The 57,671-nt window shown below is 36.6% G+C and carries 53 protein-coding genes and 1 riboswitch (2 of these 54 only partly in view); of the genes, 29 read left to right on the forward strand and 24 right to left on the reverse strand.

The window, feature by feature from the left end; genetic code table 11:
* The 8 genes from BUE84_RS10130 to BUE84_RS10165 form a co-directional block, all read right to left on the reverse strand.
* Window positions 1-288: the 5' portion of an acetyl-CoA C-acyltransferase gene (locus BUE84_RS10130; protein WP_079241526.1), read on the reverse strand. The gene continues 891 nt to the left of window position 1, outside the view; 288 of the gene's 1,179 nt are visible here — the first part of the coding sequence; the start codon lies at window positions 286-288; its stop codon lies beyond the left edge, outside the window.
* A gap of 103 nt (window positions 289-391) precedes the next feature.
* Window positions 392-856, reverse strand: coding sequence for an IS200/IS605 family transposase (gene tnpA, locus BUE84_RS10135; protein ID WP_079241527.1), 465 nt, complete (start codon window positions 854-856; stop codon window positions 392-394).
* Between the two features lie 82 nt (window positions 857-938).
* Window positions 939-3,332 (reverse strand): 3-hydroxyacyl-CoA dehydrogenase/enoyl-CoA hydratase family protein, encoded by a 2,394-nt coding sequence (locus BUE84_RS10140; protein ID WP_079241528.1) that lies wholly within the window; start codon window positions 3,330-3,332, stop codon window positions 939-941.
* 53 nt (window positions 3,333-3,385) lie between these two features.
* Window positions 3,386-3,838 carry a MarR family winged helix-turn-helix transcriptional regulator gene (locus BUE84_RS10145; protein ID WP_034694513.1) on the reverse strand — a complete coding sequence of 151 codons (453 nt, stop codon included), beginning with the start codon at window positions 3,836-3,838 and terminating at the stop codon, window positions 3,386-3,388.
* A gap of 165 nt (window positions 3,839-4,003) precedes the next feature.
* Window positions 4,004-4,927 (reverse strand): ABC transporter ATP-binding protein, encoded by a 924-nt coding sequence (locus BUE84_RS10150; protein ID WP_079241529.1) that lies wholly within the window; start codon window positions 4,925-4,927, stop codon window positions 4,004-4,006.
* A gap of 98 nt (window positions 4,928-5,025) precedes the next feature.
* Window positions 5,026-5,403 (reverse strand): GxxExxY protein, encoded by a 378-nt coding sequence (locus BUE84_RS10155; RefSeq protein ID WP_079241530.1) that lies wholly within the window; start codon window positions 5,401-5,403, stop codon window positions 5,026-5,028.
* A gap of 266 nt (window positions 5,404-5,669) precedes the next feature.
* The gene (locus tag BUE84_RS10160) at window positions 5,670-6,641 is read right to left on the reverse strand and encodes an iron ABC transporter permease (RefSeq protein WP_079241531.1); all 972 of its coding nucleotides are present in this window, start codon (window positions 6,639-6,641) and stop codon (window positions 5,670-5,672) included.
* Between the two features lie 24 nt (window positions 6,642-6,665).
* Window positions 6,666-7,226 carry a TlpA family protein disulfide reductase gene (locus tag BUE84_RS10165; protein ID WP_079241532.1) on the reverse strand — a complete coding sequence of 187 codons (561 nt, stop codon included), beginning with the start codon at window positions 7,224-7,226 and terminating at the stop codon, window positions 6,666-6,668.
* A gap of 33 nt (window positions 7,227-7,259) precedes the next feature.
* On the opposite strand from BUE84_RS10165, the gene BUE84_RS10170 reads away from it, so the two are divergent.
* Both BUE84_RS10170 and BUE84_RS10175 read left to right on the forward strand, forming a co-directional pair.
* On the forward strand, window positions 7,260-8,384 hold the full coding sequence (locus tag BUE84_RS10170) for a ferredoxin--NADP reductase (protein ID WP_079241533.1): 1,125 nt from the start codon (window positions 7,260-7,262) through the stop codon (window positions 8,382-8,384).
* A gap of 56 nt (window positions 8,385-8,440) precedes the next feature.
* A complete protein-coding gene (locus BUE84_RS10175) occupies window positions 8,441-8,998 on the forward strand; it encodes a vancomycin high temperature exclusion protein (protein WP_373427997.1) in 558 nt (185 codons plus the stop codon).
* Here BUE84_RS10175 and BUE84_RS10180 read toward each other — a convergent pair.
* Complete coding sequence (locus tag BUE84_RS10180) at window positions 8,995-11,604, reverse strand: BamA/TamA family outer membrane protein (RefSeq protein WP_079241534.1); 2,610 nt, start codon at window positions 11,602-11,604, stop codon at window positions 8,995-8,997. The genes BUE84_RS10175 and BUE84_RS10180 overlap by 4 nt on opposite strands.
* Between BUE84_RS10180 and BUE84_RS10185 the strand changes: the two genes are divergently transcribed.
* A complete protein-coding gene (locus tag BUE84_RS10185; protein WP_079241535.1) occupies window positions 11,590-12,315 on the forward strand; it encodes a TrmH family RNA methyltransferase in 726 nt (241 codons plus the stop codon). The genes BUE84_RS10180 and BUE84_RS10185 overlap by 15 nt on opposite strands.
* Before the next feature lie 80 nt (window positions 12,316-12,395).
* Here the strand turns inward: BUE84_RS10185 and BUE84_RS10190 are convergent, their stop codons facing one another.
* From BUE84_RS10190 to porQ, 5 genes are all read right to left on the reverse strand, one after another.
* Complete coding sequence (locus tag BUE84_RS10190) at window positions 12,396-12,896, reverse strand: hypothetical protein (protein WP_034694329.1); 501 nt, start codon at window positions 12,894-12,896, stop codon at window positions 12,396-12,398.
* A gap of 3 nt (window positions 12,897-12,899) precedes the next feature.
* The gene (locus BUE84_RS10195; protein ID WP_034694332.1) at window positions 12,900-13,208 is read right to left on the reverse strand and encodes a phage holin family protein; all 309 of its coding nucleotides are present in this window, start codon (window positions 13,206-13,208) and stop codon (window positions 12,900-12,902) included.
* An 81-nt stretch (window positions 13,209-13,289) separates the two neighbouring features.
* Entirely contained in the window at window positions 13,290-13,640 is a 351-nt protein-coding gene (locus BUE84_RS10200; protein WP_034694334.1) for a YtxH domain-containing protein, read from the reverse strand.
* A gap of 95 nt (window positions 13,641-13,735) precedes the next feature.
* Window positions 13,736-14,410, reverse strand: coding sequence for a (d)CMP kinase (gene cmk, locus BUE84_RS10205; RefSeq protein ID WP_034694336.1), 675 nt, complete (start codon window positions 14,408-14,410; stop codon window positions 13,736-13,738).
* 84 nt (window positions 14,411-14,494) lie between these two features.
* Window positions 14,495-15,487 (reverse strand): type IX secretion system protein PorQ, encoded by a 993-nt coding sequence (gene porQ / locus BUE84_RS10210; RefSeq protein WP_079241536.1) that lies wholly within the window; start codon window positions 15,485-15,487, stop codon window positions 14,495-14,497.
* A gap of 168 nt (window positions 15,488-15,655) precedes the next feature.
* Between porQ and pyrH the strand changes: the two genes are divergently transcribed.
* Complete coding sequence (gene pyrH / locus BUE84_RS10215; RefSeq protein ID WP_079241537.1) at window positions 15,656-16,363, forward strand: UMP kinase; 708 nt, start codon at window positions 15,656-15,658, stop codon at window positions 16,361-16,363.
* An 80-nt stretch (window positions 16,364-16,443) separates the two neighbouring features.
* Here pyrH and BUE84_RS10220 read toward each other — a convergent pair whose 3' ends face one another.
* Entirely contained in the window at window positions 16,444-17,799 is a 1,356-nt protein-coding gene (locus tag BUE84_RS10220; protein WP_079241538.1) for a lipase family protein, read from the reverse strand.
* Window positions 17,800-18,244: 445 nt separating this feature from the next.
* On the opposite strand from BUE84_RS10220, the gene frr reads away from it, so the two are divergent.
* Both frr and BUE84_RS10230 read left to right on the forward strand, forming a co-directional pair.
* Window positions 18,245-18,799, forward strand: coding sequence for a ribosome recycling factor (frr, locus tag BUE84_RS10225; protein ID WP_079241539.1), 555 nt, complete (start codon window positions 18,245-18,247; stop codon window positions 18,797-18,799).
* Between the two features lie 191 nt (window positions 18,800-18,990).
* Window positions 18,991-20,052 carry a 3-oxoacyl-ACP synthase III family protein gene (locus BUE84_RS10230; RefSeq protein ID WP_079241540.1) on the forward strand — a complete coding sequence of 354 codons (1,062 nt, stop codon included), beginning with the start codon at window positions 18,991-18,993 and terminating at the stop codon, window positions 20,050-20,052.
* 42 nt (window positions 20,053-20,094) lie between these two features.
* Here BUE84_RS10230 and BUE84_RS10235 read toward each other — a convergent pair whose 3' ends face one another.
* The 5 genes from BUE84_RS10235 to BUE84_RS10255 all read right to left on the reverse strand — a co-directional run bounded on the left by BUE84_RS10235 (window position 20,095) and on the right by BUE84_RS10255 (window position 26,330).
* Window positions 20,095-20,736, reverse strand: a complete 642-nt coding sequence (locus BUE84_RS10235; protein ID WP_079241541.1) for a hypothetical protein — start codon at window positions 20,734-20,736, stop codon at window positions 20,095-20,097.
* A 125-nt stretch (window positions 20,737-20,861) separates the two neighbouring features.
* Window positions 20,862-22,319, reverse strand: coding sequence for an LptF/LptG family permease (locus BUE84_RS10240; protein ID WP_079241542.1), 1,458 nt, complete (start codon window positions 22,317-22,319; stop codon window positions 20,862-20,864).
* Between the two features lie 110 nt (window positions 22,320-22,429).
* On the reverse strand, window positions 22,430-23,077 hold the full coding sequence (locus BUE84_RS10245; RefSeq protein ID WP_079241543.1) for a LolA family protein: 648 nt from the start codon (window positions 23,075-23,077) through the stop codon (window positions 22,430-22,432).
* A 138-nt stretch (window positions 23,078-23,215) separates the two neighbouring features.
* The gene (locus BUE84_RS10250) at window positions 23,216-23,677 is read right to left on the reverse strand and encodes a hypothetical protein (RefSeq protein WP_079241544.1); all 462 of its coding nucleotides are present in this window, start codon (window positions 23,675-23,677) and stop codon (window positions 23,216-23,218) included.
* 73 nt (window positions 23,678-23,750) lie between these two features.
* A complete protein-coding gene (locus BUE84_RS10255; protein WP_079241545.1) occupies window positions 23,751-26,330 on the reverse strand; it encodes an FtsK/SpoIIIE family DNA translocase in 2,580 nt (859 codons plus the stop codon).
* A 361-nt stretch (window positions 26,331-26,691) separates the two neighbouring features.
* Between BUE84_RS10255 and BUE84_RS10260 the strand changes: the two genes are divergently transcribed.
* The 15 genes from BUE84_RS10260 to BUE84_RS10335 all read left to right on the forward strand — a co-directional run bounded on the left by BUE84_RS10260 (window position 26,692) and on the right by BUE84_RS10335 (window position 45,492).
* Entirely contained in the window at window positions 26,692-27,327 is a 636-nt protein-coding gene (locus tag BUE84_RS10260; RefSeq protein ID WP_079241546.1) for a cysteine hydrolase family protein, read from the forward strand.
* Between the two features lie 371 nt (window positions 27,328-27,698).
* Window positions 27,699-28,277, forward strand: coding sequence for a Crp/Fnr family transcriptional regulator (locus tag BUE84_RS10265; protein WP_079241547.1), 579 nt, complete (start codon window positions 27,699-27,701; stop codon window positions 28,275-28,277).
* A 270-nt stretch (window positions 28,278-28,547) separates the two neighbouring features.
* A complete protein-coding gene (ccsA, locus tag BUE84_RS10270; protein ID WP_079241548.1) occupies window positions 28,548-31,817 on the forward strand; it encodes a cytochrome c biogenesis protein CcsA in 3,270 nt (1,089 codons plus the stop codon).
* Between the two features lie 570 nt (window positions 31,818-32,387).
* The gene (locus tag BUE84_RS10275) at window positions 32,388-33,254 is read left to right on the forward strand and encodes an SPFH domain-containing protein (protein ID WP_079241549.1); all 867 of its coding nucleotides are present in this window, start codon (window positions 32,388-32,390) and stop codon (window positions 33,252-33,254) included.
* 82 nt (window positions 33,255-33,336) lie between these two features.
* On the forward strand, window positions 33,337-33,525 hold the full coding sequence (locus BUE84_RS10280) for a hypothetical protein (protein WP_034694367.1): 189 nt from the start codon (window positions 33,337-33,339) through the stop codon (window positions 33,523-33,525).
* Between the two features lie 474 nt (window positions 33,526-33,999).
* Window positions 34,000-35,550, forward strand: a complete 1,551-nt coding sequence (locus BUE84_RS10290) for an aldehyde dehydrogenase family protein (protein WP_079241550.1) — start codon at window positions 34,000-34,002, stop codon at window positions 35,548-35,550.
* Window positions 35,551-35,663: 113 nt separating this feature from the next.
* Window positions 35,664-36,989, forward strand: a complete 1,326-nt coding sequence (gene lat / locus BUE84_RS10295; protein WP_079241551.1) for an L-lysine 6-transaminase — start codon at window positions 35,664-35,666, stop codon at window positions 36,987-36,989.
* A gap of 61 nt (window positions 36,990-37,050) precedes the next feature.
* Window positions 37,051-37,281, forward strand: a complete 231-nt coding sequence (locus BUE84_RS10300) for a DUF2007 domain-containing protein (protein WP_034694374.1) — start codon at window positions 37,051-37,053, stop codon at window positions 37,279-37,281.
* Window positions 37,282-37,435: 154 nt separating this feature from the next.
* Entirely contained in the window at window positions 37,436-37,948 is a 513-nt protein-coding gene (locus tag BUE84_RS10305; protein ID WP_079241552.1) for a GNAT family N-acetyltransferase, read from the forward strand.
* Window positions 37,949-38,064: 116 nt separating this feature from the next.
* On the forward strand, window positions 38,065-38,520 hold the full coding sequence (locus BUE84_RS10310; protein ID WP_065394571.1) for a transcriptional regulator: 456 nt from the start codon (window positions 38,065-38,067) through the stop codon (window positions 38,518-38,520).
* Window position 38,521: 1 nt separating this feature from the next.
* Window positions 38,522-39,709, forward strand: a complete 1,188-nt coding sequence (locus BUE84_RS10315) for an efflux RND transporter periplasmic adaptor subunit (RefSeq protein ID WP_079241553.1) — start codon at window positions 38,522-38,524, stop codon at window positions 39,707-39,709.
* Window positions 39,709-42,855: an efflux RND transporter permease subunit gene (locus tag BUE84_RS10320; protein WP_034694383.1), complete on the forward strand. Its 3,147-nt coding sequence runs from the start codon at window positions 39,709-39,711 to the stop codon at window positions 42,853-42,855. The genes BUE84_RS10315 and BUE84_RS10320 overlap by 1 nt, the downstream gene beginning before the upstream one ends.
* A gap of 95 nt (window positions 42,856-42,950) precedes the next feature.
* Entirely contained in the window at window positions 42,951-44,366 is a 1,416-nt protein-coding gene (locus tag BUE84_RS10325; protein ID WP_079241554.1) for an efflux transporter outer membrane subunit, read from the forward strand.
* Window positions 44,367-44,518: 152 nt separating this feature from the next.
* Window positions 44,519-45,007 carry a GNAT family N-acetyltransferase gene (locus BUE84_RS10330; protein WP_079241555.1) on the forward strand — a complete coding sequence of 163 codons (489 nt, stop codon included), beginning with the start codon at window positions 44,519-44,521 and terminating at the stop codon, window positions 45,005-45,007.
* Window positions 45,008-45,009: 2 nt separating this feature from the next.
* Window positions 45,010-45,492, forward strand: a complete 483-nt coding sequence (locus tag BUE84_RS10335) for a MarR family winged helix-turn-helix transcriptional regulator (RefSeq protein ID WP_079241556.1) — start codon at window positions 45,010-45,012, stop codon at window positions 45,490-45,492.
* Window position 45,493: 1 nt separating this feature from the next.
* On the opposite strand, the gene BUE84_RS24410 is transcribed toward BUE84_RS10335, so the two are convergent.
* Complete coding sequence (locus tag BUE84_RS24410; RefSeq protein WP_158521353.1) at window positions 45,494-45,667, reverse strand: hypothetical protein; 174 nt, start codon at window positions 45,665-45,667, stop codon at window positions 45,494-45,496.
* Window positions 45,668-45,710: 43 nt separating this feature from the next.
* The gene (locus BUE84_RS10340) at window positions 45,711-46,121 is read right to left on the reverse strand and encodes a hypothetical protein (protein ID WP_079241557.1); all 411 of its coding nucleotides are present in this window, start codon (window positions 46,119-46,121) and stop codon (window positions 45,711-45,713) included.
* A 170-nt stretch (window positions 46,122-46,291) separates the two neighbouring features.
* On the opposite strand from BUE84_RS10340, the gene BUE84_RS10345 reads away from it, so the two are divergent.
* A complete protein-coding gene (locus BUE84_RS10345) occupies window positions 46,292-46,873 on the forward strand; it encodes a YdeI/OmpD-associated family protein (RefSeq protein ID WP_079241558.1) in 582 nt (193 codons plus the stop codon).
* A gap of 109 nt (window positions 46,874-46,982) precedes the next feature.
* Here BUE84_RS10345 and BUE84_RS10350 read toward each other — a convergent pair whose 3' ends face one another.
* Window positions 46,983-49,592 (reverse strand): TonB-dependent receptor, encoded by a 2,610-nt coding sequence (locus BUE84_RS10350; protein WP_079241559.1) that lies wholly within the window; start codon window positions 49,590-49,592, stop codon window positions 46,983-46,985.
* 377 nt (window positions 49,593-49,969) lie between these two features.
* On the opposite strand from BUE84_RS10350, the gene BUE84_RS10355 reads away from it, so the two are divergent.
* Together BUE84_RS10355 and BUE84_RS10360 are read left to right on the forward strand one after the other, a co-directional pair.
* Complete coding sequence (locus tag BUE84_RS10355; protein ID WP_079241560.1) at window positions 49,970-50,575, forward strand: alpha-ketoglutarate-dependent dioxygenase AlkB family protein; 606 nt, start codon at window positions 49,970-49,972, stop codon at window positions 50,573-50,575.
* Window positions 50,576-50,708: 133 nt separating this feature from the next.
* On the forward strand, window positions 50,709-51,320 hold the full coding sequence (locus BUE84_RS10360) for a DUF4142 domain-containing protein (protein ID WP_079241561.1): 612 nt from the start codon (window positions 50,709-50,711) through the stop codon (window positions 51,318-51,320).
* 114 nt (window positions 51,321-51,434) lie between these two features.
* Here the strand turns inward: BUE84_RS10360 and BUE84_RS10365 are convergent, their stop codons facing one another.
* Window positions 51,435-51,899 carry a PA2169 family four-helix-bundle protein gene (locus tag BUE84_RS10365; protein WP_079243909.1) on the reverse strand — a complete coding sequence of 155 codons (465 nt, stop codon included), beginning with the start codon at window positions 51,897-51,899 and terminating at the stop codon, window positions 51,435-51,437.
* A gap of 133 nt (window positions 51,900-52,032) precedes the next feature.
* A riboswitch (TPP riboswitch) is annotated at window positions 52,033-52,141 on the forward strand.
* Between the two features lie 25 nt (window positions 52,142-52,166).
* Between BUE84_RS10365 and pnuC the strand changes: the two genes are divergently transcribed.
* The 5 genes from pnuC to BUE84_RS10390 all read left to right on the forward strand — a co-directional run.
* Window positions 52,167-52,760, forward strand: a complete 594-nt coding sequence (gene pnuC, locus BUE84_RS10370) for a nicotinamide riboside transporter PnuC (RefSeq protein WP_079241562.1) — start codon at window positions 52,167-52,169, stop codon at window positions 52,758-52,760.
* Window positions 52,750-53,781, forward strand: coding sequence for a hypothetical protein (locus tag BUE84_RS10375; protein WP_079241563.1), 1,032 nt, complete (start codon window positions 52,750-52,752; stop codon window positions 53,779-53,781). The genes pnuC and BUE84_RS10375 overlap by 11 nt, the downstream gene beginning before the upstream one ends.
* Window positions 53,782-53,922: 141 nt before the next feature.
* The gene (locus tag BUE84_RS10380; protein WP_079241564.1) at window positions 53,923-54,417 is read left to right on the forward strand and encodes an RNA polymerase sigma factor; all 495 of its coding nucleotides are present in this window, start codon (window positions 53,923-53,925) and stop codon (window positions 54,415-54,417) included.
* Window positions 54,418-54,591: 174 nt separating this feature from the next.
* On the forward strand, window positions 54,592-55,404 hold the full coding sequence (locus BUE84_RS10385) for a FecR family protein (RefSeq protein ID WP_079241565.1): 813 nt from the start codon (window positions 54,592-54,594) through the stop codon (window positions 55,402-55,404).
* A gap of 71 nt (window positions 55,405-55,475) precedes the next feature.
* Window positions 55,476-57,671 carry the 5' portion of a SusC/RagA family TonB-linked outer membrane protein gene (locus BUE84_RS10390; RefSeq protein WP_079241566.1) on the forward strand. The gene runs 1,029 nt beyond the window's last position, so only the first 2,196 of its 3,225 coding nucleotides appear in the window; it begins with the start codon at window positions 55,476-55,478; its stop codon lies beyond the right edge, outside the window.

A 57,671-nucleotide genomic window follows, 5' to 3' on the forward strand; every position in this document is an offset into this window, starting at 1 on the left:
CTCACTTCCTGAAGCACAGTATCTGTTTACGGTTACTCCCGGTACTTTATCAGTATTTAACCCCATCAAAGAGATCAGACGTGCCACATTCAGCCCTTGTTCAGCTTCTGGCATCGCATTTCCTACGATAAGGTCATCAATTCTGTTTTTATCTAATTGTGGTAGCTCAGCCATTAATTTTTCAATAACGGTAGCTGCCATGACATCAGGTCTTGTAAATCTTAAACTTCCTTTTGGAGCTTTTCCAACGGCTGTTCTGAAACCTTTTACTATGTATGCTGTTTTCATTTTTTGTTTAATTAAATTGTTTTAAGAATTTTTTGCCTCGTAGAGGTAAACTGTTCATAGATATTTGTTTATGCTTTTTGAGGAGCTCCGTAGGAGCGACCTGTTAATCATTAATCCATTCAAATAAATATTTTGGATCATATTCTATCTCAAATTTTGACATAAAATCCAGATATTCTTCTCTAAAAGTTTTCTTTTTATGATGTTCTTCCTGCTCTAAAATATACTTTACAACAGAATCAACACTGCTTTTAGAATAAGAAAAAGCTCCATACCCTTCCTGCCAATTGAATTTTCCATTGATCCATCCTTTTTCGTTGATGAATTTTGAAGAACCCGCTTTAATATCTCTTACTACATCTGAAACCGAATATGTCGGATTCATACTTATAAGAATATGGACATGGTCCGGCATTGCAAAAACTGCGAATAATTTTTGATCTCTATTGGAAACAATACCTGTTATAAACCGATGCAATTCTTCTCTGTTTTCTTTTGAAATCAGATTTTGTCTTCCTTTTACAGCGAAAACAATTTGAATATAAATCTGAGTGTAGGTATTTGCCATATATTAACAGGTCGCCTCTACGAGGCTCTCCAATCTTTAAATTATTCATGCTATTAACAGTTCGCTCCTACGGAGCTTCCCATTAGTTTCTCAAAGGTTTCCCGTTTTGCAACATATATTGAATTCTCTCAAGAGTTTTTCTCTCACCACAAAGCTGAAGGAAGGTTTCTCTTTCAAGGTTCAATAGGTACTGTTCTGTTACTACTGTTGGTTCAGATAGATTTCCACCTACCATTACGTTGGCCAGTTTATCTGCAATTTTCTTATCGTGTGCAGAGATAAAGTTTCCGGTTAGCATCTGGTCTGTTCCTACATAGAACATTCCTAATGCATCTTTACCAAGAACTTTTACTTTCTGCTCGATAGGCTGAGTATATCCCTGTTCTGCCAATAGTTTCGCTACTTTTTTAGCTTCAGCAATTTGTCTGTTTTTGCTTACAGAAACGATGTCTTTTCCTTTTTCAAGGATTCCCATGTCATAAGCTTCATAAGCAGAAGTAGCTACTTTACCCATGGCGATGTTCATAAAAGCATCACGAAGTCTGTTATTTTTAACATCATCGTTGTGGAATTCTCTGGAAGTTCTTAAAGTAAATTCTTTAGTACCACCACCACCAGGGATTACACCCACTCCGGTTTCTACAAGTCCGATATACGTTTCTGCTGCTGCAACCACTCGGTCAGCATGCATGGTCATTTCGCACCCTCCGCCTAAAGTCATTCCGTGAGGAGCAACTACTACAGGAATAGAAGAATAGCGTACTCTCATCATTGATTTCTGGAAGTAAGCAATTGCCATATTCAAATCATCCCAATCCTGCTCGATAGCCATCATTAGGATCATGGCAAGGTTAGCGCCTACAGAGAAGTTTGCTCCCTGGTTTCCTACAACTAATCCGTCATATTCTTTTTCAGCTAAATCAATGGCTCTGTTTAATCCATCAAGAACTTCGCCTCCAAGAGAGTTCATTTTTGAACGGATCTCAAAGTTGATGATACCATCTCCTAAATCTTCAATAGCAGCCCCTGAATTACTCCAAAGTGTTTTATTTTTTCTGATATTATCTAAGATGATGAATGCATCCTGACCAGGAATTTTGTTGTATTCACCTGAATTTTTATCAACATAAATGCTTTGTCCTTCGTCATTCACTTTGTAGAAAGTTTCTACATTTTTCACCCAGTCAGAAACCTCGTATCCTGCATCTTTTGCCAGTTCAATACCTTTCTGAACACCTACAGCATCCCAGATCTCAAATGGTCCGTTTTCCCATCCGAAACCGGCTCTCATGGCATCGTCAATTTTATAAACTTCATCAGAGATTTCAGGTACTTTATGAGAAACATAAGCGAATAGTGCTCCTAAGGACTTTCTGTATAATTCACCAGCTTTATCTTTACCACCAATCAGTACTTTGAATCTGTCAATTGGCTTATCTATAGATTTTGTTAATTCCAGAGTAGGGAATGATGATTTTCCTTGAAGTTCATATTCTAAAGTATCAAGGTTTAATCCGTGAATTTCAGATTTTCCTTCTGCATTTTTCACTTTTTTATAGAAACCTTGTTCTGTTTTTGAACCTAACCATTTATTATCCATCATTTTCTGGATATAAGGAGGAAGGGCAAATACATCATTAAAGTCGTTCGCTTCCGCACCGCTTTGACGAACCCCGTTGGCTACCATTACCAAAGTATCAAGACCTACAACGTCAGCTGTTCTGAATGTAGCAGATTTTGGACGTCCAATGACTGGACCCGTTAATTTATCAACATCAGAAACGGTAAGTCCTAATTTCTGTACATTGTGAAGAAGATCCATCATAGAGAACACACCGATTCTGTTGGCGATGAAAGCTGGGGTATCTTTTGCTAAAACTGTTGTTTTACCTAAGAATTTTGCTCCATAATTCATATAGAAATCGATGATCTCAGGATCTGTATCGTTAGTTGGGATAATCTCTAAAAGAGGAAGGTATCTTACAGGGTTGAAGAAGTGGGTTCCGGCGAAATATTTTTTGAAATCCTCGCTTCTCCCTTCTGTAAGAAAATGGATAGGAATACCGGATGTATTAGAAGAAATTAAGGTACCCGGTTTTCTGAACTGTTCAATTTTTTCGTAAACAGACTTCTTGATATCAAGCCTTTCTACTACTACTTCAATGATCCAGTCTGTATTTTTTATTTTCGGCAAATCATCATCGAAGTTTCCGATTGTAATTCTGTCTGCAAACTTTGGTGAATAAAGAAGTGCAGGACTTGCTTTTTTTAGTTTTTCAAAGTTTTCGGAAGCAATTCTGTTTCTTACGACCTTGTCATCTTTGGTCAAACCTTTTTTTTGTTCAGCTTCAGTAAGTTCAAAAGGAACAATATCCAAGAGTGATACTTCAACGCCGATGTTGGCGAAGTGAGCAGCAATTCCGCTTCCCATAATTCCTGAACCAAGAACCGTTACATGTTTGATTCTTCTTTTCATATGTAAATTTTTATTTGTATAAGATTATATGAGCCCGAAGACTTCATCATAATTTATTTTCTGTTATTTAATAATTCGTTTGCTATTTTCATGATCTCGGTCATCACGTCTTTGAAAGCATCCAGCTTTTCCGGAGCTATTTTCTCCATCACCTTCTTATTAAAGTTGACAACAACTTCCTTAGACATGTTTCTGGAATTTAATCCTTTGTCTGTAAGTTTAATGATCACCTCTCTTTTATCAGTGGTGGTTTTTTCCTTATAGATATATCCGTTATCTTCAAGAAGTTTGATGATTCTCGTTAATGAAGTGGGTTCAATAGCCATCTTTGGTCCAAGATTGGTACTTCGGGTTCCTTCTTTGGGATCAATTTTAAGAAGAGTGAGTGCCTGTACCGCTGTGGAATCATGTTCCTGGGCTAATTCTGTGTACATTTTAGAAACAGCCAACCAGGTCTGCTTTAAAATTAAATCTACGTTTTCTATTTTTTCCTTATTATTATCCATCATTTTTGCGCCAATGGTTTTACCCAAATTTAATAAATATTATGCATGCATAATATTTATTAACGTTAAATTTTGTTAATAGGCTGTAAATAAAAGGATTAAATTGTATGATTAGCATAATACTATGCATGCATAGTATGTGAATAAATCAAAGAAAACTCAGTATTAATGAATGTTTACGATCAAATTGATGATTTCTTCAAAAGATTCACATTGGTAAGTGTGGGAATCTTTATTAATTACCCAAAAACTGTCATGAAATTCAAAATTTAGCTCAGACAGGTCTTTTTGGAAGTTTTTTTGAAGTAAAGAATACAGCATTTCCTTGTGAAATTGCGGTGCCGAGATAAAAGGTGGAATAAAGGTCTCGTTGATTTGAAATAACGAAGCATTAGTAAGTTCATTGTGCTGAAGCAAAATATCCTCCACAATCCCTGAATACAAATGATTCTCCTTTACATACCATATTTTGTCTGCGAATTCTTTGGCCAGCCGCCAGTCGTGGGAAGAAAACAGGATAAGCTTATTTTGTTCCTTAGCCAGCTTTCTTAAGGTTTTGAGGATAATAATTTTATTTTTCTCATCAAGATGGGTAGTAGGTTCATCCAGAATAATGATAGGTGAATTTTGAGTAATAGCACGCCCGATAAAGGCTTTCTGAAGATTTCCATCTGACAGGTTTTTCAAAAGAGTATATCTGTACTGATTCAGATCTAATTCTTCAATAATATGCGCAACTTCTTCGCGGTCTTCTTTTTTTAACTCAAAATAAAAAGGGTAGTAGATGTATTTTCCCAGAGAAATAAGATCTTCAACTGTATAATGCTGCGGAATAACCGACTTTGAAAAGACAATAGCAATATTTTCCGCGATTTCTTTTACAGAAAGATTTTTTACATTTTTTCCATTAATAGCAATCTCTCCATTCAGTAAAGGCATTTGATGCAGAATAGATTTGATCAATGTTGTTTTCCCTACACCGTTATTACCAATCAGCAGACCTACATCACCGAGCTTTAAATCTGCATTGGCATTGGAGATTAATGTGGTATTGTAGCCGATATTTGCCTGTTTGATCTGTAGGTGCATGCTTTTGTTGGTTATACGCGAAGGCGCAAATTGTTTTACAAAAATAATGTTTTAAGGCGCAAGGAAATTGACTTTGTCAAATTTTTATCCCGTTTATTTTATAAGTTGTTTACAATTCTTGTGACACCGTTTTTGAAAACATCAGATTGAAAATTGAGAAGCATTCCTAATTTGCAGTTTGACATTTTTAAATAGGTTAATAGTTGAGCTTTATGAGTAGGGCTAATGTAATCAACGGTTTTTATTTCTAAAATCACTTTGTTTTCAATCATCAGGTCGAGTTTAAAAGCATTGTCTATTTTCAAATCTTCATAAACAATTGGGAGGAACTTTTGTTTTTCTACTAAAAATCCAGCTTTTGTTAATTCATAGAACATACATTCTTCATATACATGTTCAAATAATCCTGCTCCAAGCTTTTTATGAATTTTTAATCCTGTCTCAAAAACAATTTTTGATAATTCATTTTCTGTCATTTGTGGTGTTTTGTTGAACTTAAATATATGAATTATTAGAATAAGTATATGTTGGATAAACGCAAAGGCTCAAAGGTATTTTAATACATTGGATATATTTTAAGGCGCGAGAAAATCGAAGATTTTCGGCAAGGGATTGTGGTAATTTTTGTTTGGAATATTTAAAATATACGTTGTTCAATTTTATAGGTGATAAAATCTTTGCGTCTTAAAAATATGTAGATTTTAAAAGTTTCTTGCGCCTTTGCGTTTTCCAACAAAAAGATCTAAACCTTATTCTGCTTTAAAAGCATCATCAGAATCACAGGAATACCGAATACAGAGCTTATCACATTCAGAGGAATCTGTGTTTTTTCTGCAATAACTGAGAAAAACAGCATGATCAGCATTCCCAGAAACATATTAAGAATCCATTGCTGCCATAATTTTGAAGGATTATAAACGAGTCTGCAAAAGTGAGGAACAATAATTCCGATAAAAAGAATTGGTCCTAAAAATGCTGTAACAGAAGCTGATAGGAGAGAAGATGCAACGATGATTAAAAGCTTCAGCTGTTTCAGATTTACGCCTAAACTCTGTGCATAGGAATTGCCCAGAGAATTTCCAATAAGTGGTTTTATAGCCCTGAAACAAATAAACATTCCCATTGAAACCAATATAAGCAGTACATAAATCTGGTTTCTCGTTACCATATTATTCGCTCCGAAAGACCATAGGATATAGTTTTTAAGACTCTGGTTTTCTGCGTAAAACTGCAACAGGGATACAATAGCTCCAGCAAAAGCAGATACTAAAAACCCGAAAATAATAAGATACGATTTGTCCTGAAATCTGTTAGACATTGAGAGCAGTATCAACATTAACAGTAAGCTTCCTCCAATAGCAGATAGGCTGAGAAAACTATTCTGTAAAAATTCAGGAAGGAAAATGTTATGGGAAAAGAAAATGTAAAAGGCAACCGATAGACTGGCGACAGAGGTTATTCCCAATATATCAGGCCCAGCGAGGGGGTTTTGGAAATATTCCTGCATCAGAAAACCAGAAGTAGGAATGGAAATTCCGGCCAGCATCATTACCAGAACGCGGTTGATGCGGATTTCAGCAATCTGGCTATGTGCAGAATCCTGAAAGAAATCCTGAAAGCTTAAACCTAAAAATCCTGTGTTCAGATTAATGACAGCACTTATCATAATGGCGATCACGAATAAAAAACACAGGATTTTAAATCTTTTTGACATGATTCAGAAAGAGTTCAGTCTATTTTATTTTAAAAAAGAATCAATTTTTGAATTCAAAACATCTTCTGTCATCATTCCAAGATATTCATCGGTTTTATCACCTTTTCTCATGAAAGTAAAAGGAATAGAACCTCCATCCCATTGCTTGAAGTTGTTGTGAAAGAAGTTTTGATCTAATTTTTGCCCATCCAGTAAGATAATATTATCTCCCAATTTATTTTCGGTGGCAAAATTCTTAACAGCACCAGCCCAATCTGCCTTATCATCAAGGTTGACGAAAGTGAACTTTACAGGTTTTCCTTTCAACTCATCCATTTTACTTTTAAAACTTGGAATTTCTCTGATACATGGGCCACACCAGGTGGCAAAAAAATTGGTTACATATAACGTATCATTATTTTTTGCTAAATGCTGACTTACGTTTTCAGGAGAAAGTTCTTTGGGAATAGCTGTACTTCCTTCTGTTTCTGTAGTTTGAGATACAGAAAGAGAATCTGCAGCTGCAGTATTTTCAGATTTCTGACCTTCTTTTTTACAGCTGTACAGTGCAGTAAGAAGTAACATGGAAAAAATTATCTTCTTCATAAATTATTTTTTATCTATTTTTGAATTGAAGTTATGGAACAACAAATCTATAAAGGGAAACTGATACAGTTTCATCCGTTAAAAATAGCGAAAAAGGAAGAGCTGACCAAAAATACTTTTTCTCTGGAGTTTGATATTCCTGAGAATTTAAAAGAAAATTTCAGGTTTGAGGCCGGGCAGTTCGTTAGTATACGATTTCAATCACATGGGAAAGAGGTTATTAATGATTATTCAATGACTTCAGCTCCTTATGAAGGGAAAATATGTCTGGGAATAAAGGTCAATTCCCCTGAAGGAGCCACTTCGCAGTTATTTCAAAATTATAATGTTGGTGATGAATTATGGGTGAGTGAACCTGCAGGAAGATTTACCATTGTATCTAAACCCAGTGAATTCAGGACTATTGTTGCTTTTGCAGCCGGTATTGGAATTACCCCTATTTTAAGCCATTTCAAAAATATTCTTCACAACGAACCCAGAACGAGATTATTCTTATTTTTTGGAAATAAAAGCTCAGACGATTTAGTCTATCGCGAGCAGTTGGATAATCTTGCCAGAACATGTGGAGACAGGCTTCAGATATTTTACTTTTTCTCACAGGAAAAAACAGCAGACCAGTTTTTCTATGGCAGGCTGGATGAAAAGAAACTGAATCTTATTATCAACCAGATTCTTCATTTGGATGATACAGATGAAGAATCTACCATTTGGGATGCGGTAGATGAAGTGCTTATTTGTGGGAAAGGAGAAATGATCAAAACATTGGCGAACGCCTGCTATCACCACGGAATTCCAAAAAAGAATATCCATTTTGAACTTTTTGAAGAATTCAATGATGATATTTATCCTGTAGAAAAAGAATTTCCTCTGATTGAAAATATTGAGGTAGAATTTACCATGCTTGGAAAAAAATATACGACCCAGCTTCCTGATAATAAGGATAAAATCCTTCAACAGCTTCTGATGCAGAAGTTCCCGGTACCTTATTCGTGCAAGTCCGGAATCTGTGGAAGTTGTGAATGTTCTTTGGAGGAAGGAGAAGTGGAACTGTTGGAGAATGAGTATCTTACCGAAAAAGAGGAAGAGCAGGGACATATTTTAGCTTGTATGTCTATTGTGAAAAGTAAAAAAATAAAGCTTAACTTTGATCTTAGTTGAGAATTATTAGGAACATATTTAACCTTGGATTTATATCATTGGAATTGGGAATTCTGATGATATGTTTCTGTAATGTGTGGGTTTTTGGGCTTACCAACGGGAGAACCTATACCAAAATTTCAAAAATTCCGCCACGGGAAATTGCATTAGTTCTGGGAACATCTCCAAAAATGAGATCCGGTAAATCCAATCCTTATTTCACCAAAAGGATGGATGCAACAGCCCTTCTTTATCATCATGGGAAAATCAAGAAAATTATAGTAAGCGGGGAGAAAAGCAAAGGTTATAACGAGCCGGGAGCAATGAAAAACTATCTGATCAATCAGGAAGGTGTACCTGAAGATATTATTGTGGAAGATCCGAAAGGTTTTAATACGTATAAAAGTATTCTCCGTTGTAAGGACGTTTATAAGAAGAAGAATGTTATTATTGTATCTCAGGGATATCACAACCTTAGAGCATTGTTTTTTGCGAGAAATAATGATATGAATGCTTTGGGCTTTGATGCGCAGGATGTCACAAAACCTGAAAGTTTCTACAGAAACCAGACGAGGGAAATCCTCGCCCGTGTGATTGCTGTAGTGTATTTTATTTTAGGTGTTTCTCCGGATTAGAAAGGATATCCGAATGCGATATTAACTGTTGGTTTGAAAGGCTGTATGTTTTTGAATCTCCATCGGTCACCTTCAGGTTTATTCGGGTCATAGATCTTGTAAGCAAGGTCAATTCTTGCAGTAACGTAAGCGATATTCAATCTTAATCCGAATCCACTTCCGATACCTACTTGTTTCCAGAACTTACCGAATTTAAATTCATCTCCATAGCCGTCATTATAGTTACGAAGACTCCATGTATTCCCGATATCGGTAAATAAAGCTCCTTCGTAAGTTTTATTGAAAGGAATTCTATATTCAATATTGGTGGTAAGTTTTACATTGTCCGTCATATAGGTACGAACTCTTTCATCCACCTGAGAATCTGCAGGACCTAATCCCCCAAAGGCTACCCAGGCTCTGATATCATTGGAACCTCCATTGAAATAAGACTTGATGATGGGCATATCCTGAGAGTTGCCAAAAGGAATTCCAACTCCGATAAACTGACGAAGTACTAACGTCTGATTTCCGTTAAACTTGAAATACTTTCTAGTGTCAATATCAAATTTTACAAATTGTGCATAAGGCAACCCGAAAATAGTTCTCTGTGGACCAGTAACAATACCTCCGTCATTATCTTTTTTATTGAATAAGCTTAAGATGTTACCTGCAAGCTCTACTTTTCCGTTAAAATAAAATGCATTGGGATATTCTTTTTTTCCAATTTCACTATATACAAAGTTGTAGATCATGGAAGAAATAAGGACATCCTGAGTTTGTCTGTCTTTGTTGACCAATGTTCCTCTGAATGCTGTCAGAAGATCTGTACCTTGCTGGTTAAGACTCGCACGGTAAGCATCGTTCTCGATAATTTTCTTGGAAACCTCATCTACGCTGAGTTTTCCATCTTTATAATCTTGTCCGGTTTGTGCAGTTTCAGGGCTAAACATAAAATAATTTCCGAAGACTTCATCTTTTACCCTTCCGTCATTTACAAAATAATCGTAGTAAGCATCTTTATTTTTCGTCAGACTGACCTGAGTATTGAATAATGTAAGCTTATGATATACCTGATCATTAACACTTGCCTGATAATTCAATCCTGTATTAAAAATTAACCTTCCCAAACCAATGTTATTCTGTATGGATGCCCCCAGCAAAATAGATGATGTAGGGGTATATCGTTTAGGAATAAATCTATAATAATTAAAAGGCAATAAAAGCCTCGGGAAATTCAAAGATGTCTGAGCTGATATTTCGTACGCAGCCACTCTTTTACTGATGTCTTTTGTACTTCTGATAGAACCAAATGTTCCTGAAAGGCTCGTCGAAAGGTTCTCTGCCCCTCTAAAAACATTTCGGGTAGTAAGGTCCACAGAAGGAGTGATTCCCAGATTTAAAACCTGAGAATAATTGATATCTGTTCCCACTTTAAGTTCATACTTAGGAAGTGGTTTCAGTACATATAAAACATCCACAATGCTGTCGTTAGGAGAAGTCATTCCACCTTGTCTCAGAGAGTCTCTTGCTTTAACGATGCTAAAGTTATTCATCGATAAAAGATTTCTCTTGGTTACGTCCAGTTTCGTTTGGTCAAAAACCTTTTTGCTGTCTGGAATAATAGCCCTCCATATGGATGAAAGTTTGTATTTATCATTCACTGTATGGAATCTTATTCTCCTTAAGCTGTCTTTCTTTGTATTTTTAGGATAATCTCCAGGTTCATCCACAATGGCAACGTCAATATTTCCAAAAGTGGCTATTTTATAAGGCGTATCCAGAGAATCTTTATGAATTTCCAGGGTTAATGGAACCTGTTTTCTGCTTTTAAGAGAATCGGCCACAAAATAAACTTCATCATTGGAAGCATTGAATCTGTAGAAACCAAATTCTCTCATCAGATCAGTAATCCTGGTAACCTCTCTTTCCAAAACGGTCTGGTCAAGAATCTGTCCTGATCTCACAAGACTTCTGTTCAGATTATAGTTGTAATATCCTTTGATTCCCTGATCCGGAATGTTATAGAAATAATCCTTGATGCGCGTAGGCTCGTTATGCTTGATCGAATAATTAACAGATGCTTTTTTGGAAGCAGAATCCAGTGTATGATTGAATTTTACATCAGCATCCCAAAATCCTCTGTAGGTAAGTCTTTTCTTGATAGATTCAGCACTTTTTTCACTTCTGGTCTGATCAAGAATTACTGGTGCTGTACCCCAATTGTGCAGTAAACGGTCAAAAAGAAGACTTTTTCCGACACTACTTTTCATATTATATTTAAGGAATAAAGAGTCTCTCAGTTTCTGATTTCTCATCTCACCGGGATAGGTCATATATTCATTAAGTATAGTATCGTATTTCGTATCTGCCATATTGTAGAGTAGTAAACTCAATGGCATGAAAAGAAACTGCTTTTTATTGGGCTTTTGCTGGATGTAATCTTTCAGTTCCTCATCGAAAAATTCTCTCTTATCCTCGAACTCTAAACTGTTCTTGGTAAGCAGATATTCGCCTTCAGGAACTTTTTTTGTCGTACTACAAGCATAAAGGAGACCAACAAATGTTGCAAATGAGATAATTTTATAATATTTTTGAGGAGAATTCTTATAATGCTTACAGCTCATACAATAAAAGTTTTACAATCTTTAGATAAAAAGAAGTTCAGACAAAAATACAATTTGTTTTTGGTTGAAGGTAATAAAATCATTTGTGAACTTTTTAATTCTAACTTTAAAGTTAAAGAAATATTATCAACCGATCCACAAAAATTGGACCGTAGTGATATCCCTGTTACCCATATCTCTGAAAATGAATTGAAAAAAATCAGTTTTCTTAAAACACCAAAAGATTCTGTGGCGGTATGTTATCTTGCCGATGAAGAAAAATGGGAAGATAAGAATATACAATTGGTTTTGGATGGAATACAGGATCCTGGAAATCTTGGAACTATTATACGATTGGCAGACTGGTTCGGAATTGAACAGATTATCTGCAGTGAAGATACCGTAGATGTGTACAATCCGAAAGTAATTCAGGCGACAATGGGCTCATTTACCAGAGTAAATGTGGTGTATACTGATCTTGTGGAATATCTTTCTAAGACAGAGAATGTGAATATCGGAACAGATATGGAAGGAGAGAATATTTACACCTTTGAAAAACCGGAAAAGATTAATCTCATTTTAGGAAACGAAGGAAACGGGATGAGACAGGAAACGGAGAAGCTTTTACAAAAAAGTATCAGTATTCCGAGGTTTGGAAAATCCCAGTCTACAGAAAGCCTGAATGTATCAATGGCTGCAGGGATTATTTTAGGACAGTTATTTTCAAAATAGAAAATCAGAAACCAGAGGTTAAAAGTTATTGTAAAGTATTACTGAATAGTATCTAGCGCCTGGTTTCTGATATCTGATTTTTATATCAATTGTTCCATACTTGAAACACTTTTGTTTTTCTGATAGACCTCCATTTTCTTTCTGACATATTTCAGAGCAATAGGGGCAAGGTAAATCAATGCCGCACCAATCAGTTTTTTCTTCCAGTTGGAGCTTTTCATATTCTTTTTGGCATAGTTTCCTACGATAGCGGTTACTCCCAGTTTAACAAGACCATCGGTAATGTTTCCTCCTTTGAATGCGGAGCTGGCAATTCCTACAGCTGTATTTTTGCTGATCAGAAGATCTTTCACCTCTGAAGTAAGCTGTTTGGCAATGACATCCTTTCTTAAAACTACTTTTTCATCACCGTCTTCATCAATCTTTTCCTGAAGATACTGATCACTTAAACCATTGGTAAATGCACTTAGGCTTTCTTTTGTATTTTTGAAGGTAAGAAGATTTTCCAGATCACTTATTTCACCCTGGAGCAGTTTTTTCTTTCTTCTTAATTCTTCTATGCTCTCGTATTTTCTGCCCATAGTTTAATGATTTAAAAATTTAATAACCTGATCTGCAACAGTATTGACAATCTTAGTTTTGAAGGCAACCACAAACGCCATTACCAACGCATAAAATGCTGCCACAATCAGGAATCCATATGAGTAATTATCCAGTGCTTTTCCAATAAGGAAAGCAATTCCAAAATTGAAAAGGATAATAAAAAAAGCAAAAGCAACAAGCAGTACTACAAAGTAAGTAATGAGCCCAGCAGAAAGTGACGACTTTTCAGTCGCTTCAATTTTCAGAAGATCTATTCTCTTGGAGGCGTATTCTTTAATAGTTTCTATCATTGTTTTTTTTTAAAGTTACAAAAAAAGGAACTTTCGCACAAAAGTTCCTTTCCGTAATTTACTTAAAAAAAGATAAATTACTTATTTTTTCAGATCATTCAGTTCCGCTTCTACATCTTTTGCCAAATCTGCAGTTTTAGAAACAATCTGATCTTTGTATTTATCATATCCGTCTTTCACAGTATGTGCTACGCTACTTGCCGTTTCTTTGAAAGTAGAAGAAATATTGCCATATTGGTCTTTTACTTTTTCAGAAACCTCTCCGTATTTATTTTTTGCCTGATCTTTAAGATCATTTGCTTTAGTTTTGATTTTTTTTCTGGTTTCTTTACCTTCTTCCGGTGCGTATAACATTCCTAAGATTACACCTGCCGCAGCACCTGCAAGAAGTCCTGCCAATATACCTGCTGTATTATTTCCTTTTCTAGACATTTTAAGTTTTTTAATAATTAATAATAAATTAGTTTTTACAGTAATAAAACTTACAATTTGTATACCAAAGGAGGCCTGAAGCCTATTAAAAATTGTTAAATCTTTTTGATGTGAGATAAAATAACTTCTATGGTTTCCTTTTTGGTGAGTGCAGAATTATCAATTACGATAGCATCGTCAGCCTGTTTCAATGGGGCTATTTCACGCTCACTATCGATCTTGTCACGTTCTATAAGGTTTTGCTTTACCTGTTCTTTATCTGCTTCTATTCCCAGACCTTTCAGTTCCAGAAACCTTCTGTTGGTTCTTTCGTCAATGCTGGCAGTAAGAAAGAATTTATAGTCTGCATTTGGCAGAACTACTGTCCCAATGTCACGCCCGTCCATAATAACACCTCCTTTTTCTGCCAAAGTGCGCTGTGATTGCAGTAAGAAATCTCTTACTTCTTTCTGTTTGGCAACAAGGCTTACGTTGTCAGATACGATATTGGTTCGGATTTCCTTAGAGATATCTGTGTCATTAAGGAAAAGAATAAGGGTGCCATCGTTGTTTTTAAACTCAAGTTTGATTTGATTAAAAGAAGAGAACAGTGTATTCAGATCAATCTCACCGTTTTCATTCAGACAATGCTGCAAAGCATACCAGGTAACTCCTCTGTAAAGCGCTCCTGTATCCATATGAATAAGTCCCAGTTTATCAGCAATGACTTTAGAGATAGAACTTTTTCCGGTAGACGAGTACCCATCGATAGCAATTACAGGTTTTTTCATACTGCAAATTTCAAGATTTTTTTTAGAAAATCAAGAAGAAGTAACAAATTTTCGGAATAATTAAGAAATTTCCAGTCAGGAAGGTTATTCTCCTCTGTGGCTGGAAAGGTCCATGGAAATCCCTATCTGATTGACATTCGAAGAGTTGTGGTATCTTACATGGGCGTAATCAATACGGAATCTGGAAACTTTAACTCCAAATCCTGCAGAAAGTCCTGAGAAGTTTCTCTGATCTGCAACCGCCAGTTCATTTCCTCTTTTTACATTATAGCCCAGTCTGATGTTGAAGTTTTTTTCCGGAAACAATTCTGCTCCCAATGAAAAGTGGTCTGCAATCTTTCTGCCGGCTCCTACTTTTTGCCCATCCAGATTTTCCTCAGAAGAAATATCAAACTTCTGAAGATCATGGGCTGTAATTGTGATGGCAAGAGGGAAGTTCTTGATTATTCTGGTGTATCCCAGATCAACTCTGAAAGGAAGATTCTCTCTTGTTCCGTTAAAAGATTTCAGCTGAAAACCAAAATTTCTCATCACAAGAGATAGTACTTCTTTGTTCTTTTTATTATGATAGGTAATTCCCGCTGTTCCTGAGATGGCGGAAGAAGTATAGTTGTCAATTTTTGAGGTAATGAAATTAAGTCCTCCACCAATCGTCCAGTCTTCTTCAAACTGGTAGGCATAGCCTGCACCAATCGCTACATCTGAAGCTTTAAATTCTCCGTTTTCAAAACCGCTTTCATCCGTCCTCGGAATACTTCCATAGCTCATATACCTTGCATTGATGGTAGCCATGTGGCCATTCTCAAAGTCTTTGGCATAAGCAATAGTTCCGTATTTCGAATCGGCAAGGTAAGCCGTTGCATTTACAGAAAGCTGTTTATCAGAATCTTTGTTTAACAGGGCAGGGTTTGCAATAGCAAAGGAAACATCATAATCTCTTATCGAAATTGCATCGCCACCCAAAGCAGCCTGTCTTGCAGATACAGGCACATTTAAGAACGGATAAACATTTGTTCCTGTTTGTGCATAAGAAACAATTCCTGATAGAAATAATGAAAAAATGATAATTTTCTTCAACTCAATTTATAATTAATGCAAAAATAATCCTTTTTCGTACTTTTCAAAATATTTCTTACATTATTTCTATTTAAATATTTTTCTTTTATCAATATCATTAATGATTATATTTGCAAAATCAAATTCCGGGGAAACCCGTACTAATAAAAAGTTACTTAAAAATAAAAGATGAAATATAAAAGAATCCTTCTGAAACTAAGCGGTGAGGCCTTAATGGGAAACAGACAATACGGTATTGATACTGAAAGACTGCAGGAATATGCAGCTGAGATCAAAAAAGTAGTGGAAAAAGGCTGTGAAGTAGCGATCGTGATTGGAGGAGGAAATATCTTCCGTGGGGTAGCAGGAGCTGCAAAAGGTATGGACAGAGTGCAGGGTGATTATATGGGAATGCTTGCTACTGTTATCAATGGTATGGCTTTACAGGGAGCGCTGGAAGATGCAGGAATCAAAACAAGACTTCAGTCTGCTATCGAAATGGATAAAGTGGCTGAACCTTTCATCAAAAGAAGAGCAGTAAGACACCTTGAAAAAGGAAGAGTAGTGATCTTCGGAGCCGGAACAGGAAACCCTTATTTTACTACAGATACCGCTGCTACATTAAGAGCTATCGAAATTGGAGCTGATGTCATCCTAAAAGGAACAAGAGTAGACGGAATCTATGACAGCGATCCTGAAAAGAATGTTAATGCAGTAAAATACAATTCATTATCTTTTGATGAAGTATTTGAGAAAAATCTTAAAGTAATGGATATGACTGCATTCACATTAAGCCACGAAAATAAATTGCCAATCATTGTATTCGATATGAATAAAGATGGAAATTTAGAAAAAATCGTAGACGGAGAAAATGTAGGTACTTTGGTTGATTTATAATCAATGTAACCCCTAAAATATAAAAACACCTGTTGCAATAATTATTGTGACAGGTGTTTTCATTTTAACACTAATCTTAATTATTTATCCACACTGGCATTTTGCGTGGCATTTTCTTTTTCAACCAAAACATAACGGGAAGAAATCCACCCGATGATCTGATCTATTATTTTAAGAATCATCTCCAATTCGGTAACAGCAGTTACTCCCGGTACCAGTTTCACATCTGGTTTTGGTAATGGCTGTGTTAAAATAAGACCGTTCACTTGTGGATTAGACCCTTCCGCAGGAATACCATTATACATTCCCACATGCTGTACGGATAGCTGAAGCATATAGTCTTTCAAAGACTCAGGCGGTGTTTTGATGCTAATTGAAGAAGCACTGGAGTGCTGGAGCTGACCTGGCAGCGATTGGTTCTGTATTCTTGTATAGCTGGCTCCTGAGTTTGTAGAATCACTAATTGCCATCTTTTGTAAAGCGTTTAATAAAGCAGCCGTCATATAGGCAGGAGCCTGGCCATAAATAGTTGCAATTTTTGCCAGTTCCGATACCGGCCATGCATGAGGAACAACGTCCAGATCATTCCAGTGCATGGTATTCCAGCTTTGGTAAGAGCCTGTTTGTGGCTGCCACCCTGAAGGCAATGGCGGGAATTTACTGTTGAACAGATTGGCAAATGCAGCCTCACCTGGAGTTGGTCCGGCAGTAGGATATACAAGGGTTACCCCGAAAGCATCCAGATCTTTATTCTCTTTCAGATAAAGGGCAAGGGTAGGAGATAATGCTCCGGCAAGGCTATGTCCACAAAATATAATGGCGGTATCCGGGTCAGGATTTAAACTGGCCAGAAACTGTTGCAGTGTGGTATTAGGTGAAGCGGCAGATTGAGGACTTGTAAGCCCCAGCAGTATACCTATTCCAGTGGCAGTTCCTTTTGAAATATAAGGATCTGTACCATTATAAGGTGACGGAGCAAAATTGGAAGGGTTATATGTGGTCCAGTTGACCACTTCTGCAACTGAGAAATCTTCTGTTTCCCAATCGTAAAGTGATGAAGGATTGGTAGCAGCAATAGCTACAACATAAGTAGGCAATGTAGGACCTCCTGGAAATGCGACAGCATTAGACTTAACGACATATAATGCATTATCTGCAACTCCGGTAGGAACTCCTTTTTCATTTTTTTCTTCGATCAGAGCAGGTCCCCAGACCAGATCCCAGTTTCCTAATTCCGATACGGCTGAAGGATTAGCTACGGAAGGTGTTTTCTGATCCATTATTTTAACCGGCGGAACATTGTTAAAATAATAGGATAAATCATACTGAAGCTGCTGCTGTAGTTGGATACCAAAACCGTTGTAGCCTCCGGCACGGTTGGCAAGACCTGCCATACCGAAAACTTGTTGATAGGCATCTAAAGATGGATTTGTCATGATGTGATGAGTTTAAATTAGTTTTAAATTTTTAATTAATAGGAAATGTCTTCATTGAGACTTTCCGTTTATTATTGCACGTATTCTATTTAAAATACCTGCTCATGTTCTGTTTAAAAGACATAGTAAAGGAAGTTATAAAAAATCATATCACACTAAGTAGAAATAACCAAAATGTTCCATAGGTATTTGTACCCGAAGTTTTTTTGCTTTAAATTAATTTTGAATAAAAACAGCTTTCTTTTTTCTAAAGAGATGACAGGTACATAAAATCCATGTTGGAAATAGCTATTATTCGAAAACAATCATTATTTTTGCAGCACTGAATAATAAAAAATAATTTAAAACAGTAAGAAAACCCTGATGTTTACAGTGTTTTTGGATTTAATTAATTGATATTCAGTTGAATTAATAGATGTGTAATTTATCAAACTTTAATATAATAATGGAAGAATTAGATCTTATATTAGAATCTGTAAAACAAGACATGGATGCAGCGGTAAAGCACCTGGATCACGCATTTCAAAGAATTAGAGCAGGACGTGCTTCTACGGCAATGGTTCAGGATGTAATGGTAGAATACTATGGGGCAATGACTCCTATCAACCAGGTTGCGAATGTTTCTGTTCCGGATGCAATGACAATCTCTATTCAACCTTGGGACAGAACAGCAATCAATGCGATTGAAAAAGCGATCATCAATTCAAACTTAGGTTTTGCACCTTCTAACAACGGAGAAAACATTATCCTTAATGTTCCGCCTTTAACTGAGGAAAGAAGAAAGGAACTTGCAAAGCAGGCTAAAGTAGAATCTGAGAACACTAAAGTAACGGTAAGAAATGCAAGACAGGAAGGTTTGAAAGAACTTAAAAAACTGGAAGGAGTTTCTGAAGATGTTGTAAAAGGAGTGGAAGAAGAAATCCAGACGTATACAGATAAATATGTTAAGCTTTGTGATGAGCATCTTAAGACAAAAGAGGCTGAAATTATGAAAGTATAATTTTCAGTTGATGAAAATACTAAAGAGGTTTCCGGTGGAGACCTCTTTTTTTGTGTTTTTGCTATTTTATTAAACTTTTTACAATGCAATACATTCTTATTCCATACTATATTGTGAAGTATTTACGTTCATTCATTATATTTAATGAATTATTCCTGAAGTTTAATTAAAAACAGGATACAGATACTAGAATGATGACAAAAATAATCGGGGTAGGAAACTATATCCCATCGGAAACAATAACCAATTTATTTTTTGATAAACATATTTTTCTTAATGAAGAAGGGATATTATTAAAAGAGAATAATGCCTCCATTACAGATAAGTTAAAAAAGATTACAGGTATTGAAGAAAGAAGATATGCCCATAACACACAGGTCACTTCAGATCTGGGGCTAATTGCAGCGCGTGAAGCTATAGAAAATGCGGGAATTGATCCTGAAACATTGGACTATATTATATTTGCCCATAATTTCGGGGATGTTCGTTTCGGAACAGTTCAGTCTGATACGGTGCCCAGCCTTGCTGCAAGGGTAAAACATTTATTGGGGATCAGAAATAATTTCTGCGTTGCCTATGATGTTCTTTTTGGATGTCCGGGATGGATTGAGGGAGTCATACAGGCTCATGCGTTTATCAAATCAGGTTTGGCAAAACGATGTTTGGTTATTGGAGCAGAAACCCTTTCCCGTGTGGTGGATATCCACGACAGAGACAGTATGATCTATGCAGATGGAGCAGGAGCGGCAGTTCTGGAAGTAAATCAGGATGATGATGCCGGGATCAGGTCTCATTTATCAGCTTCTTATACGTTGGAAGAAAAAGATTATCTGTATTTTGGGAAATCATATAACAATGAAAGATGCCCGGATACCCGATACATCAAGATGGATGGCAGGAAAATATATGAATTTGCTCTGGTGAATGTTCCCGATGCCATGAAAAAATGTCTTGACAACAGCGGCTATTCTATTGATCAGTTAAATAAAATTATCATTCATCAGGCAAACGAAAAAATGGATGAAGCCATTGTGAGCAGGTTCTATCAATTGTATGGGAAACCGGTTCCGGAAAACATTATGCCTATGGTTATTCATAAATTAGGAAATAGCAGTGTTGCTACTATTCCCTCTTTGCTGACAATGATTCTGAAGGATGAGCTGGAACACCATAAAATCAGCAAAAATGATGTGGTTTTGTTTGCTTCCGTAGGAGCAGGAATGAATATTAATGCTTTTGTGTATCAGTTTTAAAATATAAAAAAGAGATTGGCTAAAAGGTCAATCTCTTTTGTTTTATAAACATTGTATGGAGCCTTTCTGGCCTTTATGTTTTAATAGAGATTGGTAACGCTTAAGGATTTCATCCACACTACACTGAATTTCTTTTCCTGGAATAGTATCAGGTGCTGTTTTTTCTTTCTGATCGGATTTTATGCTGTATTTCTTTTCAAGACATTTTAGCGGCTGATTATTCTGAAGGTAGATACGGGTTTCTGTAATGTCATCTTTAGTCACTGGTTTTTCGGGAGTGCCACCATCAAAACTCCACACGGTCTCTTGTCTGAAAATAAAAAATGGCTTTCCATCTTTAATAAAATACTTTTCAGATCCGGAAAAATGACTGTGTTCTGCATAAAAATGCTCTATTACTTTAATCTCATCCTTGTCAGAATAGAAAGTAACTTCCCCTGAAGGTTCATCATTACAATCATAATTGAATTTTGAAGAACTCAGCTTTTTAGTTTCCAACTGAGCCCGAAGGGCAGCATATTCTTTTTTGATTTCATCAATAGGATCTTTAGTGGTGCTCTGTATTGAATCGTTTTTTACAACAAGACTATCTCTGGAAACGGATTCTTTATAGAAAGTTTTCTCTTTTTCATTTTTACAGGAAACAATAAGAAGCAGACCTGCTGCCAGAAATAGGGTTTTCATATGATAGATACTTTGGTGGCTGATAAAAATACAAAAAAATTAAAAGCATGAATTATTGAGATAAAATCGTATAAAAAAGCTCCGGAATTTCTCCGGAGCTTTTAATCTTATTTTTAAAATCAGAATTATTGATATCTCTGATGTTCTTTACTTTTTGTAAACCTTTTAGTGATTGGTTTGAACAATGCTTTGTATTTTTCTGCATCAAACAATTGTGAGTCTGTAAGTGCTTTGTAGGTCATCCAGACTCCAAAAGGAAGAAGGATCAGGTTAGGAAGCCATGCTGCAAGGTAAGGGTTCATTTTCCCGCTCCATGACATGTTTTCTACCCCAACATTCATTACATAAAAGATGATGAAAATAACAATAGCGATGATTACCGGAAGTCCCATTCCTCCTTTTCTGATGATAGAACCTAAGCTGGATCCAATCAGGAAGAAGATAATACACGTTACAGAATAAGCAACAATTCTCTGCTGGTAAATAACCACTTTACTGAAGTATTTTACATTAGAGCTGTATTCATTCTTTTTAGATTCCAGTGTTGATTTCAGGTTGTCTAATCTGTTATAGGAATTGTAAATGATTTCCAGTTTTTTATCCCCTTTTACTGTGTCTAGTTTGATCTGGGTTTTCGGAGCTACTTTATGTTTGTTGCCTTTATCCATGTAGGTAATCACAGAGTTGGTCTGGTTAAGAACCTCGGATCCTATATTATCAAAGAATTGTTTATTGTCTTTTTTTGTTTTTGAAATTGTTCCGTCAAGCTGGTTGTAGGTCTGGAAACGGTAGTCATCTGTAATCTGTTCTTTTTCGATGGCTTTATTGATGATTTCACTGATGTCAAAGTGGGATACCAATGTGTCGAATTTAATAGCCTGATCAGGCTGTTTTAATCTTACATTATCACCTTTTCCGGCAAAAGCATCTTCAAATACATAACCGTTATGCAGAACAAGCTTTAGAAAGTTCTTGTTGGCCGCCGGAACAAATTTTCCTTTTTCAGCTACTACAGATTGCTGGTTTTCATAAGCGTTGGCTTTTTTATGAACAAAAACGCCTTCAATATTTTCTCCGTTTTCCCCGTAGATCTTATCAAATTTCACCATATAACCGGGAATCTGATCAATAAACTGTCCCGGAGTAAAGTTGATGGCTGGTTTCGTTTGGGCAATATTGAAAAGCATGTTCTTGGCTTTCTTCTGAAAATCCGGAATAATATTGTTGGAAAAGAAAAATAACATGATGGCAAGTGCCGTTGAAATTCCAAGAAGGGGAGTCATAACCCTGGTCAATGGAATTCCTGCTGCTTTCATGGCTGCAAGCTCGTAACGTTCTCCAAATTCACCAAACGACATAATACTCGCCAGAAGGATCGTAAGTGGGAGAACCATACTGATGACGTTCACCCCAAGATAAAAAAGAAGTTTAAGGATTTGCCAGTAGCTTAATCCTTTTCCCATAAACTGCCCCAACTGTACCCAGATAATGTTTACAATAAAAATGAAAAACAATACGCTGAATATAAAGAAAAACGGTCCAAAGAAGGTTTTTATAATGTATCGGTCTAGTATTTTTAACATGCGCCAAAATTAATCAAAAAGCCACAAAGTTTACTTGTGGCTTTTTATATTTTGTTATTTTTTTAACTTTAAAAGTAAATTTACAGACTTGCGAATTCACTTTCAGCTTTTTAAAGCTCTGTAACGATGTAGTTTTTAAACTTATTTTTGTCAAAAACAAACATATTAGGATCCAGCTCCTGGTTTTCTTTGTACTCTTTAATAGCAATTACAGCAACATCTTTGTTGTTTCCATGCTGTTCAAGTTTTACCATTTGCTTTTTCGCTGAATCTACAAAAAGGTATACGTATTTTATTCCGTTCGCTTTTACAGGGGTCAGTTTAATAAAGTCTGCATTTACGCCATTTACTACTTTCTTACCGTTGTAAGTTACATTATAATCATTTCTATAGGTCGTAAGGTAATTGATAGGGGAGAACATGGTACTGCTTCCGTTAGGTTTAGCAACGGTTACTTCCATATCATCAGCGTTGATGTTGTAAATTTTATTACCGTCAAAGATCTGTTCGGTATCCATGATCTTCAGTTTGTATTTCTCTCCGGCAACATAATAAATACCGGGTTCTGTTTTTGTCACCTGTCCGTTAAGACCGCTTCCAAAAGAAAATTTGAAGTAAGAATTCTTTTTAGAATTGTAGTTGGCTGTAATATCATCCAATATCTTTTTGGCTTTAGCATCAATTTTCTGAGCGTTGGCCATACCTACTGCACCTACAACAAAACTTCCTAATATAACTTTTGAAATAATATTTTTCATTTTCTTAATTTAATAATCGTTAGATTTTCTTTAACTCTTAAGGTTAAAACTATTCATTTTTCCTTTAACTACGCAGATCTTCCAAAAACTGTTCCAAAAGCAACCTTGTAATGCTGGATACATTATAGATCATATTCTTTATCTTTTCTCCGGCCTTTCAATATATTGGTCAAATTTTTCAGGGAGAATATTGGTCACCGTTAATTTATTAGAAGTAATGGTGGGTTCAATTTTAATCACTTTAGTATTTTCATTAATCTCAACCGGATGTTTACTTCTCATATTCACCATATCTATATGAAGAACCGTGAACTCATGTTTTCCCTTTTGTAAATCAACAATCACATACTCTTTGGGGCGGATTTGTCCTAATGATTTATCATTAAGTGCAATATTCAGTCTTGCTGTGTTATCCATTTTATGGAGAATTCCTGCACCATTATAAATTAGGACTTTGCCATTTCCCAGTGTGTTATAATCAATAACATCCAGCTTTACAGAAGCGTATTCACTAGGTACAGTCTGTAAGGCACATGATGATAATGTAAGCACACATGCCAAAAGACCTAATTTAATAGTTTGTTTTGTTGTAATTTTCATGGTATTAGTTTTAGTTGAATTTTTTATTTCCCGGTCTTCACGGAGGAATATCCAGGATTAATTTTTATACTGATTAATTTCTTAAATCCTCAAGAAATTGCTCTAAAGAATGAAGGTCACTGATCAGAACTTCTCTTGCCTTAGCACCGTTAAAGCCTCCTACAATACCGCTTGCTTCCAGCTGATCCATAATTCTGCCGGCTCTGTTATAACCCAGCTTCAATTGTCTCTGAAGCATTGAGGTAGATCCCTGTTGTGTGGAAACAATAATTCTTGCTGCTTCTTCAAATAAAGCATCTTTTTCGTTCGGGTCAAAAGCACCTACAGTACTTGTTGAATCTTCAGAAACATATTCAGGAAGCAACAATGCCGAAGCATATCCTTTTTGTTCACCGATAAACTCTGCCAGTCTTTCTACTTCCGGAGTATCTACGAAAGCGCACTGAAGTCTTAATATCTCGTTTCCATTAAAATAAAGCATATCTCCTTTACCAATCAGCTGATCAGCCCCAGGAGAGTCAAGGATGGTTCTGGAGTCTACACTGGAGATTACTCTGAAGGCAGCTCTTGCAGGGAAGTTGGCTTTGATCATCCCTGTAATTACGTTTACAGATGGCCTCTGTGTAGCCACAATAAGGTGGATTCCTACGGCTCTTGCAAGCTGTGCTAGCCTGGCAATCGGTAATTCAACCTCTTTTCCTGCCGTCATGATCAAATCTGCAAACTCGTCTACTACCAACACGATATAAGGTAAATAACGGTGTCCGTTTTCAGGATTTAATTTTCTTTCCGTAAACTTCTTATTGTATTCTTTTAAGTTTTTACAGAAAGCATTTTTAAGAAGATCATATCGGGTATCCATTTCAATACAAAGAGAGTTCAGTGTATTGATTACTTTATTGGTATCCGTAATGATGGCTTCTTCAGCATCCGGTAATTTTGCCAGATAATGTCTTTCAATTTTTGAATATAATGAAAGTTCTACTTTTTTAGGGTCTACCATGACGAACTTCAGTTCGCTTGGATGTTTTTTATAAAGAAGGGAAGTAAGAATAGCATTGATCCCTACAGATTTACCCTGACCTGTTGCTCCAGCCATCAATAAGTGAGGCATTTTTGAAAGATCGGCCATGAAGATTTCGTTGGAAATAGTCTTTCCGAAAACTACTGGAAGATCCATATCCGTATTCTGGAATTTTTGAGAAGCAATTACAGAACGCATAGAAACCATCGTAGGATTTTTTCTTGGCACCTCAATACCGATAGTTCCCTTCCCTGGCATTGGAGCGATAATTCTGATTCCTAATGCAGAAAGGTTCAATGCAATATCATCCTGCAGTTTTTTAATCGCTGCTACTCTGATTCCTGCTTCAGGAACAATTTCATACAGAGTAACTGTAGGCCCGATGGTTGCTTTAATCTCTGCGATTCCAACGTTGAAATTCTTAAGCAGTCCAACAATCTTATTTTTATTTTCTTCTAATTCTTCTTTATTGATAGAAATTTCTTCATTTCCATAATCTTTCAGTAATTCTACAGGAGGCATCTGGAAATTAGCCAGATCAAGCTTGTGATCATACAAACCATGCTTTTCTACAAGCTCCTGAGACTTTTTATCAGAATCATCCAAAACATCAATTACCTGAGCTACTTCTACATTGAATTTAATATTTTCCTGTGCCGGAGCAGATGTTACTGCCGGAGACGGAGTAGAAGGTCTGATGTCAAATGCTTCCTCAGGGCTGGAAACCGGAACAATTGGTTTGGTAGAAAGATTTAAACTTACAGGTTGAGAAACCTCCTTAGGTTCCGGATCAAAAGAAGTATGGTTCGGAGTAGTAATGGTTTCTATTTCGTTTGAAACCGGAACTTCAGGAAATCCTTTCGGAATATTTACTGGTTCTGGTTCTTTCATTGTATTAATCGGATTATTGACAGCATGATTCGTAACATCACTTACCGTAACTCTGGAGGTGGGTTCTTCTTCCGCTTCCTCTGCTTCTTCTCTTAATTCCTCATCAGCTTCGAAATCATCATTGGAGTCTGGCATCATAGATTTTACTTTTCCAATAGTATTTTCATTGATCTTATCCAGTTTTGACTTGATAGAACTTGGACGAAGATTAAATTCAAGAATAAAATAGAGAAGAATGCTTGCTGCTAATACGGTCCATAAACCTACTGCTCCGATGATAGAGTTAAGATAGTCCATGATCTGATATCCATAGACACCTCCTAAAACCCCCTGGCCTTTAGTAAGTGCTCCCATAAAAATAGGAAGCCAGCAGATAAAAAATAAAGAGTGGCCAATAGTTTTCCAGGGTTTGAATATTTTTTTCTTAAGAATCAGTGTCCCTACCACAAGCAGTAAAAATGCGATGATGAACGAGGCAATACCAATACTTTCAAAAATGAAAATATTCCCAAGCCAGTCACCTACCTTACCAAAGATATTGGAAGATTTTATGCTTTTGTCCAGCATGGTTCCTGCCTGGCTTTGATCTGCTTTCCAGTTCATCAGATAAGAGACGAATGAGAATGCGAGAACAGCCGATAAAAGTATAAAAGTAAGCCCGAAAAAAATACGTGGCTTAGATAAAATTCTGCCTTTCTCAGGCGATTCAGTCGGTTTTTTTTGTGTCTTTTTATCCATAATATCAATGTCGCAAATTTAATGTTTTATTCAACACTAAATGAATCTTTTTTATCCAAAAAACATTTTGGTAATCCCGCTTTTATAAAGGTTATTTAAAATTTTTACTTTAAAAATATTTTCTCTTATGATAGAATAAAATAAGGTTATTTTTTTTGCTTATCCAAATCTGATACCGTTAAATTGTATTAACTGATTATTATTTGTTTTTCTTTAAAAAAGATAATAAAATTTTCTATTTAAACAGCATGGATTGAAAAAATTAACAATATTAGAAATTATTGTATCTCAATAGTGTTTTTTGAACTAGTTCAAAGGTCAGGACTTGAAGTGTCTGTAATTTTGACCTATAATTTTGCATATGAAAAATACATTCAAAACCTTTCTGACCTTAGGTCTGATATTAATTTCAATGATTACAATGAACGCACAAAAACAAAAAATGGAATACACTGCATTAATCATTATCGATGTACAAAATGATTATTTCCCGGGAGGAAAGATGACACTGGAAAAAAGTGAACAGGCCGCTGGAAACACCAGAAGTGTTTTAGAATACTTCAGGAAAAACAATCTGCCTGTTATTCACATCCAGCATATTTCTGCCAACGATGAGGCAACGTTTTTCCTTCCGGATACAGAGGGAGCTAAAATCAATCATCTGGTTTTGCCGATGGAAGATGAAAAAGTTATCGTTAAGCATTTTCCCAACAGCTTCAGAGAAACGGATCTTCTGAGTTATCTTCAGTCAAAGAAAATTAAAAATCTGGTGATTACAGGAATGATGACGGATGTTTGTGTAGAGGCAACTACCAGAGCTGCTTTTGATTTTGGGTTTACGAATACCATTATCGGAGATGCTACAGCAACCAGAAACCGTGAGTTGAATGGGGGAGTGGTGAAGGCTGCAGAAGTACAAAGGGCTACTTTGGCTGGAATATCTGCTCTTGGAAATCTTTATGCACAGGTAATCAATACTCATGACCTTTTAAAATAAGATATCTGAGACATGGAAAGGCACAAAGATTTTTGGATAATCTTATAGGTAATCATCTGAAAAATCAGCTCAATCTGTGAGAAAATAAAAATATTAAAAACGCAAAGATGCAAAGAGTTTTTTGAAATATAAGCGGTTTTTAAGACGCAAAGATTTTATCTCCGATAAAATTTAAAACAATTCAACTTGCTGAAAATCTTTGATTTTCTTGCGCCTAAAAGATAATTGCATGTATAATAAGCCTTCGCGCCTTTACGTTTACCCAACAAAAAAACGGGGCTCTATTCATTAAGTACAACAATAACTTAACATAACTTAATTTCATGAAGGTGTCAATAATTTTGATACCTTTATTTTGCTTAAATAATCCCATGTTCGATTTACTTCTTAAAAATATCAGTCAATACATCAACCTGTCAGAAGATGAACTTACGCAGTTTATAAAGCCATTTGAACTCAAAGTGTTTAAAAAGAAAGAGGCTGTTCTCAAAGAAGGAGAATATTGTCTTTTTGAAGGATTTGTGCTGAGTGGCTGCTTTAAAATCTACTATCTTAATGAAAGCGGATTTGAGCAGACTTTATATTTTGCTGTGGAAGGCTGGTGGATTACCGATATAGACAGCCTTATTAATAATGTACCGAGCATTTTGAATATTGAAGCCCTGGAAGACAGTGAAGTTTTGATGATTGCTAAAAAAGATAAGGAACATCTGTACGAAACAATGCCGCAGATAGAAAAGCTTTTCAGGATCATGAATCAAAAATCTTCGGTAGCCCTGCAAAGAAGAATTCTTTCATTAACTGGTAAAACAGCAGATAAACGCTATCTTGAATTCCTAGAAAAGTATCCTGGATTGGAACAGAGAATTACTCAACAGCAGGTTGCCTCTTATCTTGGTATCACTCATGAGTTTTTAAGTAAAATCAGGAAGAAATTGTTGATTGGGTAAGTGAGTTGATTTTCTATGTTTCCTTTTTAGTTGTAAATCAGTGTTTTATGAGATTTTATTTGGTTTTCAAATAGAAGAGTTCAATCACTGAAATAGTTTTTATAAATCTATATTTTTTCAGAATTAGAAATTGAATTTTTCCTAATGTTTTTGGGCTTATTAAGAATGTTTCAAAATAAGCAAAACCGAGGCCAAAGTGATAAAAAACAGCTTTTTTTAAGCTCTTTGTGGTTTATCATGCTTATTTTTGCATGTCAAGTACAATAAATCATGAAGAAGCTCCAAGATATTCTTATCTCAACCAGGACAATGGCTGTATTGTTGCTGGTGTACGCATTCGCGATGGCTTATGCAACGTTCTTAGAAAACGACTACGGAACTCCTACAGCAAAAGCATTAATTTATGAGGCTAAATGGTTCGAACTGATCATGGTCTTACTGATTCTCAATTTCATAGGAAATATCGGAAGATACAGACTATGGAAGAAAGATAAGTGGCCGGTTCTTGTTTTCCACCTTGCCTTTGTTTTTATTTTTATTGGTGGTGCTATCACCAGATACATCAGTTTCGAAGGACAAATGCACATCAGAGAAGGTGAAACATCCAACGAAATCGTAACCGATAAAAATTTCTTTAAAATTCAGATCGAAGAAAAGGGTGATGTGCTGAATTATCAGGATGTTCCTTATCTGATGTCTCCGTTACACAAAGATCTAAAAGCAACTTATGACTTCCACGGAAAAGAAGTGAAAGTGTTTGCCAAGGAATACATCCAAAGAAAAAAAGACAGTCTTGTAGCTGAACCAAATGGTACTGAGTACCTTCATTTGGTTTCTACCGGAACTACCGGAAGACAAAATATTTACATCAAACCGGGAGAAACAAAATCCATTAACGGTACTTTGGTGACCTTCAACAGGGCGATTGAAGGTGCTGTTGAATTCAAAAATGAAGGCGGAAAATTATTTATCAAAACTCCTGTTGATGCAAGTTATATGACTATGGCAACCCAGGCAACAGGGACTACAGTGAAAGATGAATTCCAGCCTTTGGCATTAAGAAGTTTATATACGATCAACGAACTGAAGCTGGTAGTACCTGAAGGTCTTAAAAAAGGAAGACTTATGGCTATTGAAGGCGACAGAAAGAAAGATGCCAATGTACCTGATATGCTTCAGATTGAGCTTCAGGGACCAAAAACAAAACAAATTGTAGACCTTTCGGTTGAAAAAGGAAATCCGAATGCTTACAAGCAGGTGACTATGGATGGATTAAACATCATGGTAGGTTTCGGACCTAAAGTATACAACACACCTTTCGCCTTGAAACTGGATGATTTCGTGATGGAAACGTATCCTGGAAGTTCATCTCCAAGTGCTTACGAAAGCCATGTGAAAATCATTGATGAAGGTAAAGAAACTCCTTATAAAATCTATATGAACCACGTTCTTAATCATAAAGGATACCGTTTCTTCCAGTCAAGTTTTGATCCGGACAGAATGGGAACTGTTCTTTCTGTAAACCACGATTACTGGGGAACTTTGATTTCTTATATCGGATATGGACTTTTATTCCTTGGAATGTTTGTTATTTTCTTCTGGAAAGGAACTCATTTCTGGAAATTGAATAAAATGCTGGCTGACGTTAATAAAAAGAAAGCTGCAGGAGTACTTTTATTGTTCTTAAGTTTAGGTTTAAATGCTCAGAAAATCGAAACTCACGGAACTACTGACGGAAGCAGAGAACATATTCACGTGGAAGGAGATAATCATTCTCACGCTCCGGCTCCGTCTGCCCAGCCGCTTGATGGCGCTGCTCCGAAGCAGAACTCTCTGGCAACTCCAATGGGGAAAATGAGATCTATTTCTCCGGATGAGATTATTGCGAGAAACAAAATCAGCAAAGAACATGCTGATAAATTCGGATATCTTTTGGTGCAGAGTTTTGAAGGAAGAATTGTTCCTATCAACACAGAAGCATTAGATGTTTTAAGAAAATTATACAAAAAAGACGAATTCAAAGGAACAGACGGGAAGTCTCTTACGGCTAACCAATGGTTTCTTTCTATCAATACAGACACACCAAGCTGGACGATGGTTCCTATGATCAAAGTAGGACCTAAAGGAGGTGATGAACTGAAAAATAAAACCAAAGCAAACGAAGACGGGTATACTTCATTAATGAACCTTTTCCCGGCAGATGCAAACGGCAATCTTACGTATATTCTGGAACACGATTACAATACGGCATTCCGTAAAAAACCGGCTGAACAAACGAATTATGATAAAGAAGTAATTGCTGTAAACGAAAGAGTACAGATCTTCAATGAGTTCTTCAGCGGTCAGTTTATGAGAATTGTTCCTGTGAAGAATGATGCTAACCACACATGGCATTCATGGCTAGACCAGAAATTCGAACCGGATATGGAATCTCAGCAGGTAATGGGACCTTACTTTGCAGAAGCGCTTACGGCACAGAAAACAGGGGATTGGAGCAAAGCAGATACAGAATTGGCGAAGCTTTCAGAATACCAGCAGAAATGGGGTAAAGCGGTTGTTCCTGCTAAATCTAAAGTGGATCTTGAAGTATTCATGAATAAAGCAGATATCAACTTCAAATTGTTGATTTTCTACACACTTGTTGGTGGTCTTCTTTTGATTCTAGGTTTTGTTGAATTATTCAAATCAAATAAAATACTAAACAAAGTAATTAAAGTAATTATTGCGATTGGTTTGGTTGGATATCTATTGCATTTCCTAGGACTTGTGGCAAGATGGTATATTTCAGGACACGCTCCTTGGAGTAACGGATATGAAGCGATTATTTTTATCTCTTGGGTTGGTATTACAGCGGGTTTAATCTTGTACAGAAATGCCAATGCATTAATTCCTGCAGCCGGATTCATGGTAGCAGTTATCATGATGGGATTTGCACACGGAGGTTCTGCTCTTGATCCGCAGATTACGCCACTTGTTCCGGTATTGAAATCTTACTGGTTAATTGTTCACGTGGCTATTATTACATCAAGCTATGGATTCTTTGCGCTCTCAATGATTATTGCAGTAATTTCATTGGTGTTCTATATTATCTCCAATAAAGAAACGTATAAAATACACCACGATACGACATTGAAAGAACTGGTAATTGTTTCTGAAATGTCATTAACTATTGGGTTGTTCGCTTTAACGGTAGGAAACTTCTTAGGAGGAATCTGGGCCAACGAATCATGGGGAAGATACTGGAGCTGGGACCCGAAAGAAACATGGGCCTTCATCTCTATCATGGTATATGCATTTGTACTGCACATGAGATTAGTACCTGGATTGAGAAGCAGATGGGCATTCCACGTAGCAACAATGTTTGCATTCTGTTCAATGGTAATGACTTACTTTGGAGTTAATTATTATCTAAGCGGACTTCACTCATATGCAGCAGGAGATCCGGTACCAGTACCAGCTTGGGTATACATCGGAATAGGAACAATGATCCTTCTATCAGTTGTTTCTTATATCAAGTTTAAAGCTTTAACGAAGAAATAGACTCTTGAATACATACATTAAAATCCCGGAATTCACTTTCCGGGATTTTTTATTTCTATTGTTTCTGGCTTTGGGATGAGTTGTTTTAACGCTATGTTCGCAATGATGTATATTATGATGAGTTATTGTTCGCAAAGGCGTTTCACTCAGCAAGAGAACAAGGTGTTTTAAAGAACTTGTACTTTTTTTAACGCTAAGGTTCGCAATGATTTTGGGATGATAAAATATCGTTCGCAAAAACATTCTGCAAGAGAAGAAGAAGCTTTGTAAAATGTAAAGAACTTGTTTTTTTAGCGCAAGGTCCGCAATGATTTTGATGATGCTAAAATATCGCTCACAAAGACGTTTCACTCAGCAAAAAAAATAGTGGTCTTAGCTAAACGAAGTGGCTTTGCGAACAAAAATATAATGCATCCTAATGAATTAGCCTCACGAACTTTGCGTTAGCTAAAATACCCGAATCCGATATCCCGAAAATCGCACCTCAAAAAAATCAAAATTTATCATTCATAATTCAAAATTCATTACTATCTTTATGATATCAAAATAATATCAAATTAAAATTCAATCATGGAAAAAACATTAAAACCCATGTCGGGTTATCTTACATTGGTCATTTGCCTGGCCTTGTTTGTTGCAGCAGTATACTTCTTTGTGAGTGGAGTAGATCAAAGTATAGCTTATGTGGTTATCTCTATGCTTTGTTTTCTTCTTTCGTGCTTTTTCTTAAAAGGGTTAATGATCATTCAGCCTAACCATTCGAGAGTATTAAACTTCTTTGGAAAATACGTGGGAAGTGTAAAAGAGAACGGATTATTCTTTATCAATCCTTTATATTCATCACAAAAAATTTCTTTACGCTCCGAAAATCTGCAAGGTCAGACTTTGAAGGTAAATGATAAAATGGGTAACCCTATTGAAATTGCAGTTGTAATTGTATGGAAAGTAGGAGATACTTATAAAGCGGCTTTTGATGTGGAGCGTTATTCAGATTTTGTAAAAATGCAGAGTGAAGCGGCGGTAAGACATTTAGCGATGAGCTTTCCTTATGATAATTTAGAAGATGATCATGCTCCTATTACATTGAGAGAAGGAGGAGATAAAATCAATTCTATTTTGGAACAGGAACTTACAGATCGTCTTTCAAAGGCTGGAATTGTGATTCAGGAGGCAAGGATTTCACACCTGGCCTATGCTTCAGAAATTGCAGGAGCAATGCTTCAGAGACAGCAGGCGACAGCTATCGTTGCTGCAAGAACTAAGATTGTAGAAGGAGCGGTAGGAATGGTAGACCTTGCATTGAAAAAGCTTTCTGAAGAAAATATCGTAGATCTTGATGATGAAAGAAAAGCAGCAATGGTAAGTAATTTAATGGTGGTTCTTTGCGGTGAAAAAGCAGCAACCCCAATATTAAATGCGGGAACACTTTATAATTAAGAAGTGAATAATTAACAGTTAGATTTTAGTGCAGATAACTTTACACTAAAATAGTCAGAAATAATGTTAGAGAATTTAGAAAATGAAATCAGAAAAAGCTCAGAACTCTTCGGAAAGCAAAGGAAAAAAATCCTTTGTGATAAGGATAGATGAGTCTACTTATAAACTCCTTGAAAAGTGGGCCAATGATGAATTCAGAAGTGTGAACGGACAGATAGAATACCTGTTGCATCAGAGCCTTGTCAACGCAGGGAGGAAGAAGAAAGAGTAGTTTAAAAGGGTGGATCAAACAAGAAAAATAATCTTTTTGGGGAATACACGCACAGAAATCGAATATTTTTCCCCTTTTTAAAATTACAGAAAGTATAAAAAAGACCTCCTTTTTTAGCCTTTCAATAAAGAAATAACAATTCAGTTAATCTTACACCAAAAAGAAAGCAGAGAAATTTTCTCTGCTTTTTTATTGTATACAACTCTGGAGACTATCTGCTCCAACGTAGAATATAACGAGCCAAATCAAGCCTTTAATAGTAAAGAAAGCTAATCCTGCCCATCCCACACGCTTGAACCACTTTTTAAGCTTTGAGTTGTTTTCTTGTGAATTTTCCATTGGTGATTATCAAAAAGATTACGCTACAAAGATAAGCATGTTTATAATTAGTCCAAATAAAAAGCGTATTAAAAATTAAAGTTTTGAGGTTCACATAATATTTTTATCTTTAGAGAGAACGAAAAGTAAGATTTTATGTCAAAAAAAGTAAAGGATTTCGGAATTGAAAAAACACTCAAGAATCTTGGGATTAAAGAAGAGAACAAAGGGACTTCAGTGGGCGGAAAATATTTCGCTTCAGGAAAGGTGATAGAAAGCATTTCTCCTGTAGATGGAAAATTGATCGCTAAAGTAAAAACTTCCGGAGAAAGTGATTATGACAAAGTAATTGAAACTGCTCAAAAAGCATTTCAGGAATTCAGGCTGATCCCGGCTCCAAAAAGAGGAGAGATGGTAAGGCAGCTGGGCTTAAAATTAAGAGAATATAAAGACGATCTTGGTAAACTTGTTTCTTATGAAATGGGTAAATCATTACAGGAAGGTCTTGGTGAAGTTCAGGAGATGATTGATATCTGTGACTTCGCAGTTGGACTTTCAAGACAGCTTCAGGGGTACACTATGCACTCTGAAAGACCTGGACACAGAATGTATGAGCAGTACCATCCACTAGGAGTTGTTGGGATTATTACAGCATTCAACTTCCCGGTAGCCGTATGGTCCTGGAACACTGCATTGGCTTGGATTTGTGGTAACGTTACCATCTGGAAGCCATCTGAAAAAACACCGCTTTGTGCTATTGCATGCCAGAATATCATGATGGAAGTTCTGAAGGAAAATAATCTTCCTGAAGGAGTTTCAAGCGTATTGGTATCAGACCACGAAATCGGACAGAAACTGGTAGATGATAAAAGAGTAGCGTTGGTATCTTTCACAGGATCTACAAGAGTAGGAAGAATGGTTTCTTCTAAAGTAGCAGAAAGATTCGGGAAGTCTATTCTTGAATTAGGTGGAAACAATGCCATCATCATTACAAAAGAAGCTGATATCGATATGTCGATTATCGGAGCTGTTTTCGGAGCTGTAGGAACTGCTGGTCAGAGATGTACTTCAACAAGAAGGCTAATCATCCACGAAAGTGTTTACAACGAAGTGAAAACAAGATTAACAAAAGCTTACGGGCAGCTGAAAATCGGAAATCCATTGGATGAAAACAACCATGTGGGACCACTTATTGATACGGATGCTGTAAACCAATACGAAGAAGCGATCAAAAAATGTAAAAAAGAAGGCGGGAAATTCGTTGTTGAAGGTGGCGTTTTATCTGGTAAAGATTACGAATCCGGATGCTATGTAAAACCTTGTGTGGCTGAAGTGAAAAACTCTTATGAGATTGTTCAGCACGAAACTTTTGCACCGATCCTATATTTGATCAAATACAAAACATTAGAGGAAGCTATCGCTATTCAGAATGATGTTCCTCAGGGATTGTCTTCTGCAATCATGACTCAGAATTTAAGAGAAGCAGAATTGTTCCTTTCTCATGCAGGTTCAGACTGTGGTATTGCCAACGTCAATATCGGAACTTCCGGTGCTGAAATTGGTGGAGCTTTCGGGGGTGAAAAAGAAACCGGAGGAGGAAGAGAGTCAGGATCTGACGCTTGGAAATACTATATGAGGAGACAAACCAATACTATAAATTACACTGCACAACTTCCTTTAGCACAAGGAATTAAATTTGATTTATAAAAGCTCTACTTAAAGTACTCAAAAAACAAAAAAATTAATAACCTGAATGGTTAAATGCTGTATTATTAGCGTCATTTAATCATTCATTTATTAAATCACACTACAAATTTATTATGGAACACACATTAGATATAAAAGCAAATAAAGTAAAAGAAACAGTAGGAAAACATGTGTTGGCAGACGGTTTCGATTTTGTGATGGATATTGAAAAATCACATGGATCTTGGCTTTATGATAAACTGACAGACAGAGAATACCTGGATATGTTCTCTATGTTTGCATCAGCATCCATCGGATACAATCACCCTTATCTTGTTGAAAGATCAGAATGGTTAGGAAGAATGGCTGTAAACAAACCTACTTTGGCTGATGTTTACTCGGAAGAATACGCTCATTTCCTTGAAGTATTTGAAAGAGTAGTTATCCCTGAAGAATTACAATACGCTTTCTTTATCGAAGGCGGAACGATGGGAGTTGAAAATGCAATGAAGGCATGCTTCGATTGGAAAACCCGCAAAAACTTTGAAAAAGGATTAGACACTGAAGCTGGAATCTGTATCCACTTCAAACAGGCTTTCCATGGAAGAAGTGGTTATACTTTGAGTTTAACCAATACTTCTGATCCAAGAAAGTACCAATATTTCCCAATGTTTAACTGGCCGAGAATTTTAAATCCAAAATTAAAGTTCCCGATTACTGAAGAAAACCTTGAAGAAACCATCAAAAACGAAAATCTTGCTTTGCTTCAGATTGAAGAGGCAATTTTGATGCACCCTGATAAAGTGGCTTGTATCATCATTGAACCTATTCAGGCTGAAGGAGGTGACAATCATTTCAGAGACGAATTCTTATTAGGATTAAGAAGAATCTGTGATGATAACGAAATCTTACTTATTTTTGATGAAGTTCAGACAGGTATTGCCATTACAGGGAAAATGTGGGCTTTCCAGCATTTTACAGCAAAACCGGATATCATTTCTTTCGGAAAAAAAGCTCAGGTTTGTGGGGTTTTAGCCAATAAAGAGAAGTTTGATCAGGTTCCGAACAATGTTTTCAGAGAAAGTTCAAGAATCAACTCTACATTCGGAGGAAACTTTATCGATATGCTTCGTTTTCAGTTGGTAATGGAAGTAATCGAAAAAGAAAATCTTGTTGAAAACGCAAGAGTGGTTGGAGATTTCTTACTGGAAAGCTTAAAAGCTCTTGCTGAAAAATATCCTGAAAAAATTTCAAACGCAAGAGGAAGAGGCTTGATGTGTGCTATTGATCTTCCTACTGCAGAGCAGAGAAACCACCTGATGAATGAGCTTTTCAATGACGGATTAATCATTCTTCCTTGTGGAGATCAGTCTCTTCGTTTCAGACCTCACTTGAATGTTACTAAAGAAGAAATCCAACTTGCTTTAGATAAAATTGAAAACAATATTAATAAAATTTAAAACCCGGGATTTGTAATTTTGAAAAAAACATCGTATATTTAGATACTCAAACAATTAGAATATGGAAAGAAGTACGAGAGTATCAGTTTATGTAAGTGATAACCCTTCAGAAATTCAGTTGGTTAAGTCTAAATTGGATGACGCGCAAATTGCAAATACCGTTGAAAATAACTATCTTACGTTTACCACTACGCCAACAGCCACTTCGCTGAAGGTTATGGTAGATCTGGAAGAAGAAAAAAAAGCATTTGAAATTATTGATGCTTACCTTCAACAAAGTGAAAATCAATAAACAATTTCATAATTTTAAATTTTACTACTTCGAACCGAAAATTAATTTTAATTAATTTTCGGTTTTTTAATTATTTATAAACCATTGATTTAAGAATTGAACAAACAGTAACTTTTTTAATTCTTACATCAATCTTTTAATCAAATTTTACAACATGAATCCGGAGATTAAACTAAGACAAGCGGAAATTGAAGACAGAAACATTATTTGGGAAATCATCCAGCAGTCCATTGAAAGAAGAAGACAGGATGGAAGTACCCAGTGGCAGAACGGATACCCTAATCTCGGGACAGTGGAAAGTGATATTGCGAAAGGATTTGGCCACGTTATGACAGTGGATGGCAAGATTGCAGTATATGCAGCACTTATTCTGAATGATGAACCTGCTTACAGTACGATAGAAGGAGCATGGTTAAGTGATGGTGAATTTGTTGTGGTTCACAGAGTGGCTGTAGATGAAAAATTTGCAGGGCAGGGTATGGTTAAAAAGCTTTTTGATCAGATTGAAGAATTTACCAAATCCCATGGGATTCAGAGTATTAAAGTTGATACTAACCATGACAATATTGCCATGTTGAAAATCCTTGAAGGCAGAGGTTACTCTTATTGCGGAGAAGTTCTTTTAAGAGACGGAATGAGAAAAGCTTTTGAGAAGATTATAATTTAAGCAAAAAGTTAAATCAACTTTCATTGAATTTTTAAAACGCCCTTTATTTATAAACTCTATCAGGTTTGTTCGTTTGGTTCTGAACTAATTTCTACTTTTGTTCAAATTTTTATATTATGCACCAAAGTATAGAAATTGATGAAAAAATTTTTCAAGATGCCGTAAAATTCTATGGCACCGTGTTCAGCTTACCCCCTTTAGCTTCAAAAATTTATTCCTACCTTCTTTTTGACTATGAGAAAGTAGGAATTACTTTTGACGAATTTGTTGAAGTGCTCTCTGCAAGCAAAAGCTCTGTTTCTACCAGTATTTCATTACTGCTCAATGCCCAGCTTATCGTAGACCATAACAAAATGGATGAGCGGAAACGGTATTTTTTCATCAATGATGAATACAAGAAAATACGATTCGAAAAAATTGTCCAAAAGATGCAGGACGAACTAAAACTATTAGATGATTTAAACAATTTTAAAAAAAGTAAAGATGATGGATACAACGAAAGAATAGAAGTTTACAAAGCACTCTTAAATAAAAACATAGAAAATATTCAGGAATCTCTTAATAAACTATAAAATGAATAATAAGCTAGTTATACTTTCCATTGCAGCGTTTTCACTGACAGCCTGCAAAAAAGAAGCTCCGAAACAGGATGGTGCCAAGCCGTATCCGGTTGTTTCCGTGGAGTCAAAAAATATAGTGGGTTATCAGACGTTTCCGGCTACCATTCAAGGTAGAGTAAACAATGATGTACGTGCAAAAATACAAGGGTATATTACCCAGGTATTGGTAGATGAAGGACAATACGTTACAAAAGGGCAGCCTTTGTTTCGTTTGGAAACCAATATCCTGAACGAAAATGCAGCAGCTTCCAAAGCAGGAATAGGTGCTGCGGCCTCCAGTGTTGCAGCGGCTCAGGCTTCTGTAAATGCGGCTCAGGTTGAAGTAAACAAACTAAAACCTCTGGTTCAGAAAAATATCATCAGCAGTGTACAATTGCAGACAGCACAGGCTCAGTTGGCACAGGCTCAGGCTCAGCTTCAACAGGCTAATGCTGCCAAAAGACAGGCTGAAGCGAATTACAAAGGAGTAGAAGCCAATATTGAATATTCTATCATTCGTGCTCCTATTTCCGGGGTGATCGGAAGACTACCATTAAAAGTAGGTAGTTTGGTAGGGCCGTCTGATCAGACACCTTTGACAACAATTTCAGATACGTCCGAGATCTATGCTTACTTCGCGATGAATGAAAAGGAATATTTTGATTTCCTTGAAAAATCTCCGGGAGCATCTATGCCTGAGAAAATTAAAAACTTACCCATGGTAGAACTTCAGTTGGCCAATGGAAGTCTTTATCCTGAAAAAGGGAGAATTGAAGCCATTACTGGTCAGATTGATCCTACAACCGGAACTATCCAGTTCAGAGTTGCTTTTTCGAATGCTCAGAAATTATTAAGTAATGGTAACAGTGGAACCATCAGATTCCCTCAGCATTACGATAATGTTCTTGTTGTACCTGAAAGTGCTACTTATGAGCAACAAGGTATCGTTTACGTATACAAAGTAGAAAAAGGAGATACTGCCAGAAACGTTGTTGTAAATGTGATCGACAGAATTGACAATATGGCTCTTCTTAAATCAGGAGTTAATAAAGGAGAAACGGTTATTGCAGCTGGTATCGGAGGTCTGAAACCGGGAACAGCAGTGAAGCCGAAGCCAATCAAAATGGATAGTCTTGTTCAATCTATAAAACCGAAATTCTAATGATAAAAAACTTTATTAACAGACCGGTTTTATCTACCGTAATCTCAATTTTGATTGTGATTCTCGGTGTGCTAGGGCTGATCTCGTTACCGGTTACGCAGTACCCGGATATTGCGCCGCCTACGGTAAGTGTTTCCGCAAACTATACGGGAGCCAATGCTGAGACGGTGATGAAAAGTGTGGTAGTTCCTTTGGAAGAACAGATCAACGGGGTGGAAGGTATGGATTATATCACTTCCAGTGCCGGGAATGACGGTTCTGCTCAGATCCAGGTTTTCTTCAAACAAGGAATAGACCCGGATATTGCAGCGGTAAACGTACAGAACCGTGTAGCGAGAGCAACACCTCTTTTACCATCTGAAGTAACACGTTCAGGGGTTGTAACCCAGAAGCAGCAGACCAGTGCCCTGATGTATATGTCTTTCTATTCTGAAAATAAAGATTTGGATGACGTATACCTTCAGAACTTTTTGAATATCAACATTATTCCGAACCTGAAAAGGGTAAATGGTGTAGGGGATGCCAACGTTTTCGGTGGTAAAAACTATTCCATGAGAATCTGGTTGGATCCTGCAAAAATGGCAGCCTACAGTGTAACTCCTACAGATGTTACCAATGCTATCAATGAGCAGAGTAGAGAAGCTGCTGCGGGTTCTATTGGACAAAACAGTGGAAGTTCTTTTGAATATATCATTAAATACGTAGGTAAATTCAACGATAAAGAACAGTACGATAATATCATCATCAAATCTCTTGCAAACGGACAAAACCTGATGCTGAAAGACGTTGCTAAAGTAGAACTGGCAGGGCAGTCTTATACAGGAATCGGGGAGAACGGAAACAATCCTTCCATCAGTATGGGGATCTTCCAGACTCCGGGATCCAATGCACAGGAGATTATTAAGAATATCAAAGCCTATCTGAAATCAGCAGAGGGAACTTTTCCAAAGGGCGTAAAATATACTTTTAACTTTGATACCAACGAATTCCTGGAAGCTTCTATTGAAAAGGTAGTACATACCCTGATCGAAGCCTTCATTCTGGTATTTATTGTAGTGTATATTTTCCTTCAGGATTTCAGATCTACGCTGATCCCGGCCATTGCGGTTCCGGTATCTATTGTGGGGGCGTTCTTCTTCCTGAATTTATTCGGATATTCATTGAACCTCTTAACCTTATTTGCATTGGTACTGGCCATTGGTATTGTAGTGGATGATGCCATTGTCGTCGTCGAGGCTGTTCATGCCAAGATGGAACACGGTATTTCCGATGCTAAAAAAGCGACAGTAGAGGCAATGGATGAGATTACAGGAGCTATTATATCTATTACATTGGTAATGGCAGCGGTATTTATTCCGGTAACGTTCATTACAGGACCTACAGGGGTATTCTACCAGCAGTTTGGTATTACGTTGATCATTGCCATCATCATTTCTGCTATTAATGCATTAACGCTGAGTCCGGTTTTATGTTCATTATTCCTGAAACCTCACGCAGAGCATCATAAAGAGTATCAAAGCCTGAATCTGTTACAGAAGTTTTTCTATAAGTTTAATATTGCTTTTAAAACAACTACTGAGCGTTACGGAAGAGGATTTGTATTCTTGTTAAGACATAAATGGGTTACCTTAATTATTTTTGCTGTTACCGGAGGAATTTTATTCTGGGCAAGCAGCAGTATGAAGAAAGGTTTTGTACCTACAGAAGACAGAGGGATTATCTTTACAGATGTTCAGCTTCCTCCGGGAGCTTCTATGGAAAGAACGTATAATGCTTTGAAAACACTTCAGGCAAAAGCATTAAAAGTTCCGGGAGTACAGAATGTAACAATTTCTACGGGTAGAGGATTCTTATCCGGAAACGGAAGTAACAACGGTCTTGCCTTTGTGAAACTGAAACCATTCGAAGAAAGAAAAAAAGACGGACAGACTTCTGAAGATATCACCAAAAAATTATTTGGAATTGTAGGATCTGTTCCTGACGCTAAAGTCGTATTCTTCCAACCGCCAAGTGTACCGGGATTTGGTAACAGTGCAGGTTTTGAAATGGTATTGCTGGACAAGTCAGGAGGTGAATATGCCGATTTAGATGCTAAAACGAATGAATTCATCGGTAAGCTGATGCAGAGACCGGAAATTCAGTTTGCACAGACTTCATTCAATACAAAATATCCTCAGTATCAGATGGAAATTAATGTTCCTCTGAGCAAGCAGCTTGGTGTTTCTGTAAACGACATTCTGGCGACTATGCAAGGGTATATTGGTGGTATTTATACTGCCGACTTTACCAAGTATGGAAAGCAGTTCAGGGTGATGGTTCAGGCTCTTCCTGAGAATAGAAAGAATATTGACAATCTGAATCAGCTTTATGTCAGAACAGGATCAGGGATCATGACTCCAATCTCACAGTTTGTAACATTAACAAAAGCCTATGGACCACAATCTGTAAGCCGTTATAATCTATTTACTTCAGTGAAGGTGACAGGAGCAAACTCTGACGGATACAGTTCCGGGGATGCGATTGCTGCTGTACAACAGGTGGCAGATGAAACCCTGAATCAAAACTATGCCGTAGAATTTACAGGGTTAACCAGAGAAGAATTAAATTCAGGATCTCAGACACTTCTGATTTTCGGGCTAAGTTTGATCTTCGTTTACTTTATCCTTTCTGCACAGTATGAAAGTTATATCCTTCCGCTGATTGTTATTATTTCTCTTCCTCTTGGGGTAATGGGAGCTTACTTCGGCCAGAAGATTATGGGACTGGAAAATAATATTTACTTCCAGATTGCCCTGATCATGCTCGTGGGACTGCTGGCGAAAAATGCAATTCTTATTGTTGAATTCGCTGTTCAGAGAAGACATCATGGAGAAACCATTGTAATGTCAGCCATCAATGCAGCAAAAGCCAGGGTGAGACCTATTCTAATGACATCATTCGCCTTTATTTTCGGTTTATTGCCGTTAGTTCTGGCAAGTGGAATTGGAGCAGTAGGTAACAGATCTATCGCTACGGGTGCGGCAATCGGACTATTGATAGGAACTGTTTTGGGATTATTTGTAATTCCGGTTCTGTATGTGATTTTTGAAACACTGCAGGAAAAAATTAAGCCTATCAAAAAAGAAGATATCAATTTAGCAGAATAAAATTAATTAGAGAAGTTAGAAGTTAGATATTTAGAAATTAGTCTAAAGCTCTATCTAACTTCTGGCCTCTAACATCTAATTTCTAATTTTTTATAATGAAGAGTTTATTAAACATCATAAAAGGAATCACTTTTTCAGTTTTCATACTCGGTGCCATTTCATCCTGTATGGCAAGAAAAGAATATGAAAGACCGAAGAATGTTGTAGACGAAAAGCTGTTCCGTACGGATATGCTTCCTTCGGACAGTGCCAGTATTGCAAATATTTCTTGGAAAGAGATATTCACTGATCCTATATTGCAGGGACATATTTCTAAGGCACTGGAGAACAATCTTGATATCAGAATTGCTTTGGAAAGTATTAATTCTGCGGAAGCATATCTTAAACAAAGCAAAGCAGCCTACCAGCCTACTGTTTCCATAGGACCCAACTATACATTTCAGACACAGTCTATCAATACACAGTTCGGACAGATTATCGGATCAAGACGTTATGTGAACCAGTTTGACATTACGGCAAGTATCGGATGGGAAGCGGATATCTGGGGTAAATTAAAAGCACAGGAGAAAGCACAACTGGCTACTTATTTAGGAACTGTTGCAGCGCATAAAGCTGTTAAAAGTAGTTTGGTGTCTTCCATCGCTTCTGCATATTATCAATTGTTGACATTTGATGCACAGAAGAGAATTATTTCAGAAACCATTGCGGTAAGAGAGAAAAACCTTGAAGCAACTAAGGCTTTAAAAACTTCCGGAACAGTTACTGAAGTAGCAGTACAGCAAAGTGAGGCTCTTGTTTTCAATGCCAAATCATTACTGATTGATATTGATACACAGATCCAATTGCTTGAAAATACCATGAGTCTTCTGATGGGAGAGCCTTCTCATTCTATCGAAAGATCTACATTGGAAGGGCAAAAACTTCCAATCGATTTGAAATTAGGTTATCCTACTCAACTTCTGGCCAACCGTCCGGATGTTATGAGAGCAGAGTATAACTTAATGAATGCTTTTGAGCTGACCAATGCTGCGAAAGCCCAGTTTTATCCAACTTTAAAACTGACAGGAAGCGGAGGAGTACAGTCGGTAGATATTGACCACTTATTCAGTGTAAATTCATTGTTTGCAAACGTAGTAGCAGGATTGGCTCAACCGATTTTAAATAAGAGACAGATTCAGACCAACTATGACGTAAGTCTTGCCAATAAAGAAACGGCTTATCTCAACTTCAGAAAAACAGTTCTGACTGCCGGAAAAGAAGTTTCGGATGCCATCAGAGTTTTCTCTGTTCAGGATTCATTTATTGAATTGAAGCAACATGAGTTGGATGCCTACAAAAAATCGGTTGACTATTCCCAGGAATTAGTGAACTATGGTATGGCTAACTATCTTGAAGTATTGAATGCAAGTGTGAATTCATTGAATGCAGAGCTTAACATTTCCAATGCAAGATACAGTAAAATGAAAGCAGCCGTAGAGCTTTATCAGGCTTTAGGAGGAGGCTGGAAATAACCATATTCAGCAATGTAATATCATAAAAACGTATGTCAGGAATGGCATACGTTTTTTTTGATTATTGATCATGCTAAAATTATTTAATAGGTAAAATCAATTTGTATATATGTATTCAACTACGTAGTTTTGTACTTTAAAATATAAATACTATGAAATTAGAGATACAACCCATAGGAAATTCTTATTCAGAGCAGGCCATTGATCTGATTTTGACGATTCAGCAGAAAGAGTTTAATATTCCGATTACTATTAAAGATCAACCTGACCTTCTGCAGATAGAAAGTTTTTACACGGAAGCCGGAGGTAACTTTTGGGGTGCTTTTGTAGATGGTGAGCTGGTGGGTTCTATAGCATTGGTTAAATTTGACGACAGGGCAGGAGCCATCAGAAAAATGTTTGTGAAAAAGGAATTCAGAGGAAAAGAACTGAATATTGCGCAGGAATTATTGGAAGTTTTAATTTCTTTCTGTCGCGAAAACAGAATTGATGATTTATATTTGGGAACCATAACGGTACTGAAAGCAGCCCAGCGTTTCTATGAAAGGAATGAATTTGTAAAGATTGAAAAAAGCGATCTTCCTGTTAAATTTCCTTTGATGAGTGCTGATGATGTTTTTTACCACTTAAATCTTGACTGAATATGAATGTAATCAACGAAGCAGGAATTCTTGCCATATCCACCAGACTGCACCGCCTCAGTGAACAATTGAGGAAAGATGGAGCATTGATCTATAAAGCATTCGGAATTGATTTCGAATTGAAATGGTTTCCGGTAATTTTCACCATTTATAAAAAAGAAATAGCAAGCGTTGTTGAAATTGCCAATGAAATAGGGTATACCCATCCATCTACAATAACCCTGCTCAAAGAACTGGAAAAACAGGAATTGATCCAATGGGAAAAAGATAAGCAGGATGAACGAAAAAGACTGTTTAAACTGACTTCAAAAGGGAACGATCTTATTGAAAAAATGAAACCTGTTTGGGAACTGATGGCTCAGATTTTAGGGGATATTGCAGACAATAAAAACAATCTGCTGACTGCTATTGATGAAGCAGAAGAGAAAATTGCCAATCAGTCTTTTTATCAGAGAGCATTGCAGGTGAAGAACTCGAAAAAATAATTTATTCTGTTATGATGTCAAGTGGATCTCTTACTGGCATGATACTTTTTAAATATTCTTTATCTTCTGCAGTTAACTCAGCTATACCCAGTGCAATATCTTCCCATGCTTTTTCGTCCTGACGTGTAAGGACAAATTCAATGGATTGAATTTTAGGTTTTTTATTAAGACCCAATATTCTTAAATCTATTCTTTGTCCTTCTTTTATTTTGCTTTCTTCAATTTGTCCTATTAAAAAAAAATCTTCCTGTAACTTGAAATGTATTACTGAGCTTAAACTGAGCAGCAGTTAAATGATGCCAGTTATATCCACAATATCTGCATTGTTTTGCACGTGGAGTACGGGCGAGTTTGTGGCATTTAGGACAATTGTTGAAAAAAACTTTTTCAGGAGTTTCTGCCATTATCCGGGTTACAACATTTTGTTCAAAAACTTCATGTCCATGTTCTAATAGTTGTATGACTTCAGGATCAGAATTTATCCAGCCCCGCTTTATCATTGCATTTCTTATATGCTCACTTTCAGAACTCTTCAAAGTATACATATGATGATTCAGTGCTAATGCTTCGTCCCTGGTCATTAATTTCCCAAAATATCTGATAATATAATTTATAGTTTCTGTGTCCATATCTAAGTAAAAAAAGTAAAACCTTTTAATGATTTAGTTTGTCTAATTTATCATTTATTTCTTTAAAATAGCCTTATATTATGGAATGTGATAATTAAGAAATAGAAATTTAATACTGACAAACTATTGTCATTAAAGTAAGTTAATTTTACATCAATAAAAGAAAAGCTATGGGAGAAATTGCATACAAACACACCTTCTGTGTCAATACACAGGAAGAATGGAGGCAATGGCTGGAAGAGAATCATCATATAGAGCAGTCTGTATGGCTTATCTGTAATACCAGAAAATCAAATTTACCCATTGTTCATTGGACGGATCTGGTAGATGAAGCCCTTTGTTTTGGCTGGATTGACAGTACGAGAAAAACCATAGACAAAGGTTCGTTTATGCAGTTATTCAGCAGACGGAAGCCGAAGAGTACCTGGTCCAAAATTAATAAAGATAAGGTTCAGAAGCTGATAGAAAATAATCTGATGACCAAAGCAGGATTTGAAACGATCAGAATTGCAAAAGAGAATGGCTCGTGGAATATTTTGGATTCGGTAGAAGACCTTACCATTCCTGATGACCTGAGTGAAGCATTTAAACTGCATGAAGGCTCCGAAATCTATTTTCTAAGCTTGAGTAAATCTATAAAAAAAATGCTGCTTCAATGGATTGTACTTGCCAAAAGACCTGAAACCAGAAAAAATCGTATTGATGAAATAGCCAGACAGGCTGCTCAGAATAAAAAACCTAAAAATTTTTAAGCTGTAAAAAGATAGAACATTATTTTTGACACTTATGTTTAAAAATAAGAAAAGGCTGTCCAAAAATGAGACAGCCTTTTCAATTGATTCATTATTAAAATATATTATCTTAGAATCTCAAAGTGGCTGCAACAGACCAGGTTCTTCCAAAACCAAGGAATCCTGTATTGCCGTCTGCAACACCCTGATAAACTCTGCCAGCTTCCTGATACGTTTTTCCGGCATCGGGACCATTGGCAATTTTATCTCCTGCGAAGATATTGGAGCTCAATTCGGAAATATAATATTTGTTAAATAAGTTATATACGTTAGCTCTCAATGTTAAAGATTTTTTCGCATCCAATGTAAATTTGTAAGAAGCACCAACATCAAATAAATGATAGCTTGGCAATTTTACAATTCCTTTTTCTCTTGCCGCTTCAGTAAGGAAGTTGATCGGGTTGAACTGAGCATAAAGCTTGTCATAATATTCCCAGTTGGCATCAATACTGAATGCTTTGGTGATATTGTAATCTGCTCCGATGCTTGCTGTTGTTTGAGCAGCATCTCCTACTTTCAGGTCTTTGATATTGATCACTCCTGTAGCTCCTGCTATTTCCTGGTTGGTTTGAACATCCAGAATGTTGAAGTTAGCATTTCCTTTATATTTCCAGTTACCCAATGATACCATTCCTCTTAATCTAAGGTTAGTAAAAGGTCTTGCCTTTGCTTCCAATTCGATTCCTTGGTGTACCTGTCCTACATTCAAAGCATTATAGAAATAAGCATTTCCAAGGCTTAACTGAGAGAATTTTGCAACATCTGCTGCCGTAGCATTGAATGTTCTTGAGATAAATCTGTCATCCCACTGCGTTCTGTAAGCATTGATGTTCACATCTATATAACGCGATTTGAAACCATATCCTAATTCCACAGAGAAGATTCTTTCATTTTTAGCATCATTATAGATATTCTGGTTGGATGGGAATAATGCATTGAATAAAGGCTGTCTTGAAATAACTCCTGTATTGAAAAATACATTATGGTGATCATCTATATTATAGTTGGCACCTCCTTTTACAATATATCCTGTTTTATGATACCATTTTGTCTCCTGATTTCCTGGAGTATACAGCATATAATCCACTCGTTTGTAGTATTGCTCGGAAACAGATCCCTGAACAGAGGCACTTAGCTTTTCAGAACTGTATTCAACCATTCCATAGATACCAGCCCATTTTACCAAACCTTCATTATGGATAGATACTTTCTGAGCATCTTTAAGTTTGGTAAGCGGTTCAGGTTTTACAGTCTGATTGATAAAATATCCTTTTGGCGCATTGGCAGTATTAGGAACATACAATGCATCAGATCCTAACATATCTGTTACAATGTCATACAAAGCTCCTTTGTATGTTTTAAGATCAATTCCTCCGTTGAAAGTCCAGTTATTTTTTTTGTAATTAAGGTCTGCGATTACTCCATACCAGTCATGAGCATTGATACTCTGCTTTCTTACGATCCCATTGGTTCCGTTCAGAGTCGCTACATATTTTCCGTTATAATCACCAGGAGAACCTGCAGGTGCAGTGAAGGTTGATTTCTGGAAGCTATTTCCATTATAATCTGTTACCATACCGCCTCTGTTATAACGGTAAATCATATCCCAGTTGATCGTACCGTCGCCACCTGCGCCATAATTCATGAAGTTCATAGTTTGTCCGGCTGCGTTTTTGATAGAACCGTTAAGTCCGGTACCACCGCCACCGCGTCCCCATGAACCATAAAGAACTGTGGATAGCTTCAGATTGTCATTCATATTCCAATCCCAGTTTAATGAAGCGATAGGCTTGTGGTAGAAGTTCGGTGCTAAATTGAATTGAGAACCATTCAGCATTCCTGTTTGTGGATTGTATCTTCTTCCGTAAGTTTCAAACTGCTGCAGTGTTGCCACATTAGCTCCGGTTGCAGAAGACCTTCTCGTATCGTGTACTTGTGGTGCTCCGGTAGCGATAAAATTGAACGCATGCTTTTCATTAGGCTTAAATCCTGTAGAGAAAAACCATGAGTAACCTTCTCCTTTTGTTCCATTGATGTATCCGTCACCTTGCCAGCGGGAAAGCAATACTGTTGTTCCCCATTTGTTTTTTAATCCTGAAGAGTACATTGCTGATATTCTGGAGTAGTTATCATTTCCAACTTCTCCTTTAATCATTGCTTTCTGCTCAGAATCGGTAGCTTTGGTTACAATATTGATCGTTCCTCCTACAGAAGGGACTACAAATTTGGAAGCTCCCAAACCTCTTTGAATCTGAATATTGCTTGCAATATCAGCTAATCCGGTCCAGTTAGACCAGTAGACTGTACCTCCCTGCATATCATTCACCGGCTGTCCGTTGATGATTACTGCAATGTTAGCCCCGTCAAAACCTCTCATGTTGATTCTGCTGTCTCCGAATCCTCCACCTACTTTGGTAACATAAACGGATGGAGTAGACTTCATAATTTCAGGGAATTCTCTGTTTCCCAGTTTTTCCTGAATTTCTGCAGCCTTAATGTTGGATACTGCAACAGGTGTTTTTCTCTCTTTGGCTGTTTGGGAAAGGTTTCTACCTACCAACATAACCTCATCAATAGATTTAGATTTCTCTAAAGAATCCTTCGTACTCTGCCCATAATAGATGGCGGCCGTAGGTAATACAAGCGCTATAATTAGTCGCTTTTTAAAAGTAATGCTCATGAAATAAACTAGCGTGTTTGATTTTAAGGCTGCAAAGATGGATAATTATTTTTGAATTAAGTATTAAATCTTCCCGAAGTGATATGCTATTGTATGCATATAATGCATTATTACTCGTTTTTTTGGATGTATTAATTATTTCAGATATTTAATTTACAATTTGTTATAAAAGTGAATTATACTATAATTGGCTTGTTTTTAACGAAAAAAAATAATTATGTAACTCATGTGAAAAATCCACCCATGTGTACTTTTTTATAATGATCTTCCGTGGATGATTTATTATGTATCATTATTAATATATTTGTAGATATTATTTGTATCAATTTTATTTGCTTAAATACCATAAGCTTTTCTCTTATTTAAAAAATAAAAATATGACTCAGCTCAGCTTGTTCGACACAGAAGATTTATATGAATTTCCAAAAGACCTTTTGGAATACAGAGAACATTTCCTGAGTCGGGACGAAGCGGACCAACTTAAAAATCATCTGCTTGAAACCGCTCCCTGGAAACAACGAACCCAGAAAATGTATGATAAAATGGTTTTGACCCCTCGTTTAACAGCCTGGTATGGTGATCCGAAAACGGATTATCCTTTAGGAAATGGTGAAGTGGATAATAACGTCTGGACTCCCGAATTATTTTCTTTAAAACAAAGGATAGAAGATATATTTGGTTATCAGTTCAATTCCGTATTGCTTAATCTTTACAGGGATCATAATGATTCGGTTGCCTGGCATCAGGATAAGGAAAGCAGATACGGGAAACGTCCTGTGATTGCATCTTTAAGTTTAGGGCAGACCAGAAATTTTGATTTCAGGAAAAAAGATCATCATCAAAGTAAATACAGCCTACCACTTCCTCATGGATCATTATTGATTATGAAAGGTGATCTTCAGGAAAACTGGGAACACAGGATTGCTAAGTCTGCAACCTCTATGAAGGAGCGTATTAATCTTACATTCCGGCTGATTCGATAATTGTAAAATGTTTATTCATAATATTTTATGATAATAAATGATTTGCTGAAAATGTTATTTGGCCGATAAATTGTTGCTATTATAAAGAAGTCCTCATAGATTTCACTCATATCACCACTTAAAATTTATTATTATGAAAAATTTTGTAGTAACAATTTTTGCAGTAGCTGCTTTGGCAGGCTGTAAAAAAAATGACCAAACACCGTCCAGCCAATCCACGCAAAGTACAACCATGTCTCCTTCCGCTGAATCTGGAATGACGGTGAGCGATTCTATTAAAACTTCAACCTCCACAGACCAGAAAACTTCTCTAAGTGATCAGGACAAAAAGTTTGCAGATGCAGCGGCAATAGGAGGGCTGATGGAAGTTATGATGGGAAAATTAGCAGAAACAAATGCTGAAAATCCTGTTGTAAAATCTCTGGGATCCATGATGGTAACGGATCATACCAAAGTGAATGATGAACTTAAAAGCTGGGCTTCTAATAATAGCTATACACTTCCCACAGGTTTGGAGGCAGATAAGCAGAAGATGTATAATGATCTGAAAGCTAAGAAAGGAAAAGACTTTGACAAAAAATATACAGATCTTATGGTGAGTGATCATAAAGAAGATATAGAAGTATTCAAAAAAGAAGCATCAAAGGGAACAGAAACTTCATTAAAATCTTTTGCTTCTAAGACACTTCCCACACTTGAACATCATTTAAAAGAATCCGAAAAGGCGAAAAATGCGGTCAGATAATCTAGGGTTAATATGACTTGCATCATAAGACAAACAGAATGTATTTGATACTTTTGAATGATTAAATATTATTTTGTTCTTGATTATTACGCTCCTCTTTTTAAGGGGAGTTTTTTATTCTTCTTTCTTTTTGTATTCTTCAATTTTCTTAAACTGCCGATAAGAATCTTTCAGATTACGAAGCTGCTCTGAGACGGTTTTAATCCCTTTTTCACTAAGATCTCCACTGTCCATAGCATTTTGATATGCTTCTATAGCTGCTTTTTCCCCAAACACTACATTTCCTAATGTAGATTCTACCAAATTACCCATGGTGAAAGAATTTTTAATATCAATCCATGTCCTGTGAATGGCTCCTGCAATGGAAGTTGAATTTTCCGGATTACCCTGTCTTTCTGTAATGAGGTTTATAAGTTCATTCTTCATGATTTTCGATTGTGAAATCATATGATCATACTCATCCTTTACATCAGGATACATTTCCCAGACTTTCCCTTCTACTTTTTCGAAGCCTTCCATTCTGTCATTTGTAATGTGAAGTAAGTCATTAAGTACTGAGATTTCTTTCTGATTGTCCATAATATAAATTTTTAAATTAAACATAATGATCTACTAAATTATAATTTAACACTCAGATCTTTTATAATCCTGATCATATACGTTAAAAAGTTAGTCTGATGTATTTCTTTTTCCACAAAAAAGCTGCACCTTTGCCCCAACAATGGGGTGCTACAGATAACAGTGGCTGAGATGATACCCAGGAATGTACTTCCACACCTGATCCGGACAATGCCGGCGTAGGGATTGCTTACTTATCATCTCATCATTTGATTTCTAAAAATTAATATGATGCAGGACATTTTAAAACAAATTACCTTACCGGAATGGTTCGGAGTCTTATTTTCAGTGATTCAGGTTTTACTGGCCCGTAAAAACAATGTCAACAACTATCTTTTCGGAATTGCAGGTATTCTGCTTACGCTGTACGTAATGCTTACATCAAAGCTTTATGCTGAATTTACCTTAAATCTTTATTACCTGATTATGAGCATCTACGGATGGTTGTACTGGAAATTCGGGAAACAGAAATCCGAAATGGAAATCTCCGTTACCACCACCAATGAAAAATGGATTACCGGAGGAATTGTTTTGGGAACTTTTATCTTATTCTGGTCTTTTCTCACTCATTTTACCGATTCGGATGTTCCTGTTTGGGATTCTCTGGTAAGTGCTTTTGCCTGGGCAGGAATGTGGCTGATGGCAAGACGGAAAATTGAAAACTGGGTGATCCTCAATATCAGTAATATTATTTCCATTCCTTTAATGATTCATAAGGAATTATATCTCTATGCTGTTTTAACATCATTCTTATTTTTAGTGGCAATCTCCGGTTATATAGAATGGCAAAAAATTATTAAATCCAAAGCTCATGCTCAGTAATAAAGAGATCAGAAAAGAACTTCAGGGAGCTTCTGTAATTTCTGATAAAGTGATGCTGCATATTCACGATGAAGGATTGCTTAAAATCTGGGTTCCCCAAAAATATGGTGGACTCGGTTATCGTTTTGAAGAAGGGCTTAAAGCATTATTTGGCTGGGCGCAAACCGATGGAAGCTTTGGCTGGATGCTGACACTTTGTGCCGGAGCCAACTATTTTTCCAGAAACGTCAAACCTGAAGTTGCCCAATTTCTCTTCACCCATACCAAAACCTGTTTTGGCGGAAGCGGAATGGTTGGTGGTACCGCAGAAAAGCAGGATGATAATACCTATCTGATCAACGGTTCATGGAATTTTGCAACAGGAGCACCTCATCTGACCCATTTTACACTCAATGCCAAAATTACAGAAAACGGGAAACCTATAACGGATAAAGACGGGAATGAGACTATTCAATCATTCATCATTCCGAAAGAACATGCTGAAATTATCCCCAACTGGAAATCCATGGGAATGAAAGCCAGCGGTACCTATTCTTTCACTATTGAAAATGTTCTGGTGAGTGAAGATTACAGTTTTGTGTACGATCAGTTTTTCACCAATGATACTTTGGACAGTATTCCGTTTCGGATTTTTGCGGATTTGACGCTCTTGGTCAATTATTTGGGAATGGCCTCTCATTTTATTGAAGAAGCAGAAAATATTCGTCCTGAAATCAATTTCAAAATTTTTGCAGAATCCGTTGAAAAGCATTTGGGAAAAGTTTTAAATATAGCCAGAGAAGTAGAAAATATACTCGGTGATCACAAAGGAATTTCAGAAGATAAAGAACATGAGATTCATCAATATGGAGTAGAACTGGTTCAAAAATTGTCCCATCAGATCCTTACCGTTTATACACAGCTGGGAATCCGGGCTACGGATACCCATTCGGCAGTATATCAGGTATTCTGCGACTATTTTACAGCAGCAATGCATTCCAATTTCAGACCTTCTGCGGATGATGTAAACTTTTCTTTCTGAGAAATAATCAGAAAATACTTCTTTGAAAATCCGGCGATGGATGAATGCTAAGAATTTAAACTTAATATATATTTAATATGATTGCCATAGCTTTTAGATACTTTTGTATCACCAGTTTTGAGTTCAAAGACGTATTAAAGAATGGATCATTTTAAAGAAATATATTCCGGTTACAAGCACAGGGTGTATTTTTTTGTGGCCAAATACCTTTCGGAAGAAGAAGATATTGAAGAAATTGTACAGGACATTTTTATGCATGTCTGGAAATATCTGTCCAAAGCCCATTCTCCATCAGAAATCGAAGCGCTTATTTTTAAATCTGCCAAACAGGAAGTCTCCAATTTCTACCGTAAAAGAAAAATGATTTTCGTTCCTCTAGAAAGTTCCCCTGAAAGTCAGGATGAAGAAAGCTCAGAAATTGAAAAACAAATACAGCAGGAAGACCAGCTCAAAAAGATAGAAAGTCTTCTGGAGCAGGTTCCCGAAAAAAGCCGTGAGTTTTTCATCAAAAATAAAATCCAGAATCTCAGTCTGTTTACCATCGCTCAGGAAAATGATATTTCTAAAACGGCTGTTGAAAAACATGTGAATAAGGTGTTGAAGTTTCTGAGAGCGAATTTGAATTTTTTCTTTTAGATGATACTTTTACTATTCCAATTTACTTCATCATTTAATTTCTTTAAATTAGTTAGGCTTGAGTTAACTTTAACCCAACATCACCCAATATGAACAAATCGTTAAATCAAAAAAATATAGGTTGACGATTCTGCACTTCCTGCGTATTCTCTAATAAAGATCAAATAGGAGCGTATGGATTTCGAAAATCAATGGAAATCAGTCAAAGAAGAAAACAGGAAAATGAAGGATTCGGCAGATCAGCGAATCTGGAACGGACTTGAAAATAAAATCAGATCCAGATACAAGACAAAAAGGTTTTTGTGGGCTGCGGCTGTTCTTTTACCTTTATTTACCGTGATGACTCTGTTCTTTACTGAAAATACTCTAAGCTCTTCATCTCATCAGCAAATGGTTTTCAGAACGGAAACGATGCAAAAGGAATTCACCTTGCCGGACGGAAGTATTATTACCCTGCAACCAGAAAGTGAATTGATGCTGACAGAAAATTTCGGTAAGAAAACCAGAAATATTTCTTTTAAAGGAAAGGCATTCTTCAGTGTTGCTAAAAATAAAGCGTTGCCCTTTATCATTGATGCCAATGGGTTTAGAGTAAAAGTATTGGGGACAAAATTCCTGCTTGATCAAAGATCCGAAGATAAAAAAGTCTATCTGAAAGAAGGAAAAGTGAAAATTGATTATAAAGGTCACACCACTTATCTTTTGCCTAAAGAAACATGGCTGGCAGACAAAGACGGAAATGAAAAACATTTCTATGATCAGGATGTCGTAAGGACATTTGATTTTAATGAAATGAAATTCGGGCAGGCCATTTCACAGTTGGAGAAGACGTACAATATCTCGATAAGCTACCCTCAGCAGTATAGAGAAAACGTTATTGATGGAGATATCACCGGAGACCTTAATAAAGTTATTAAAACCATAGGATTTCCATTTAGTTTAAATACACGAAAAGAATCAGATTATCATATCATTTTAGAAAAATAATGCACCAGTAATTGGGGTTACCGATGCATTGAATATAAATCAGTCAAATAACAACTAATTTCAGCAAAGCTATGAAAAAAACAACAATTAGCATGATGTTGTTGGGTCTTTTGTGCGCGCCACAGTTTACCTACGCAGAGGCTAACAAATGTTTTCAACAGTCCGTTATTCAGCGGAAAACGCCTTTGATTAAAATTTTTGAAAAACTTTCAAAAGAACATGGCGTAAAATTCTTCTATTCGGTTTCAGACCTTAAGGATATTCAGGTGGATGAATCTCAGGTTAACTATCAGTCATTATCATCGTCTTTAGACTATCTGAGGAAAAATATTGGTCTGGATTTTAATGTAGATCAGAAAACAGTCACCGTTCGTCTCAATGCAAGAGCAATTGCAAAAATTCAGAGGAATAATGCGCAACAGTCTGCGGAATATTTAAATCCGATAAAAGACACGGTAACATCCAGAGAAAAAAATATTGATGAGGTTGTTTTGGTAGGGTATGGAAAACAGAGTAAGAAAAACAATTCCGGCTCTATTTCTTCTATTGACGAGAAACAGATGAAAGGCGTTGCCTCCAGCAATTTCGGGGATATTATTGCCGGAAAAGCTACCGGAGTTCAGATTACCCAGGCTAATGCAACGCCGGGAGGTTCACCCTCTATCAGAGTAAGAGGGATTGGAACATTAACAGCGGGTTCGAATCCCTTGATCGTTGTTGACGGACTTCCTCTCACCGAAGGTTCCAATCTGAATGCTATTGATCCTAATTCCATTGCAAAAATTGATATCTTAAAAGATGCCGCCTCCGCAGCCATTTATGGTTCCAGAGGAGCCAATGGAGTGATTATCATTGAAACAAAACAAGGGAAAAAAGGCAGAATGGCTGTTTCTTTTGATTCCTATTACGGAATGCAGATGAGAAGCGATAATGTAAAATTGGTGAATGCTTACGATATGGCCACTTTTCTGAAAGAAGCCAGAGATAACAACTATCTTTCCAAGGGCAGCAACAGAAGTATTTCTGATGATAATGCTACAAGAATAAGTAAAGGAGCATCTTTACGTGAGCTAATCCCTGATTATCTAGCCCCTTATCTGGCAAAGCAGCCAGGGCTCACCGATACCGACTGGCTGAATACTGTAATGAAACCTGCACCCATCAGCCAGACTTCATTAAATATTACCGGAGGAAGCGATAAAAACAAATATGCTTTTACCATGAGCTATTTTAACCAGAAAGGATTGGTGATCGGGACAGACTATGAAAAATTTTCTACCAGCGTTAATCTTTCCACAGAACTTACGGATAAATGGAAAATAGGAGTAACAATGACACCGTCTTATGCAACGGGTACCATCAATGCAGCAGAAAATTCGAGAAGTTATAATCCACTGCAGATGGCTACTGCAATGTATCCTTTCTTTAAACCTTATAATGATGACGGAAGTTTGGCCATTTCCCAACAAATCTTGGGAAATACAGCAACTGACGGTGCTTTGGTAGAGAATCCCGTTGCGATTCAGGAAATGACGAACAGAAAATATACTTTATTTAAAACATTCGGAAATATTTTTACTGAGCTTGAGCTGTTGAAAGGATTGAAATACAGACTTTCAGTAGGCGGCGATTACACCAATTACGAATATAATTTCTTCGATCCTTCCACAGTAGGAGCCTACAGAGCGGCCGCTCCGGATGTTACTTTTGCGAACAGAACAGAATATATCCGTAAAAATTATCTGATTGAAAACCTGCTTTCATTTGATAAAAAATGGGGTGAGCATAGAATAGATGCCATTGCCGGACAGTCTTTTCAGCAGGAAGATAATACTCAGCTTTTAACCGAAGCTACAGCATTTCCAGACAACAGCATCCGGAATATTGCAGGCGGAACTTCATTTAAAAATACGCTGACACAATACAAATGGAGGCTGATGTCTTATTTTACCAGAGTTAATTACACCTTTGATAATAAATATAATCTGATGGCTTCTTATCGTAGAGACGGCTCTTCACGTTTCGGGAAGAATTCCAAATGGGGAGATTTCTATGCATTTTCTGCAGGCTGGACGATCAGTAATGAAAATTTCTTTCCTGAAAATACTATTGTAACGGATTTAAAGCTAAGATACAGCCTGGGAAGCAACGGAAATAATCAGATTCCTAATTTCGGGGCACTTTCGCTGATGAATCCTGATAATTATAATTTTGGCGGCGTTCTAACACCAGGGTATACAACGGCAACGGCTCCCAACCCTAATATT

Origin of the sequence: Chryseobacterium indologenes (assembly GCF_002025665.1) — a bacterium.
Classification (GTDB): Bacteria; Bacteroidota; Bacteroidia; order Flavobacteriales; family Weeksellaceae; genus Chryseobacterium; species Chryseobacterium metallicongregator.

Bases quoted from the DNA above. Each gene is read 5' to 3' on its own strand.
- BUE84_RS10300 (WP_034694374.1), top strand. From the start codon at position 37,051: ATGGAAAGAAGTACGAGAGTATCAGTTTATGTAAGTGATAACCCTTCA.
- BUE84_RS10180 (WP_079241534.1), bottom strand. From the start codon at position 11,604: ATGAGCTGTAAGCATTATAAGAATTCTCCTCAAAAATATTATAAAATT.
- BUE84_RS10355 (WP_079241560.1), top strand. From the start codon at position 49,970: ATGACTCAGCTCAGCTTGTTCGACACAGAAGATTTATATGAATTTCCA.
- BUE84_RS10325 (WP_079241554.1), top strand. From the start codon at position 42,951: ATGAAGAGTTTATTAAACATCATAAAAGGAATCACTTTTTCAGTTTTC.
- BUE84_RS10305 (WP_079241552.1), top strand. From the start codon at position 37,436: ATGAATCCGGAGATTAAACTAAGACAAGCGGAAATTGAAGACAGAAAC.
- BUE84_RS10365 (WP_079243909.1), bottom strand. From the start codon at position 51,899: ATGGACAATCAGAAAGAAATCTCAGTACTTAATGACTTACTTCACATT.
- BUE84_RS10275 (WP_079241549.1), top strand. From the start codon at position 32,388: ATGGAAAAAACATTAAAACCCATGTCGGGTTATCTTACATTGGTCATT.
- BUE84_RS10235 (WP_079241541.1), bottom strand. From the start codon at position 20,736: ATGAAAACCCTATTTCTGGCAGCAGGTCTGCTTCTTATTGTTTCCTGT.
- BUE84_RS10150 (WP_079241529.1), bottom strand. From the start codon at position 4,927: ATGCACCTACAGATCAAACAGGCAAATATCGGCTACAATACCACATTA.
- BUE84_RS10315 (WP_079241553.1), top strand. From the start codon at position 38,522: ATGAATAATAAGCTAGTTATACTTTCCATTGCAGCGTTTTCACTGACA.
- BUE84_RS10375 (WP_079241563.1), top strand. From the start codon at position 52,750: ATGCTCAGTAATAAAGAGATCAGAAAAGAACTTCAGGGAGCTTCTGTA.
- BUE84_RS10290 (WP_079241550.1), top strand. From the start codon at position 34,000: ATGTCAAAAAAAGTAAAGGATTTCGGAATTGAAAAAACACTCAAGAAT.
- BUE84_RS10345 (WP_079241558.1), top strand. From the start codon at position 46,292: ATGGGAGAAATTGCATACAAACACACCTTCTGTGTCAATACACAGGAA.
- BUE84_RS10240 (WP_079241542.1), bottom strand. From the start codon at position 22,319: ATGTTAAAAATACTAGACCGATACATTATAAAAACCTTCTTTGGACCG.
- BUE84_RS10190 (WP_034694329.1), bottom strand. From the start codon at position 12,896: ATGGGCAGAAAATACGAGAGCATAGAAGAATTAAGAAGAAAGAAAAAA.
- pnuC (WP_079241562.1), top strand. From the start codon at position 52,167: ATGATGCAGGACATTTTAAAACAAATTACCTTACCGGAATGGTTCGGA.
- BUE84_RS10380 (WP_079241564.1), top strand. From the start codon at position 53,923: ATGGATCATTTTAAAGAAATATATTCCGGTTACAAGCACAGGGTGTAT.
- BUE84_RS10250 (WP_079241544.1), bottom strand. From the start codon at position 23,677: ATGAAAATTACAACAAAACAAACTATTAAATTAGGTCTTTTGGCATGT.
- BUE84_RS10280 (WP_034694367.1), top strand. From the start codon at position 33,337: ATGAAATCAGAAAAAGCTCAGAACTCTTCGGAAAGCAAAGGAAAAAAA.
- tnpA (WP_079241527.1), bottom strand. From the start codon at position 856: ATGGCAAATACCTACACTCAGATTTATATTCAAATTGTTTTCGCTGTA.
- ccsA (WP_079241548.1), top strand. From the start codon at position 28,548: ATGAAGAAGCTCCAAGATATTCTTATCTCAACCAGGACAATGGCTGTA.
- BUE84_RS10140 (WP_079241528.1), bottom strand. From the start codon at position 3,332: ATGAAAAGAAGAATCAAACATGTAACGGTTCTTGGTTCAGGAATTATG.
- BUE84_RS10330 (WP_079241555.1), top strand. From the start codon at position 44,519: ATGAAATTAGAGATACAACCCATAGGAAATTCTTATTCAGAGCAGGCC.
- BUE84_RS10385 (WP_079241565.1), top strand. From the start codon at position 54,592: ATGGATTTCGAAAATCAATGGAAATCAGTCAAAGAAGAAAACAGGAAA.
- lat (WP_079241551.1), top strand. From the start codon at position 35,664: ATGGAACACACATTAGATATAAAAGCAAATAAAGTAAAAGAAACAGTA.
- BUE84_RS10260 (WP_079241546.1), top strand. From the start codon at position 26,692: ATGAAAAATACATTCAAAACCTTTCTGACCTTAGGTCTGATATTAATT.
- BUE84_RS10340 (WP_079241557.1), bottom strand. From the start codon at position 46,121: ATGGACACAGAAACTATAAATTATATTATCAGATATTTTGGGAAATTA.
- pyrH (WP_079241537.1), top strand. From the start codon at position 15,656: ATGAAATATAAAAGAATCCTTCTGAAACTAAGCGGTGAGGCCTTAATG.
- BUE84_RS10165 (WP_079241532.1), bottom strand. From the start codon at position 7,226: ATGAAGAAGATAATTTTTTCCATGTTACTTCTTACTGCACTGTACAGC.
- BUE84_RS10160 (WP_079241531.1), bottom strand. From the start codon at position 6,641: ATGTCAAAAAGATTTAAAATCCTGTGTTTTTTATTCGTGATCGCCATT.
- BUE84_RS10310 (WP_065394571.1), top strand. From the start codon at position 38,065: ATGCACCAAAGTATAGAAATTGATGAAAAAATTTTTCAAGATGCCGTA.
- BUE84_RS10195 (WP_034694332.1), bottom strand. From the start codon at position 13,208: ATGATAGAAACTATTAAAGAATACGCCTCCAAGAGAATAGATCTTCTG.
- BUE84_RS10155 (WP_079241530.1), bottom strand. From the start codon at position 5,403: ATGACAGAAAATGAATTATCAAAAATTGTTTTTGAGACAGGATTAAAA.
- BUE84_RS10255 (WP_079241545.1), bottom strand. From the start codon at position 26,330: ATGGATAAAAAGACACAAAAAAAACCGACTGAATCGCCTGAGAAAGGC.
- BUE84_RS10350 (WP_079241559.1), bottom strand. From the start codon at position 49,592: ATGAGCATTACTTTTAAAAAGCGACTAATTATAGCGCTTGTATTACCT.
- cmk (WP_034694336.1), bottom strand. From the start codon at position 14,410: ATGAAAAAACCTGTAATTGCTATCGATGGGTACTCGTCTACCGGAAAA.
- BUE84_RS10230 (WP_079241540.1), top strand. From the start codon at position 18,991: ATGATGACAAAAATAATCGGGGTAGGAAACTATATCCCATCGGAAACA.
- BUE84_RS10320 (WP_034694383.1), top strand. From the start codon at position 39,709: ATGATAAAAAACTTTATTAACAGACCGGTTTTATCTACCGTAATCTCA.
- BUE84_RS10185 (WP_079241535.1), top strand. From the start codon at position 11,590: ATGCTTACAGCTCATACAATAAAAGTTTTACAATCTTTAGATAAAAAG.
- BUE84_RS10175 (WP_373427997.1), top strand. From the start codon at position 8,441: ATGATATGTTTCTGTAATGTGTGGGTTTTTGGGCTTACCAACGGGAGA.
- BUE84_RS10145 (WP_034694513.1), bottom strand. From the start codon at position 3,838: ATGGATAATAATAAGGAAAAAATAGAAAACGTAGATTTAATTTTAAAG.
- frr (WP_079241539.1), top strand. From the start codon at position 18,245: ATGGAAGAATTAGATCTTATATTAGAATCTGTAAAACAAGACATGGAT.
- BUE84_RS10245 (WP_079241543.1), bottom strand. From the start codon at position 23,077: ATGAAAAATATTATTTCAAAAGTTATATTAGGAAGTTTTGTTGTAGGT.
- BUE84_RS10200 (WP_034694334.1), bottom strand. From the start codon at position 13,640: ATGTCTAGAAAAGGAAATAATACAGCAGGTATATTGGCAGGACTTCTT.
- BUE84_RS10265 (WP_079241547.1), top strand. From the start codon at position 27,699: ATGTTCGATTTACTTCTTAAAAATATCAGTCAATACATCAACCTGTCA.
- BUE84_RS10220 (WP_079241538.1), bottom strand. From the start codon at position 17,799: ATGACAAATCCATCTTTAGATGCCTATCAACAAGTTTTCGGTATGGCA.
- BUE84_RS10360 (WP_079241561.1), top strand. From the start codon at position 50,709: ATGAAAAATTTTGTAGTAACAATTTTTGCAGTAGCTGCTTTGGCAGGC.
- BUE84_RS10335 (WP_079241556.1), top strand. From the start codon at position 45,010: ATGAATGTAATCAACGAAGCAGGAATTCTTGCCATATCCACCAGACTG.
- BUE84_RS10170 (WP_079241533.1), top strand. From the start codon at position 7,260: ATGGAACAACAAATCTATAAAGGGAAACTGATACAGTTTCATCCGTTA.